This window comes from Klebsiella pneumoniae subsp. pneumoniae HS11286, assembly GCF_000240185.1.
In the GTDB taxonomy this organism is placed as follows: Bacteria; Pseudomonadota; Gammaproteobacteria; order Enterobacterales; family Enterobacteriaceae; genus Klebsiella; species Klebsiella pneumoniae.
In genome coordinates this window covers 49,712-103,809 of record NC_016839.1, presented here as the reverse complement: position 1 = coordinate 103,809, position 54,098 = coordinate 49,712, and the positions used below count along the sequence as shown (strand labels likewise).

Below are 54,098 nucleotides of genomic sequence, written 5' to 3'. Positions count from 1 at the left end.
TGCTAAGGCAGTGGCGCGTTGTCTTAACACGGCATACCTGGTTTCAACTTGCTGGATCAACTCTTGTGCCCAGACAGGCTCTTTCTTGAAGTGCGACATGCTGTAGGCATGACCGCGACCCTTCTTGATATGTGTCGATAGAACCCTTTTCTTTTGTCCGGGAACTTGTTCGACAAATCTGTTGCGATACCACTCTGCAACGAGTGATACGCCTAGAATGCGAACCCGTGTACCGACACGCCCTTGTTCGTCCTCTGACGCTTCTTCACGCGCTGATTTGTGCGCGTTCCAGTACATGTCCGCTTCCTGCTGCGCCTCGACAGCAAGAACCGCTAAGGCGTGATCCAGTTTGCTCCGTACCTCTGCAACAAACTCTCGTCCCTCTGCCTCTAGCAGATCCTCTGTTATCTCGGATCGTTCTTCTTCGAGCTTCGGATCTAGCAGATCTAGCCATCGCTCTGTTGGTAGACTCACCTCAATACCCTCCCAATTCCTATCCAATTCCTATCCACATAACTATCTATCTGGAATTTAAAGCTGATTATTCCAATACTGGAATCTAGTTCTGTCACTAGGCTAACCCATCTTTGGAATTTGTCAAATTTCCCTCTATCTATCTGGAATCTTGATGCTCTTATTCTTTCACAGCCTCTTTACATATGAATCTATATTTAAAGATTCCAGATATATTGGATATGGCATCAAAGATTCCAAATGCCTCTTTACCACCGTCTCTCGATGCTGGAGGGCAAGCGGTTCTCGATGCGAGGGTAAGGTCTGTTTATCTGAGCCTATCCGTGCAGCGTTCCCATAGGTTCCCTTACTCAACGATCAAAAAGCCACCGAAAAGCAACCTATATGCCCCTTTTGGGCAATTACACAGGCCATCTGTCCCCGCTTTTAGCCTTATTCTCTATCCAACACGCGGCAAGCAATCGAAAAGCAATCTAAAAGCAATCTTTGGAGGATTTCATGAGTCAATTTGTTCTGGGTTTGGATATTGGTTACTCCAACCTGAAAATGGCAATGGGGTATAAAGGTGAGGAAGCTCGCACAGTCGTCATGCCGGTGGGGGCAGGTCCATTGGAACTGATGCCACAACAGTTAACTGGCGGTGCAGGGACCTGCATTCAGGTTGTGATTGATGGAGAGAAATGGGTTGCAGGCGTCGAGCCTGACCGATTGCAAGGATGGGAGCGTGAGCTTCACGGCGACTATCCTTCGACCAATCCATACAAGGCTCTTTTCTACGCTGCACTCCTGATGTCCGAGCAGAAGGAGATCGATGTGCTGGTGACTGGCCTGCCTGTTAGTCAGTACATGGACGTAGAGCGCAGAGAGGCGTTGAAATCTCGGCTTGAGGGTGAACACCAGATCACGCCAAAACGATCGGTAGCGGTTAAGTCTGTCGTGGTTGTACCTCAACCTGCCGGTGCTTACATGGATGTTGTAAGTTCAACCAAAGATGAAGACCTCCTGGAGATTATCCAGGGAGGAAAAACCGTTGTAATTGACCCTGGGTTCTTTTCTGTAGACTGGGTAGCTCTTGAAGAGGGAGAGGTCCGCTATCACTCATCTGGCACCAGCCTCAAGGCGATGTCGGTGTTGCTACAGGAAACGGACCGGCTAATTCAGGAAGACCACGGCGGTGCCCCTGGCATCGAAAAGATCGAGAAAGCTATTCGTGCCGGTAAGGCCGAAATCTTCCTCTACGGTGAAAAGGTATCGATCAAAGACTACTTCAAGAAAGCCTCAACCAAAGTCGCTCAAAACGCCTTGATCCCTATGCGGAAGTCAATGCGTGAGGACGGGATGGATGCTGACGTAGTTCTGCTGGCTGGCGGCGGTGCCGAGGCTTACCAAGATGCGGCCAAGGAGCTTTTCCCTAAGAGCAGGATCGTACTGCCCAACGAATCCGTGGCATCCAATGCCAGGGGCTTCTGGTTCTGCGGCTGATAGATAGGAGGTCGTTGTGGCTGGTAGCAAATGGGATGGAAAAATATCTAATCTGAACATATCGGAGCAAGCCTTTCCGGAGCTCTATCGTGAACTGTCCCAGATGCAGCATAAGGCGCGTAGTGATCGGCTCCGCGCCCTTGCTCTATTGGGTCTTTATTCTCTTCGATTTTCTGGCAACATTGGGTCTTTTGAGCAACAGAGTTCAGAGAGTCAACCTGCACAGCATCAAAATTCGCCAGTGCAGACTGACGCAAAACTGAACTCTCAACGTGATTCACTTAAAGGAAAACTGATGGGCTCCGTATGACATGAAAGACCACGAGGAGTTCTCTACGCTATCAGCGGCTGAACGTAGAGAGTTAATAATCGCAGAGTTAAAGCGTAAAAGCCGCATTCGCACCCTGTTGCGAGGACTCCCGTTAGATGAAGTTCGGGAGATCATTGACAGAATGAAGGGCGTTCTCAATGAACTGGAGGAAGAGTACAAAAAGCGAGAAGAAGAAGAAAAAGAAAAGCGAGCTCAGGCTGAGCGAATAATGAGCGACATGGAATCCTGCGGTGTGGACATCGGCTTGCTCAACGAAATGTTCACGAGCAGATCAGAACCTGATAATGCTAAATATTCAAAAGACGGAGTTTCGTGGAGTGGGCAAGGACGTCGCCCGGATGCTTTCAAGGGGTTGGGAGCTGTCGAGCTGGAGCGCTACCGTATCCCACAGAAGAAGTAAAAAAATGAGCGCCGCAAAGTTTGGGCGCTCATCTTCTGGTCCGAAATGTCATAGTCTACTCAAGCACACTCTTTCTCCCCACCACCATGCCTTCCTTGTTCTTTGCAGAACGGACATTCAACGCAGGTTCTTTGATTAACAGAGGTGAAGTACGTACACTTGCAGTTGTCGCACACCTCCAGCATTGCGTCCCCACTTCTCAGCTCCGAAGCAAGACACCAGGCATCAGTAATATCAAACGGAGCCCACCGAGCACCTTTCATTCCGGGCACTTCTTTGCGGATTGCGTGATACATTCTAAATGCCTTGTTCAAGGCTTTGATGTTCACAGACCGCAACACGGCTTCTCCACCAATGTTGAAGTAGAGCTGCATTAGAAGAGAGGCCTGTATCTTGGATGTGTGACTATGAATCAGTGTCGCACCACCCCGGAAAGTTCTGGATTTTCGTTCCAGAGTATATCCGTCCCTCTCCAGATCCTGGTAAAGCCGTCTGACCTGTTTGTAGGTCAGACCAGTCTCGATCATGATGATTTTTGTGATGTACCCAGCAAGGGCCATGTGTCGAGCTGTAACCCAGCGACCCAATGTACCAGAGTTGCCAATGTTCATCTCCACCTCCCACGTCCCTGTAGAGACTGTTGCAGTTTTTTCAATACCGGGTGTGTTAACTCTTCCCGGCTGTCATCGAGAATTTCTTCAATGATGCTCGGAGCAAAACGAAGCGTAAAATGCGTAACCGTTGTTCCAGACATGTGGCGCAACTGGCTGTCTGTTGCCTTAGCCACCAGCTCCGCAAGCTCTCTCGAAACCCCGAAAACTTCCTTTGCCATCTCCGGGTCTCTCGATGCGACGCGGTTAAATAGCAACCAGTAGGCAGCATCAAATTCATCAACACTATGGTTGATAAAAACTACAGGGTCGTAGTCGCCAGAGAGTCGCGTGATGATGTTCTGCTCTGCTGTTTCGAGTTTGAAAGAGATCAACACGCCAGAGGCCAGAGCTTCCAATTGGGAAGGTGTTGCCAGTGACAGCTTTTGAACGGTGTCCATGCCCAAAGAAAATTGTGAGGCCGCATCATCTGGACGTTCTTTTGCCAGAGTGGATAGCAGGTTCCACAATGTCAGATCGAACTCGTAGACGTTTCTATCAGCTTCTTCTTGATCGAGGTTGACGGCTCTTGCATCCCACGCACCAATAATATCCAGTTCCAACATTCCGCCCCCCTCACAAATCACGAAGGTTGCGATAGATAGCCAAGACTCGGCTACCATAGTTTCTGGCTCGGATTTCGTCTTCCCAGGCGTGATAGCGGCCAACGCCAAGCTCCAAGTCATTTGGAGATGACTGAATGGCTTCTGATAGCACCTCTGCCCCAACCATGACGTTGGTCTCTGGGTCGAGAAGATCTGCTGGAGAAGAAACTCTATGACCATTCCACCGGATGCTCACTTGCATAAACCCGACATCAATGGCACGACCGTACTGCTGCTGAAACTCAGCGAGCTTAGCCTTTGCCTGATCTTCCGACTTAGCATAGAAAGGAAGCCCAGGAACGCGAAGCGTCCAAGGCCAAGGACTTATAGAGCCATTACCTCTCCCTGATGCAGATTCGGCCAATGCGACCGAATACACTAGAAGAGGGTCGAGGTTATATGCTTTCGCTGCTTTGTCGAAGATGGTTCCGCTCAGGTCAATAGCATTCGCTGTTGATGAAAGGAGAGCCGCAGACAGAACTAGCGCCTTGGCTTTGTTCTTCATCAGCTTGCCTCCTTATGTCTGAGGGGTATTTCGTGTTCTTCGTCGTACCGCTCCGGCCAAATCTCAGACGGCTTCACACCCAAAGCTGTAGCTATCTCATGTTCCCAGCGTGGACTGGGCTTATAGAGTGCCGTAGACACCACCTGCCGAGATGTTTTGTGTTTTCTGCCCAATGCGGCCAGAGAAAGCCCCTGGATCTTGAGTTTGTACTTGATCCACTCACGTTTCTTCTCTGGGTCGCTTGGGATGTCTATCAATTGGCATTTATCCATTGTTTGCCACCCTTTAAACTGCGTTGTTAGCCATACAAAAAGTGCGTTATTCGATGAACGCTTTTAGAGTTCTTCTATTGTCACAAACTGACACATTTTGCGCCTTTACAAGCCCAAATAATGATGCTGTCAACAATAAAAAACCTTTAAAAACATACACTTAACTTTGTACCGACGGAACAAAGTTACAATACTTTTAGTAATCAATGGGATACGGATATTTTTGCGATAGTAATGGAAAGTGCGCCAAAAGAATGGCGGAAATAGCGCACGGGGAGTGCGGTATTTTGTGATATTAAATAGCGTTTAGGTATAAGTGATTTTAGGGATACAGCGAGGGCTGAAATTGCGAATACAGCAGGAGCTGAGGAGGGCAGGGAAGGCAAAGGCGCATCCCGACCACACAAGGATGATGGTGTTTACAGAAAGAGATATTTGAGAAAGAGAACTCTGCGGTGTTGCAGATGGGGACCAAAGCGTTAGCAATGGCCTATTCCATAGTGTATGCGATTTGTTTGACATGTTCAACTATGTAATGCTTTGTCAATAAACGCCTTGTTCCGTAAGGGCAAACTTTCACATGTGAAAGTTTGAGGGCAAATTCTAATCGAAGAAGTTGCCAATGGAATGGTTGTTTAGCAAAAAATAGTCAAACTTTCACAGTTGCATTTTTTGATGCCGTGGTAAACTGGAGGTAAAGAGTAAGGGGGTTGATATGAAACATGTGGTCAATATTCTTCTGCTGGGAATGGTGCTTCTGGGAATAGCCATGATGGCTGACACACCTTGGGGACTTGGTGTGGCGCTGGCTCCCTTCGGCGTTTGGGGTGCTCGTTTCCTATTTCTGGTTCACAAAAGCCTTTGGGCTGCTGTTATCTTTTGGGGAGGGATCGCTTACTTCCAGTGGCAAGTTGCTTTGGTTGTCGGGGCTCTGTTTGGACTAACGTGCTTTATCCGCGTTGCGCGGTCAGCATATAAAGAGGCACCACCTACCCGGCGCAGAAAAAAACAAACTGGTGGGTTTCAAGATTCCTATGATTTTGACCAGCGCTTCCATATTGGAGCTGGAGACGAATAAGGGGGCCTGCTGGCCCCCTTATTATTTGGTTGGTCTTTTAGAACCTTTGATTTGCTATGTTGTACCCCCTGACGGCAGTCAAATAGCTACCTGAACGGTCTCCAGCTTCCGTCGAGTTCTGCAATACGTTTACCAGCTTGTCCGTAAACTCTTCGTTTTGCTGAGAAAGAACAGGCTGACCTCCTTGCATCATCGGTGAGCCATCCGGGTTACGTTCTGCATACTCCATTTTCAGATTCTGAACAGCCTGGTTCATGCGACCTTCGTTTGTGTCAAACGATTCGGCATAAACAGCGGCTTGGGATTCAGTCAGCCCATAACGGCTTTGAGCGATAGACTGCATCGTTTCTTTGAACTCATCACCGTACTGGTTCATAAACTGCTGCGCGGCTCCACCACCAGCTTCTGCGGCAGAGGATAGCGCTGCTGCATAGAACGCGCCGCGTTCCTCAATGCTCATCCCTTTAGCGGCTTCCGATAGATCAGATTTACCAGTTAACCACTCCTTCGCTGCATCATAGCCGCTTGCAGCAGCTCCCATGACGTTGCGGCCAAGTTTAGCCATACCGACCATCGCATCACCGGCCCAGCCAAACTCCTCTTGCACGGCCTGGTCGCCGCGTTGAGTGGCCGCGATGAATTGGTCGCGTTGTTCAGGTGTCATCGTTCTCATTTGATCCATCGCTCTTGAGAACGCATCAGCGCCAGCTTGACCACCAGCAATGAGAGCTCCACCTGCTTGTTCAGCTCTGCGGCCCATCCAATCACTGGAGTTGTCCCACGCTCCCCACGCCGAAGCGCTCCAAGACATTTCCGGAAGCGAGTTCATAAGGTTATCTTGGGCTTTTTTCAGTTCAGGAGCAGATACATTTCGCTCTGTTTGCTGTGCTTGGTTATGAAGAGCTGACGTACCGGCTGCATGTTCATTTTGAACAAGGGGGCTATTCGTTGGTAACTGCCCAGCTTCTGATGCCGGATTAGTTCCAGCCATCCCAGCCACATTCTCCCGGAATCCGGTTGGGATGTTAGGTCCACTGCCTACAGCCCCTTGAACCTGACCTGGTAGGCCTTGAACATTCGGGCCTTCAATGCCGTTATTTCCGTAAGCATCACCACTAAATGCTCCGTTGCGACCGGACGCGGTATTGATCGCCTGTAGTGCGGCTTGATACCCGCCAAGCTCCTTACCCTGTTCGTAATTTTTGGAGTTGGTCATTGCTGTCATTCGCGCTGCTGCCTGGGCCACTTGAGGAGACATTCCGTAGGCTTGGTATCTTTGCTGTAGTGAAGCCGCCTCGTCTTTAACCGATTGCGGCGCGGCATTTCGGAAATAGTCATTCAGTTGGTTCATGGCCGCAGGGGTTTGTGCTACTGCACCACCGAGAGTTTTAAAGTCGGTATTAGTCATGGAGCCCATTTGGTTTTGGAGCTGACTCATTGTTGTGAAGGTGTCCGATGCAGACACCAGTTCAGAAGCGGACTTGGATAGGTTCTGGGATAAGCTATCGCCCCAGGTTTGCTTGAATGACTCGCTTCCAGAACGGCTGAAACCCTGCGCTAATTGATTTGTCAACGCCTGGCTATCGGTTTGCGAATAGCTCACACCCTTCATGAACTGGGACACATCACTCGCTGACCAGCTTGAAGAGTCTTGAGTTGATGACTCTGTTGCTCCCTTCGCTTGCGCTTTGATGTCCAGGACATCACTGCCGCCGCCTGATTCGCCATTACCACCAGCAGGAACTAGGGCTGTACTGTTTGATTTCACACCAGCAGCGGCCTTCATTGCTGCCCTGGCCTTGCCAACCATAGGCATAAGCATGGACGCAGCTTCGTCAACATCGAGTGTGCCCATAGCCTGCATGGCAAAAGCACCTTTGACAGCATCAGAGTGGCTATCATCCACCTGGAACTTATCCATGAAGTTCTTGGCTTGCTGGTTGATCAATTGGCTTTGAGCTGTGTTTTGCGACGAAACGTTGCGCCCGACATTGGAGAGTCTTGAATAGGCTTGATCCTGACTTACTCCATCAGAAAAACCTCGACCAAGAGTGCTTTGGAAAGCCTCCGATTTCTGACTTTGTAATGCCTGTGCGGAGCTCACGCCTGATGCCAAGGTGGAGCCAAGCGAGAAGGTACTGATCATGCTTTCTGCGCCGTTTGCAATCGCACCACTGAACTGGTTGTGATTGTACGCTGGCTGACTTTGCATAACCGGACCTTGCTTGAGTAGATCTGGCGTTTGCATCTTTTCGTCAACGTGGTCAGAACCACTTATTCTCGATGCCAAGCTGGTGAAGGCGTAGGTGCTACCTGTGACGATAAACAGGGAAATCACCGGAGTGGCCGCAGCCAACATGCCGCCGGTTGCAATCCAGTGTTGCAGAACATCTCCAGTTGAGGAAAGAGCGTACATGGAGTTGAGACCACCAGCACTGAGGCTAGACATCTCATTTGACGCGGCGGTATGAACAAACAGGTTTATAATTGAGAGGACTGGCATCCATAGCTGAATCCAGAGGATGGTTTGTACATATTTCCCGGCTAACTGGAGGCCGAAGCTGCCCATCACGATAATAAAAGCAATGATCGGGGTTATAGCATAAATAAAGCCTTCAAAGAACGTCAGCATTGGTCGGACGACGGTCATGAACATCGACTGCTCTGCGGCCCACTGTGTGTTCCGTTGCTGAATAGCCTGGTTGACCATCAATGCAGAGCCATAATCCTGGAGGTCCTGATAACGTCCTGCTGCGGCTTCATAATAGAGGGGCTCCAGAACGGCGGCTTTCAGATAGTCGATTGATGACGTAGTTGTGGCACCCATCGCTTGAAGCGAATCGGTCAGCTTCGTTAGAGCGTTGTCTCCAGTTGACGTGTCAATACCCAGTAGGCTGTTAAGAGCATCAACAACAACCGGGCTGCTTAGGTTGGCGGTTGCAGTGCTAATAGCCACCCATCCGTCAGTACATGTGTAGTCAGCGCCGTCAGGGTTTGCTGTAGACAAATACAACCTAGTTCCGTAGAGCTGTGAGTTGAATCGCAAAGCTGAGTCAGTTGAACGGTTCATCAACTCATCAAGGGACATTAGGTTGAGATCGACTTTGGTTAACGTGCATTCCCGAATGTAATTGTTCCAGGAACGCCTCACGTCAACATAGCCGCCTCCATTTGCTGAGTTAAGCGCAGTAAAAACTCCTGTGTCATAGGCTCGCCGTCTGACGTCATTCAACAGTTTCAGTGTTTCGGAAAAGTGGCTTTCCGTGACATTGGGTACGATTACCCCATATCCAGTTTCAAACAAATTGGTGATGGTGTATCCCACGTTGGATATGACACCTCCAGCAAAGCCTACCCCAATAGGGACATTGGCGACGACTCGAACCTGCCCTGTATAAGCGTCCTCGATAGTCACAGTTGTGGTTGGGCCGAAGAAACAGGCATATAGAATCCAACCTACCAGCACTTGCTGGAGGTTGATTTGCTTTGCGCCCTGAAAGACGGACTGAATACAGATCATCAAGACCCCAAGAAGCAGGCCAATACTGACCATCTTCTCGAAATCCCCGGTGCCGGTGATCATTGATACTGCAATCAGGATTTGCTCCAGAAAAGCAGAGTCACCGATAGAGTGGATTGAAAAAGATCCCATTCCAATAGCTCCTTAGTTCGTGCTAGGAGGATTGGACAAAGTTGCCAGCATGTATTTTTGCTTGCGGATGTTGTCCAGTAGGTTGTTGTATTTCTCAATTTGGCTTGCCAGATCGCCGTATTGAGAGGACAGGATTGTGTATTCAGCACGGATTTGCTGTTGCGATTGCGCGAGAAGCTCTAGTGCCTCTTTCTTGTAGGGTGATTTGCTGTTAGCCATCGCAATGCGAGCTGCGCGGAAGAACTCTTCCGAGAAGCTATACATCATGGTCAGGGCTATCGCTCCTGATGACTCTGTTGCGAACAGGTTAGCGCCGTCCTGTGAAAGGACAGACAAGTTACGAACAATGGTGCCAATCCCTCCGGGGAGGTTAGAAACAAAGGCCTTTTCTGGGTCGGTTAAGGTTCCAGAGTTCGTTGCGTATTTGTAGATCACACCAGGTGTAGAGCTTGTTCCTAACAGCATATCGGTGATCTGGTTCTTGATACCTTTGAGCACGACAGTTTTATTGCTGGAGCCAGCACTCAGGCAGTTGGTCGTATCAGAATCACAGGAATAGATCTCAACAGAACCGCCTGAAATCAGGTCTGACAAGGTGATCTTGTTACCTGGTAGGGTCGTCAGAGGGGTTGTTTTCGCACCAGTGCCGGTTGAGTTCGGGTCGTTTACCAGATCACCAATGATGACTGTGCCGGTTAAAGACATGATCGCTTCAAGAAGGGTGTTATCCCCGTACTGGAACCAGGTGTTGGCGTTGTTGCTCTTGAGTTGCTTCCAGACGATGTTGCCAATCATCTTGTTGTATTCGTCAGGTTTGTTGGCTTTCAGTTCTTCCAGAGGACTCTTGCCGCTGGTTTCCTGCTTGGACCCGAAGAAGTCTTCATACAGGCCGGAAGTTGTCGCGGTTATAGAAGCATCAGTTTTGTGTTTAAGGTCCATGCCGCTGGTTAGGTCGTTCACGAAACCTTGAGCGAGCTGGCAGGAGTTGCCCAGATGTTGGTTGAGCGCTTGCACTTTCTTCTGGAAGTTCTCTATCCACTTCGCTCCGTCCGGGAAAACGTTATCGAGCGCAAGCTGGAAGGCATAGCCCTTGGCGTTGGCTGCTACAGCCCGAAGGAGTTGGACAATTTGATCCGCGTTAATGAAGGAAAGCGAACCGCCGAACAGATCTACACCACCGCAACCAGCTTTCCATGATGGAGGGGCAAAGCTCACCAGGTTCTCGTCGAAGATTCGTGTCTTTGCAGTGAACCGGCCACCAGCTAAAACGCCACGTCGTTGGCTTTCATAAACCCCAGGTGGTGTTGTGTTGCTCATTTCATTGAAGAGTTTGTCCATCTGTGATTGGAGGCCGTTAGCGGCTATCGCCCCTGTCGGTGCCATGACGAGACTGGCCGCCACACTCAGGGCAAGCAGGCTCCTTTTTAATGTCTTGTGCGTGACCATCTTAGTTCTCCTGTAATTTGTCCCGGATGTACTTCATGAGTTGTTCCGGTGGCACAAAGTTGTCTTTATCACCGCTCGCTTGAGATAGCTGTTTGAGGTCAGAGCCCAGCTCTGGTGAGGCCAAGCGTTCGGCTATGTTGTTTTCCAGGTTGAGTACCGGACGTGTACGGTTAAACTCTTCGTCTGTGACCCAACCATTGCGTTTTGCTGCGACCAAAATCCTGTGATTCAGCTCAGGAAGAGACATTGGCCCTTGTCCTATAGGAGCGAACTGACCGTCTGGAGATGCGAGGTAAACAGCAGGGAAAGTTACGATACCAAGTTGTTTGGCATGGCCTTCATCGGTTTTGTAATGGGGGAAAAGCCCACTGGGGAGTGGTTTGCCGTCCATAGATACAGGAATGATCGAGAATCCTTCTCCTTGTTCCAACATCTTGATGAGCGGTGCTTGCAAGTCACTGTAGTCATCGTCGGACTTGTAGAAGAAGAATATCCCTACGCGTTCGGCTACGCTTTTGAGTAGCATGTTTTTGGCGTTACCAGCGTCACGATCAACTTGTTGTGAGGCAAACGTGGCAGCAGGACGTCGAGTAATTTCATCCAAGAAAGGATCACCTACGACCGCCAGCTCTGTAGCATCGGAAAATTGTTCAGAGCGATCTATCGCAAATCGTTGCAAGTAGAGAAACGTCCTGACGTTTTCAACGGTAGGATTGTTCCAAGCAAGGTCTTTGTACTTGGGTAAGTTTTCCCGGAACCATTCCGCTGAGAACATTTCTGGGCCGCTCGGAAGCGGAGCAGCAGGCTTAGGCTGTGTAGGCTTCGCTTCTGCCACAGGCTTTGGTTTGGGCTTTTCGGGTTTTTTCTCTGGTTCTTTGGGCTCTTCCTTGTACCAGAACCAACCCTCTTCCTTTCGCTCATAAAAACCAGGTCTTGTGCCATCTTGAGCCCAAGCCTGGTGTGATGCCCCCAGCGTGAGCGCTGCAAGGAGCAGTAAATTCAAAGGTGATTTTTTCATAGTCTCACGCACGTATTTTCCCATGCTCGATATGGTAGAGGTGGGAGGCGTGAAATTAGGCAGGTGTAAGCGCCCATTTAGGGCGCTTAGAGCGTTTTATTTGTCAACTTTCACATGTGAAAGAATTGACCAAACTATTTGGTCGTGTCCTCTTCAACTTCTGTCGCTTCTGCGGCCATCTTCATCTGCTTCTCGACCATGCGTTTTTGGGTGATGTAGCGGATAACCATCTCGACAGCGCTGTTCAACGCAAGGATTCGCATCGCTCTGGTGGATGCAACGTAGAGCAGGTTTATTTCATCGTCACGGGCCATTGGGTCGAGCTCTGGGTCCAGGACATCCGGAAAGTCGTCATAGAGCTGAACAAAGTCCCACTCCAACCCTTTGCACCGATGAGCTGTTGAGACCGTAATGTCAGCCCCAAACTCTTCTTTGACTGTATTGCGTCGTAGAGTGGTGAGTCGTTCAGGGATTTCATCGTAGCTGTTGATGATCTTGACAGCCCTCATCATCTCAGGGTCTTTGGTCGCCTTCGCTACTTCTTGATACTCGAAGTAGTCTTCATACTCATCAAGCAGTTTCTTATTCTTTACCCGGTCTGGCTCTGCCATCGAAAACCAGTACAAATCCTGGAGCTCATTGATCTGGTAAGCGTCGATTCCACCGACCCAGAATACCTGCGCTCCGGATTCGGTCGCAGAGAGCGCCGTCTCTATAACCCCCATGACGGTTCGGTGAAGTATTGCGCGGTGGCCCACGTCACCTGGTAAAAACATGAGTACCTGATCTGCTGGTCCCCGGCCAACAACAGGTCGTGTTTCACCTTTGAGTTCAAGAAGGGCGTTTGCCACCAGCGAAACGTTGGGGCCAAAGCGGAAGCTATGAGTGAGATAGAGTTGGTCGGCGTTCATGAGCTCTTTGCTATCAAGGGCGTTGTTTGCGCCTCTGAACCTATAGATCTGCTGGTGGCGATCTCCAACCAGGATTACCTTGCAGTTCTGCTGTAGGACGATGCTACTTGTTACGGGGTTAGCGTCTTGTGCTTCATCAAAAAGAATGGTGGTGTACCGGCGAGACAGATTCGGCATCCCGAGCTGATACTGTTTGAGGTAGCAATCGTGTACGGTCGGGAACGGATCTTGAACGTTTGTCATCCGTTTCCATATGAGCTCAGCACCTTCGACCACCTGGATTTGGTATCTCTCCTGTTTGGACGTAAGCACTTTACCCGTATCGGCGCGAGCAAAATGCGTATAAAGAATCCGCATGTCTGCACTACACATAAAGGCGTTGAGCGTATCGAGAATATCTTTGGCAAACGTCCAGTTCTTGGTATTCACCGCTTGGGCAATATCGGTGAGCCTTAGGTTGCCGGAGAGTTTGTGCTGGTAGCCCCTTCCTATAGTGGCGTAGGCAAGCTGGTGGGACGTTTTGCAGTCTACGTTTGCAGGAAACTTTTCTCTTGCCTCGTCGCGGATAGCCCTGTTGTATGCCAAGTAGAGGATACGTGAATCGAGGTTGTTGTGGGCGTACTTCACCAGTGTCGTGGTTTTACCCGTTCCAGCGTAGGCCTTAACGACAAGGCGAGGCCCTTTGTACTGAGTGATCAGTGATTGTTCTGGTGTGTCAGGAGGAAGTTGTTTCATGAGGCCCCCTACGACAAACACATCTGGAGAGTGATGCGCTTCTTTTGTGTCGAGAGGAACGTACTGATCCGCTTTTCTTCTCGGGGGAGGGATACTTCACAATCCAGATCTGTCCACCAGTCTGGGGCTTTACCTTGAGCCACCTCCGTAACCCAACTATGGAGACGGTGTAACCAGCGATAGTCGCCAATAGATGAGGTGGCTAGTGTCATAGCCTCCTCAATCTTGGTTTGAAGAGCCGCAGCTCTGTGTCGCCACTCTTCTGAATATTTAGCCTTTCGCGCCATCAGTTTTCCTCTTTCTTTTTCCCTCCCTTACCAGCTTTAGCGAGCTCTTGCTCCAACCCAGAAATTTTGGTCAGTGCATCATTGAGTCTTTGTTCGAGGCTCTTGGCCTGCTGGTCTTTTTCCTGCAACTGACCAGCCATCATGCCTTTGTCTTGAACAAGAGCGCGAGCTTCTGCTTCGGCGCTGGATAATTTGGCGTCCAGCTTTTCTACCTCTCCAGATAGGCGCTGGCACTCTCGTTCAGCGGATTCGCCATGAGCTTTGGCTGTGGCAAGGGAGTCCTGTGATTGGGCCAGTTTGGCCTGTACATTTTCGAGCTGCTCTTTCAACGATGTTTTTTGTTCCTGAGCGGCCCGGAGCTTTTCTGTCTGCTCTATACTCTTGCCTTTTTGCTCCTCCAACTCACCCTCTGTAGTTGCCAATTTTTGGCTCAAAGAGCGATTTTCGCTTTTAGCTTGCTCCAGGTGATCCTGTGCTCGGGTCAGATCTGCGGCTTTCGCCTCCAGCTTGCCCTCCAACTCAACGATCCGCTTTTCCAGCTTATCAATGTCAGCCAGTGAGCGTTCTAGCTCCGCAGACTTGAGGGATAGCGAGTTTTCTGCCTTACCAAGGGCCGCATCGAGCTCTGATTTTTTGTTGGTGAGAGCTTCAAGTTGTTCCTCCAGTAGCTCAGCCCGTTCGGTGGCATCATTTGCCATGTCCACGGCTTGCTGCATATCTTCCTGGTACTCAATTTCTTTCTGTCGTAGCAGTTCACGCTCGCGCTCAAGCTGTTCATCGGCGCTTGCTTTGGCTACCGTATAGATCTTCTGTAGGAAGAGCTCAGCATCGCTCATAACCGATTCTGGAAGGACTACCTCTACCAGCTCTTCATCGAGGGAGTGTTCCTCTGACCACTGTTTGAGATACGTTGAAATGGTGGTAAAGCTCCCCTTGCCAATGATGTCTCTGATAGCGATGACCGTTGGGCGTTTACCGGCGTCCTTGAGCTTTTGGGCCGCAGCCGCTACATCGTCAAACTCAACCAATTTTCTTGCCATGAGAACGTTCCTTTTAATTTGTAATGTTTACGATAATTACGATAATTACGATAATACGGTAATTATCATAATTATATATCATGCTGCTGTCGATTGGAATTGTTTGTGTGGGACAAAGCCCTTCCGGCTGCGGAAAAGCCTTGTTACGCGGTCACGCTGATTCATCCAGGGGGAGCCCGCAGAATTCGGAAAAAATCGTACGCTAAGGTTTTCCGGGCATCCGTAAGGGCCGAAACTTCCCGTCTTCCAGTCTGCGGCTCTGCCGCCAGACGTAATCGCCGGTTAGGTTGATGTGCTCCCAGCCCAGCGGCGACAGGAATTGCAGCAGCTCGCCGTCCACCGGCTTGCCGGCCTCGACCAACCCCTGGGTGGCGCGTTCCAGGTACACCGTGTTCCACAGCACGATAGCCGCCGTCACCAGGTTGAGGCCGCTGGCCCGGTAGCGCTGCTGCTCGAAGCTCCGATCCCTGATTTCCCCAAGGCGGTTGAAGAACACCGCCCTGGCCAGCGAGTTGCGCGCCTCACCTTTGTTCAGGCCGGCATGCACGCGGCGGCGCAGTTCAACACTTTGCAGCCAGTCCAGGATGAACAGCGTGCGCTCGATCCGGCCCAGCTCGCGCAGGGCCACGGCCAGTCCGTTCTGGCGCGGGTAGCTGCCGAGCTTGCGCAGCATCAGCGAGGCGGTGACGGTGCCCTGCTTGATCGAGCTGGCCAGGCGCAGGATGTCGTCCCAGTGGGCACGCACGTGCTTGATGTTCAGGGTGCCGCCGATCAGCGGGCGCAACGTCGGGTAGGCTTGCACGCCCTGCGGCACGTACAGCTTGGTTTCGCCGAGGTCGCGGATGCGCGGCGCGAAGCGGAAGCCTAGCAGGTGCATCAGGGCAAAGACGTGATCGGTGAAGCCGGCCGTGTCGGTGTAGTGCTCCTCGATCCGCAGGTCGGACTCGTGGTACAGCAGGCCGTCGAGCACATAGGTGGAATCGCGGACGCCGACATTCACCACGCGGGTGCTGAACGGCGCGTACTGGTCGGAGATATGGGTATAGAACAGCCGTCCCGGCTCGCTACCGTACTTCGGGTTGACGTGCCCGGTGCTCTCGCCCCGGCCACCCGCGCGGAAGCGCTGGCCATCGGAGGATGAGGTCGTGCCGTCGCCCCAGTGGGCGGCAAAGGCGTGGCGATACTGGTGGTTGACCAGCTCGGCCAAGGCCGCCGAATAGGTTTCGTCGCGGATGTGCCAGGCTTGCAGCCAGGACAGCTTGGCGTAGGTCAGGCCGGGGCTCGACTCGGCCATCTTGGTCAGCCCGAGGTTGATCGCATCACCGAGGATTGCGGACAGCAGCAACGTCCTGTCTTTGGCCTCGGCCCCGTCCTTCAAGTGGGTGAAGTGGCGGCTGAAGCCCGTCCAGTCGTCCACGTCCATCAGCAGTTCGGTGATCTTGATGCGCGGCAGTAACTGGCTGGTTTGGTCGATCAGCGCCTGCGCCCGATCCGGCACCGCCGCATCCAGCGGGGTGATTTTCAGCCCTGACTCGGTGAGGATGGCATCGGGCAGCTCGTTGTCCTTGGCCAGGCGGGTGACGGTGGCCAACTGCTCGTCCAGCAGCTGCAAACGCTCTTCCAGGTACTGGTCGCTGTTCGGGTTGATCGCCAGGGGCAGGGCCTGCTCGCGCTTGAGTGCGGCGAACTTCTCGGCCGGCAGCAGGTAGTCGTCGAAGTCGCGGAACTGCCGCGAGCCCTTGACCCAGATGTCGCCGGAGCGCAGGGCGTTCTTCAGCTCGGACAGGGCGCAGATTTCGTAGAATTTCCGGTCGAGGCCTTCCGGGGTGATCACCAGCGGCTTCCAGCGCGGCTTGATGAAGGCCGTGGGTGCATCGGCCGGCACCTTGCGCAGGTTGTCGGCGTTCATCTCACGCAGGGTCTGCACGGCTGCCAGCACGCCTTGCGCGGCCGGCGCGGCGCGCAGTTCCAGCACCTCCAGCAAGGCCGGCGTGTAACGGCGCAGGGTGGCGAAGTTCTCGCCGACCAGGTGCAGGTGGTCGAAGCCTTCCGGCCGGGCCAGCAGCTCGGCCTCGCTGACGCTCTCGGTGAACTCGTCCCAGGGAATCACCGCCTCGATGGCGGCATAGGGGTCGCTGCCGCTTTCCTTCGCTTCCAGCAGCGCCTGGCCGATCCTGGAGTACAGGCGCACCTTGTCGTTGATCGCCTTGCCCTGCTTCTGGAACTGCTGCTGATGCTTGTGCTTCGCGCCGCTGAACAGCTTGACCAGGATGCGGTCATGCAGATCGACCAGCTCATCGATCACGGTCGCGGTGCTCTCCAGCACCACGGCGGCCAGGGTCGCGTAGCGGCGCTGCGGCTCGAACTTACCGAGGTCTTTGGGCGTCATCTGCCCACCCTCGCGGGCCAGCTTGAGCAGGCGGTTCTGGTGGATGTGCCGGCCCAGGCCTTCGGGCAAGTCCACCAACTGAAATGTCTTCAGCCGCTCGATGTGTTCCAGCATGTGCCGAGAGTTGGGTTTCAGCGGTGCCTGGCGCAGCCAGGTCAACCAGGTGATGCTGCTGCCGGCCTTGAGCTTCAACAGCTCGTCCAGCTTGGCCCGATGCGAGTCCGTGAGTGGTTCGACCAGGGCGCGGTAGACCCGCCGATTGGCTCGCGCAATGGCTTCCGAGCAGGCCCGGTCAATCACGCTCAGCGCCGGCAGGATGCGTCGTTTCTGCCGTAGGCTCTCCAGGGCCTGACCGGCCAGCAGCAAGCCTTTGTCGGTCTGCTGGGCCAGCTCGGTTAGCTCGCGCACCAGGGCGCGGAAGTCGGACAGGCCGAACGGGGCCAGTTGCAGGTAGGTGCGCAGTTCCTGGGCATGCTCGCGACGGGTCACGTCGCGCTCGCCGTACTTTGCCCAGCTCGCCGGCTCGGCCTGGACTTGCTTCGCCACCCACAGGATGACCGGCTCGGGCAGCTCGCTGTCGGTTCCCAGCGCGTAACCGGGGTAGCGCAGCAGGCAGAGCTGCACGGCGAAGCCGAGGCGGTTGGCGTCGCCGCGTCGCTGGCGGATCAGCGACAGGTCGGAGTCGTTGAAGGTGTAGTAGCGGATCAGGTCATCCTGGCTTTCCGGCAGCGCAAGCAGGGTGTCCCGCTCCGTGGCCGAGAGGATCAAGCGACGCGGCATGTGTCAGTCGTCCGTGCGGAGGTACTGGTAGAGGGTTTCCCGGCTGATGTTGAACTCGCGGGCAAGCTGCGCCTTGGGCTCGCCGGCCGTCGCTCGCTGCCGCAGGGTAGCAGCCTGCTCATCGGACAGGGCTTTCTTGCGGCCCCGGTACGCGCCACGCTGCTTGGCCAAGGCGATGCCCTCACGCTGCCGCTCGCGGATCAGGGCGCGCTCGAACTCAGCGAAGGCCCCCATCACCGACAGCATCAGGTTGGCCATCGGCGAGTCCTCGCCAGTGAACACCAGGCCCTCCTTCAGGAACTCGATGCGCACGCCGCGCTGAGTCAGCTTCTGTACCAAGCGACGCAGGTCATCGAGGTTGCGGGCCAGCCGATCCATGCTGTGCACCACCACTGTATCGCCTTCGCGGACGAAGCTCAGCAGCGCTTCGAGCTGGGGGCGCTGGGTGTCCTTGCCCGATGCCTTGTCGGTGAACACCTTGCTCACCTGGGTTTGTTCCAGCTGGCGTTCCGGGTTCTGGTCAAAGCTGCTGACCCGGACGTAGCCGATGCGGTGCCCCTGCACGATGTCTCCTTGGTTGAAGGCGGCTTAAGTGCACTTTCTGTTCCGTTGTGCCTCAAAGCCCATTTCTGTCAGGCTGAAATCTATAACCTTCGCGGGCATGTGTCAAAAAATGGGAAAGCAGACTCTATTCTGACGAAGCGGCGCGGCCCTGCCTGACATCAAGTTAGGGTATAGCCTAGATTGACATGCGCGATGCAACCCTTAACTTGCTTGCACCTATCGTTTCCATGCTAGCTTTATCGTAACGCTCAAGAAATTGGGCTTAATGCCGAAAACAATAAAATAAAACAGCCAACCCTTGAGGTTCTTATGCGCCAGAATTTACCAGTGACGGGTCGAAACTTAGAACTCCCAAAAGATGCCAATATTCTTTCGACTACCTCCCCTCAAAGCCATATCACGTACGTTAATCCTGACTTCATTAAAATCAGTGGTTTCACTGAGGAAGAACTATTAGGCCAGCCTCACAACATCGTAAGACACCCAGATATGCCGCCTGCTGCATTTGAGCATATGTGGAGTACATTAAAATCTGGCCGCTCATGGATGGGGCTAGTAAAAAATCGCTGTAAAAATGGCGACCACTATTGGGTAAGTGCTTATGTAACGCCAATAGCTAAGAATGGTTCGATTGTTGAATACCAGTCTGTAAGGACCAAGCCTGAACCTGAGCAGGTTTTGGCTGCGGAAAAATTATATGCTCAATTGAGAAGCGGGAAGGCCGCGAGGGGCTTTGTTGAATAAATCAGATTTCGGGTAAGTCTCCCCCGTAGCGGGTTGTGTTTTCAGGCAATACGCACGCTTTCAGGCATACCTGCTTTCGTCATTTTGTTCAGCGCTCGTACCAGGGCCATAGCCTCCGCAACCTGACCATCGTAGTCACGCAGCGTCAGTGAACCCCCGAACAGCTGTTTTACCCGGTACATCGCCGTTTCCGCTATCGAGCGACGGTTGTAATCTGTTGTCCATTTCCACCGCGCATTACTCCCGGTCATTCGCTGATTAGCCACTGCACGGTTACGGTCTGCATATTCACCGGGCCAGTAACCCGCACCTTTTCGGGGCGGGATAAGCGCGCTGATTTTCTTACGCCGCAGTTCATCGTGACAGAGCCGGGTATCGTAAGCTCCATCGGCGGCGGCTGACCTGATTTTCCGGTGGGTTTGCCGGATTAACCCGGGGAAGGCCTCTGAGTCCGTAACGTTGTTCAGCGACAGGTCAGCGCAGATGATTTCATGTGTTTTACTGTCAACTGCCAGATGCAGCTTACGCCATATACGACGGCGTTCCTGGCCATGCTTTTTGACTTTCCACTCGCCTTCACCGAAGACCTTCAGCCCGGTGGAATCAATTACCAGGTGTGCGATTTCACCCCGGGTGGGCGTTTTGAAACTGATATTAACCGACTTTGCCCGCCTGCTGACACAGCTGTAATCCGGGCAGCGTAGCGGAACGTTCATCAGAGAAAAAATGGAATCAATAAAGCCCTGCGCAGCGCGCAGGGTCAGCCTGAATACGCGTTTAATGACCAGCACAGTCGTGATGGCAAGGTCAGAATAGCGCTGAGGTCTGCCTCGTGAAGAAGGTGTTGCTGACTCATACCAGGCCTGAATAGCTTCATCATCCAGCCAGAAAGTTATGGAGCCACGGTTGATGAGGGCTTTATTGTAGGTGGGCCAGTTGGTGATTTTGAACTTTTGCTTTGCCACGGAACGGTCTGCGTTGTCGGGAAGATACGTGATCTGATCCTTCAACTCAGCAAAAGTTCGATTTATTCAACAAAACCAGTTACAGCCCTTCGGCGATGATTCTCGCCGCTGAAGCCAGCACATCGCGGCGGCTCTCTGCGTTCTGTTGCGGCTGGGTAAAATAGGTCACCAGAACCAGCGGCGCACGACCCTGCGGCCAGATCACCGCAATATCATTGGTGGTGCCGTAGTCGCCGCTGCCGGTCTTATCACCCACAGTCCACGACGTCGGTAAGCCGGCCCGAATGCTGGCTGCGCCGGTCGTATTGCCTTTGAGCCACGTCACCAACTGCGCCCGCTGGGTTTCGCCCAGCGCATGACCCAGCGTAAGCTGACGCAACGTCTGCGCCATCGCCCGCGGCGTGGTGGTGTCTCTCGGGTCGCCGGGAATGGCGGTATTCAGCGTAGGTTCAGTGCGATCCAGACGAAACGTCTCATCGCCGATCGCGCGGGCAAAAGCCGTCACGCCTCCCGGGCCACCGAGCTGGGCAATCAATTTGTTCATGGCGGTATTGTCGCTGTACTGCAACGCGGCCGCGCTCAGTTCTGCCAGCGTCATTGTGCCGTTGACGTGTTTTTCGGCAATCGGATTGTAGTTAACCAGATCGGCAGGCTTGATCTCGACAGGCTGATTAAGCAGCTGCTTTTGCGTTTCACTCTGCTTAAGCACCGCCGCGGCCGCCATAACTTTACTGGTACTGCACATTGGAAAGCGTTCATCACCGCGATAAAGCACCTGCGTATTATCTGCGGTATCGATGAGCGCGACGCCCAGCCGCCCTCCGCTGCTTTTCTCCAGCGCCGCCAGCTTTTGCTGCACCGCACTCGTCTGCGCATAAAGCGGCGCGCTGCCCAGCAGCAGCGGAATGCACGCCGCCGCCGCGAACATCATCCGTTGCACTCTCTTTGTCACCATCTCAAACTCCCAATACGGTCAATCCGTGTTACATCAGTATTCCCTAAATTCCACGTGTGTTTTTTATTAGCTTCAAAAATCACTATTTCACGAAGAATTTAGACTGCTTCTCACACATTGTAACATTATTTACAACCACCTTTCAATCATTTTTGATAAATCATTGATTTCATCTTTGCTGCAATGATACTTAATAAACTCTGCAAGTTATCCACAGAGCAACACTCAATTTTATTGATGATATTCTTATTATACCAGACATTTTTCATACACTCCCTTGTACGGATAGTTTTCCGACAACTTCATGATTACATATCTTGCGGTTTTGATTATTTTTGCTGCAAGAAATACATACTTCAAACGAAAGGTCTTTATTTGCTGTCTGTATTCTGAAGAGTCCAAGGAATCAAACTTGAACAACAAAAATAGGTTATATGAAAGCATCATCATTTGAAACACGGCTTCATTCGCCCAAAATGACTTTAGCAAGAGATGACCCACCGCCATGTCGTATTTGGCTTCTTTGATATAGTTTTCAGCATTACCACGCTTTTCATAGTATATAACTACTTTTTCAGAAAGCAAGGTAGTATTTGTTACAAAGAAAAAGTAGTCGTATTCGGAACCTTCTAAAAGTGATAATTGTGCTCTTTCTTTTTCTGGTTTCAGTACGCGAGATACGACAAATCTTCTGTCTTTTTCCCATTTAACTAATTTTGTATACAGTTCTGTAGTTTCTCTACCTTCTTCTCCTTTAACGAATACAATTGATGAATTCGTTGCTTGTGAGGTGAGTGTAGAATAACTTTTGGCTTTAATTAAATATTTGCATCCAAGAGATTCTATCGTTTCGATAATTTTTTCATCAAAGTAGCCACTATCCATTCGAAATAAAATTTCTAAATCGTCTGATTTGATGTTAGCAACAATTTCTTTGATCATTTCCGCAGCACCGTTTGCAGTGTAAGTATTGCCACTTCTTACAAATCCGGTAACATATGCTTTTAATTCGTCGCAAAATGCAAATTGGATATTGTAGCATCGGTTTCCCAGTTTCTTAGGATTATATCCTTTTGACGCACCTTCTTGATGACCTTCTACGTTAATTACACTACTATCAATATCAATCGTAATGGATGTCAATTTACTTTTAGTGAGCAGTTTTTTAAAGACTTTAAAATTAATGTCTCTAAACATTTGGGTTGTCTTGAAGTTGAAGTTTCCTAGAAACCGTGACACTGTTTCAGGTTCTTTTACGGAAATATCAAACTCGTTGACGAGGGGATCATTTTGAAGTAGCTTTAGACGTTCTAACTTATCAATGCCAATGAAGTGACCGCAGAGCATGGTCTTTATATGATTCATCTTGATTTTATTTGTTGAGTCATTATCAAATACGAGGTCATTTTCAATAAAATCAAAAATCCCATTGCTTTTTGCATTCTCAAGGAGCAGAAAAAGACCTGCATTTGATGTTAGATTCTTAGCTTTGAAATCAATTTTATTAATCATAATTAGAACCCCTTTTTACTACTTTTCTTACTATTATTTTACCATATATCGAGTCATAAAAGCTGATAATTTAACATATTTTTGAGCACTTTTCTTTCACCCAATGGGTGAAAGCTGAATTTCGAAGGAATGCATATTTATCAAGGCTTTGATTATGCTTTTTGAAGTACTGACGTAGAATCTAGGTGTTAGCCACTTTAATGTCAGGAAGCTTAAGCTCTGTTAGTGTTTTGGCTATTCTCTCTCCTCTTGGAAGACTGGTTGAAAGAGCCAGGAATATTTCCAATAACCCATTAAGTCAATCCCTCTACACTGGGCGCACCGATGAGTTTGGCCAAATAGAGTTTGCTTTACGAATGATGCAAGCTGAAACAGGCGCCATAGTAGGTCGCATAGGTGATGCATCAAATCGGCTTAGCGAACACACCCGAGGCCTACTAAAGGATATTGAGTCAAGCAATGTACTTACAGTTGAGCAGCAGGCAGAGACAGATCAAATAGCAACGGCAGTAAACCAAATGGTGGCAAGCATTCAAGAGGTTGCGAGCAATGCACAGCATGCTGCAGATGCGGCCGGAAGAGCAGACACTGAGACGGCATCTGGCCAGCGTCTGGTAGCCCACACAAGCCAGTCAATCACTGCCCTTGAAGGTGAAATTAGGCAAGCCACTCAGGTTATTCATGAGCTTGAAGGTCAAAGTAACGAGATATCAAAAGTTCTTGACGTTATACGAGGGATCGCCGAGCAAACGAATTTGTTGGCACTCAACGCAGCAATTGAGGCCGCGCGTGCTGGTGAGCAGGGGCGTGGTTTTGCTGTTGTCGCCGATGAGGTTCGCAGTCTTGCTGCTCGCACACAGCAATCGACAACGGATATTCAAAGCATGATCAGCGCTCTACAAGAGCGAGCGCAATCCGCTGTTACAGTCATGGAGCAAAGTAGTCGGCAAGCGCACACGAGTGTAGCTCACGCAGAGGAAGCAGCTACAGCTCTTGATGGAATTGGCCAACGCGTTAACGAAATTACCGACATGAACGCGCAAATAGCGACTGCGGTCGAGCAGCAGGGAGCAGTAAGTGAAGACATAAACCGCAGTATTATCAATATACGCGATGCTGCTGATACCAATGTACAGACCGGGCAGAATAATTTGCAAAGTGCGAAATCTGTCGCTCAGTTAACTAGCGCTCTGAGCGAACTGGCAAAACAGTTTTGGGAAAAACGAGGATAACGCTTTTCAGTATCTCGACAGGGATAACTTACTTTACCATCGGTTATCCCTTTTAGCCGCACAAATTTTAGCCATGGCTTTTCAGGAAGTCAGGGCTATCAGAATGGCCTTAGAAAGCCTAGTCAAAGAGCTGTCACGAGAACACCGTTAGCTTAGCGTACGATTTTTTCCGAATTCTGCGGTTCCCCCTCCAGGGAAGGATTCGATAGTGACTCCACCGAAGGTGCCAAGGATTTCCGATGCCGCTTTATCAGATCGAGTTTTGCGTTGTTCTGAGGCGTCAAAGTTACGAAGCAATTTGAGCTGAACATCCTTATCCTGGAGCACGATCAGGGGCATTGGCGCGGTAACGGTTTTGAGTACCCCTGCGGCCATGACGTTTGCCACCGGTTGAACCTTTACTTCCCTTCGCTCCCGGAGATAAGGCTCCGGGGTGCTGGCGATCTTCTGGATAAGCTGCTCCAGGGGAAGTTGATAGTCTGGCCCAGATCGCTCCAGCTCCTCTCTGATGCGTTGCAAAAGCTCCTCTTTTACGGGCTTCTTCAAGGAGTCCTTCCGTTGCCAGGTGAAGCGGATAGAGTCGATGTCGCCATTGGTATAGCACCGAATTTGTCTGTAAAGGTGGAGAGTCATGACACCAGGGCAGTCCGCTCGAAGTGCTTCAAACCTCTCTTGCCTGGTGGGGTACGTCGAGATAATGAACTCCTCGATACCAGCTTTGGCCGCGTTGATGCGTTCAACCGTCGCCGCAATTTCGTCAGCTACACCAATCCTGGAAGGGGAGAACCAGAGTACCCCCACGGTGCGCCTGGCAGACTTCTGCGAATAGTCTGGGTTGATGTGAAGATCTCTGTAGCTGTGCGCTGCCAGCTCAAGAGCTTCGCGCCCAGTTTGTTCAGTTACGACAATCTTGTTGACGGGCTCGTTCTCCATTCCTTTTCCGGTAGGAGGGATGGCCGCAACTTTTGCGTACCGTGGCGGTAGTCGTTTGATAAGAGAGGACAGGTTCGTTAAGTCGCGGCACATGGCCGAGAATTGTTCTGATATGAAGTTTTTAGCCATGCTGCCGCCTATGTGTGGGTTTGTTCTAACAGTTCATTGGTTACATAGTAGACAGATTTAGACCATCATGCAACGAGGGGGAGGGGCAAGAATACGCCTCCGCTTCGCGTCGGCGGGTGCCCTGTTTGACCTTCGTGTGTGAGATTAGATTGAGAAAGAGAGAGAAAAAGAGAGAAAAAGAGAGAAAGAAGAAAAGCGCGGGGCAAGCCAGAAATGTGGCTGAGGGGGACTGCTGGGGTGGGGCTGGCACCCTCTATACCCCACTTTGCATGATGGTCTAACTTTGTGGTTATAGGACGACTTTTAGAGTGCCTAGATTTGCTCGATTAGGACAAATTTCGGTCCATCCACGCTGATTGGCGTAGCAGCGCGATGGCATCAGAAGGGGTAACTTTCCATGCGTTGGAAAGCTGGCGAACTGCGAAGACTGCGAGCTCCATTCGGTCGTCATCATTGATGAAATTCTGGAGCTGGTTTCCTCGCTCACTAAGGATGATCGCAACACCGGCCTTGCCGTTGTTGTAAACCGCAAAGCTCTTATTCTTCGCGTCGCCGTGATAGGAACCCTCAGCCTTGCTACGCAAACCAAAGAGAACGCTGCAAAACGCCGTCAGTTCGCCGCGAGTGAGCTGCACCGTGATCTTGCTTTTCCAGTCTGGGCTGGACCCCGATGCCCTGATCGGCGCAATCTCGATGCTGACCGTAGGATATTCACCTCTGGTTAGCGTGTGTTGCACATTCAGGCCGGTGCGTTTCGCGGGGTCCTTCTGCCAGTCTGAGAAAAATTTGAGACTTTCGCCGTAGGATTGTTCTGTCATTCCAAATTACCTTTGCTTTGAAGCTCCTGGAGCTGGACCACGAGGTCACGTTGGACTTTGGCTATCTCTGTCACCAAGTCGGCGGTGGCAATAGCGTCGGTCGCTGCTGAATGGGCTCGACCTTTCCAGCTCACACCTGCCTCGCAGGTGGCATCCGCAAGTGAGATTGTGCCGTGCCGGTTGGTTGAGCCAAAGGCATCAGCCGCCAGCTTCATCGCGCACAGACAGTTCTGCTCTTGCCACCAAGAGAGTTGGTCTCCAAATGCACTGGCTGTTTGCCTCAACATCCTACTGTCGAAACTGGAGTTAAATATCACCAGATGACGGCCCGACAAAAGCCGGGCGAGAGCTGGCGCAACTTGAGTCCACGTAGGCTCATTCGACAGCTCAGTCTCGGTGATGCCATGAACACCCATTGCCTGAGGGTCTATTTCCACGGTTGGCCGTAATCTGGTGCAGAGGAGAACCGCGCCTCTGATGTCAGTAACAGCCAGCTCGATCACCTGGTCTCTTTCACCAAGTCCGGTCGTCTCGGTATCGAGAACCAGAGGTTCCAGAGCGACCCACCTTTGTGCCATGACAGAGGCCTTTGCCAGGTTGCTACGCATTCTTGCCTTGACCGAAAGGATGGATTGCGCCCTTATTTGCTTTTGTGATGCCGGTGAACAACCCCTTCTCCGCATTGGTTGGCAATCTGCTATCCGGTACACTCCAAATTGGCCACCATACCCGTTTTTGTAGAACGAAACTGGCTCTACTCCTGGCTTAGGCTTCATCCGAAATTCGTCCCTGAGCCGTCCTTTTGAAAAGCACCTATCGGCTTTCATGGCTTCGGCTCTGGCAAGTTCGAGTTCTTCATCATTCATGCTGTTAATCCGCTATATCGAGGCGTTGGCTCGCTCTCTTCAAACGCTCATCGCCGCGTCTGTCATATTTCTGGGTAGTTGCAATGCTTGAGTGGCCCATTGCGTCCTTCACGGTCACAATATCCTCACCGTTATCCAGCATCGAGGAGGCAAAGGTGCGTCGCAGGTCATGGGGCGCAAACATCTCCAGACCGGCTTCAACTCTTCTGGTCTCCAAGATGTGGTAGATGGCCTGATCCGACATCCGCTCTCCAGTCACATCATCAAACCGCCTGATCCTCGGGAATAAAGGCCCTTCATGCGTTCCTCGAACCTCTTCAACCCACTTATCCAGTCTTTTCCATGCGCCACCAGGCACATACGCCATTCTCTCTTTGTTGCCCTTGCCAAGAACCTTGAGAGCGCGGTCCTTGTAGATCATGCTTCCCATGTCCAGCGCAACGATTTCCGAGCGGCGCAAGCCACACCCGAGGAGCACCCCGAGAATGGCCGCATCCCGAAGCCCTTTGGCGCTTGAATCACTTTCACATGTGAAAAAGAGGCTGCGAATCTCATGGCGTTCAAGTGCCCGCCCTTTAGGAAGTCGAGATCCACGTACTGAACGGACTTGCTTAATGTGCTGGAAGCTATCCGTATCAATTTGCTTCATCGTCCAGGCTTCAAGAGCCACCCCTTTGAGCGCTGACAGGTAGGTGTTGATCGTTGCCGGAGCCTTCCCTGCATCCCCCAGCATTTCCAGCACCGCCAATATGTGGTGCCGCCTCATTGAGCTCCATGCACAGTCACGAAGGTTCTGAAACCCGATCATCTTGGCGACAATGTTGAGGAATGAGCTCATGGTCTGCCTGCTTCGCTTTGACCCGAGGCTCACCAGATAGGCGACGGCGGGGTTGTCCTGGATGTTCCGGAGCGAGCTCGATGACGGCAACAGTTCACCGCGAATGCTTTGTTCTGCCGGAACATTTACTTTCGCATGTGAAACTAGCTCTTCCTTGTCATTGTTTGTGTCGTGCAAAGTTACCTCCTAAGCCCGACCGCAACGAGAAGAAAATCCCATATTTTGAGGTGAAGAGGTAGTTCCTCCTCCATATGTTGCGTTTCGTAGCTTTGCATCAGTGGTTCAAACTTGGTTGGATTGCACAGCAATTCGTAAACTGTTCGGTTGGGCTTGGTGATCGGCTTATTCGGAGTGAATCCATGTTTGTTCTGGAGGTACAGCGCTACCGCGCCACTTCTGGATTCTCCGTAATAGCAATGAACGAAGATCTGATCGATACCGCTACCAACCAATCCATCCAGGAAGGTGGACAGCTTTTCAGCCTGGGATGAGTCAATGTAAGAGGCGTAATTCATCCGGAACGCTGCCTTCATCGTGTGGATGGTGTTCTCAGAATAGCCGCCGTCATAGAAGCTATCGCGGTACAACTGCCCCCACTGTCCGAGAGCGGCAGGGGACTTGTCTGGGTCAGTTATGGAGATCATGGCCGCACCGGGAACCGGCTCCAGTCTTTCGGCCTCCGCTTGACTAATGAAAAAGACTTTTTTGCTAAGCATGTCCCATCATCCCCTTACAAGGATGTGTTGCGAGTAGCTCACGCGCCTGACTTTGCCCCTCTTGAGTATCTACAGGAGCGGTCGTATACACACCTCCATGCCGCAAGTCCACAATACTGGTCCGACAGCAAGAACCTACGTTCTGAACTTTATTGTCCGAATCCAAACCAGCAAAAGTATGGCACGGTCCAGGGAATGGTTTCCTGCAAATAGAGCAGCGCTCAAAGTTCTTATCGAGGATTCTCTTTAAAACTTTCTCAAATTTGTTTTTGTTTAACATCGAGTTCTCCACACAAAGTTACTGGCCGAGCATCCCAGCCAAGGTGGTCTGCTGGCCTTCGCTACAAGGTGCAAATCCGGCAAAAGCACCGGCATTAACCTTGAGCTCATCAAAGCGTCCATCGGTGTCCCGGTAGTACACCTTACGTTTTCCAATTCCACCTTCGAGGTTTGCGGCCAACCAGGCGATCACTGCATCAGCATCGTTCGTAACTGATGCTCCCTGATCCAGATCGATAAGTACCAGGTGGGTGTCCGTCTGGAGTGCCACTTCAAAGGTCGCTCTTACATCAAAAATCACTGGTCGCGCTCCTTGTAAAAAGTGGGCATTCAGCACCACCTATCCTATTCCAAAAACTCTACTTTTTCAAAGATACATTTTAATAAGTAGAACAACAGCAAGAGGAACTCAAATTTATTTACCGTAATTATCATAATTACGGTAATACGGTAATTTTACAGATTTGGATGGAATGGTATAAGATGTCTCGCTGGAACATACTTGCTGAAAAAACGCTTAACAACGATAGTGAAAACATCATGTACAGGTGCGAGAGATAATATGTATAAGAGCCTTGAAGATCTGATGGCGGGTATTTACGAGATGGCAGCGCCAGATGGCATCATCTGTAACGAGGTTTCCAAATTCCTTGCGGCCAACCAGGTCAAGCCGGAAGACATAAGCTCTGGGATCTGGTTTTTCCTGTGGCTGAAATCAGCTCCCAAGGATGCGAAGCCAATCCAAAAAGAAATCCCCGGATTTGGAGTTGTTCTCAACATGCCGACTTATGGCGGAACGCTCAACGAAGCAATCACAGGGTTGATCGAGAACGAGTGCCGTCAAATAGAGCTCGCTGAGGGACATCCGAGCCTTGAGGCTTGGGTTGAATCAGTATTAGCCGGTCGAGATGACGGAGAGGAAAATGAAGCTGCGGCCAATATCGTGGATCTGCTTAATGGGTGTCACGACCTACTGGATACAGCAATAATCAATTACCTTTTTAAGGTGGGAAAAATCAACGAGCAAGAGATTTTGTCGCTCATCTATTATGGAGAGCTATGTGACCACTCTCTTGTCGGTACGCCTTTTTCAACGTTACATATCCCGAGTGAAAATAACGTCCACGAACGTAACATCATCCCCATTAAAAAAGGAGCCAGTTAGGCTCCTTTTTGTTACTCAGGGTTTGCTTTGAGAAACAACTTCATTCCAAGTATGCAGCACCTTCGATAGGTGCTGATGCTTTCTGGTGAAGTCCTTATCATCCAAGAGTGCTTTAAATGGCGCGTTCAGGTCACTGCATGTGACGTTCTTGCCGATCACAGACAGGGTATCCTGGAGTGATCCACCAGCAGCATCAAGCCCCATTCTATCGACGGTCTCACTACTCACCATTGCCTGGACAACATTGGTGAATGCCTTTGAGTTGAGCTGCTCAACGCTCAGGGCTGTATTGCATTTCTGCTCAACCGCTTGCTTGTACTGGATGGTGTACTTTGCAGTGATAGGTGACATGGTGTTCATCGCAAGTATGTATGCGTCTACCTCACTGGTCGGTAATGTCGCGGCATAGACTGACGAGCATGATGCGGCTGCGGCCATTATCAAAGTTATTACCTTCTTATTCTTCATTTCTCTGAAATCCCCCTTTAAAATATGGAGCTACAACTCATTTGTACCAATCATAATACTATTGATTTCCAAAAGTATCTCTCTCTACTGACTCTATGATGGCTCGCCTTCCAAACACTTGGCCGCTGGCGGCGGCTGGGCCAACGCCAGAGCCTGATCCACACTATCATCCGCCTGAAAAAAATCTCATTACCTCTGACGGATAAAGAAACAGATTTCCCCCTTTGGCAAAAAACAGATACCAAACAGAAAAAGCCACAGAAAAAACACCTGCAACACACACTTCAAATCTATTTCTTGCAGAGAAATACTTGTAGTGCTTTTTTTCGTATCTCGGGGCTCTCATTTTGACTAGATTTTTCAATGTCAACCAAAGAAAGATAACCCCAGTAGGAAGGATAACTATCACAACCCCAAAGAAATAAATTGTGTATATAATAAAATCAAACCAGTTATTGATTTCCATAAGCCGTCCCCAATGCTGCGCCAATAGCAGAACCATGTGAGCCGTATTTAATCCCTGGATTCCTCATTAGCTCTCTTTAACTTTAATATTTTCCTTAGATTTAAGTATCCATAGATTCCTGAGAACACTCCATACCCCCCCCAAACACCAACGGACAGATATAAGGCGAATTTGCTTAGAGGCCCATTCACATAATTTAATAAAGCGAACACTGCAATTCCTATAAAGGCTCCAGCTAACGGAAATCCAAGCAGATATACTGCTCTATATTTTAAACCGGTTTTTTTCATCTTATTATTTATCTATATGTTTTGAAATCTTATCTACAATGGATGTAGTATCCATATTCATTATCCTCCCTGCTTTTTCAATCAGAAACTCAGCTTCATTTGTTATGTTCTTTGACTCTTCATTAATAATGTCAATGATAGTTTCTAGTGCGATTCCATACTCACCCACATCAATAAATTCTTGCACTTCTATACTTTCAGATTCAGAAAACGAATCAGACAGCACCATAAGCAAAAGATCTAGCGTGGATTCAATTTCTCTATATTCATTTTTCATTTTGGATTCCTTGGTACGTTTGTTGGAAAACCTGAAACAATATCACCATTAGATTCTTGTATTACACGAACATTAATACCTTCTTTAACTGCCTCTGCAATAGTCCTACCACCGCGCCCAGCCTTTCGAGAAACATTTGGATCGGTAGCTATATCGGAAATGACGTGCATAATTTTTTCATCAGACCAACTTTGAGGAAACTCACTTTTTCCAGGCTTGCCTGTTCCTGCTCGATGCCCTCCACCAGTGGCGTCACCATCAAGAATATGCTTACGTCTCTGGGAACTGGCTAGGTCTACAAAATCATCAGCCGTATTTTTAAAAGCGCGTTCCGCAACATTCCCTAGCGCCTTATAGTTGCCAGGCAGGATAATCCCAGCAGCAAAAAGCCCCCCGGAAATCCACTTTTCTCTTGAGGTCGCACAATCACTGGTGATGGTCTTGAAGGTGTCATAGGCGTCCCAAGCGCTCAAGGCAAAGTCTATGGCAACATAAGCCCCCAGAAGAAGCGGCACAAACTCCCCTGTTGGATCTGCATTGCCTATCGGGTTGCTCAGCGCATAGGCATAGGTGTTAATCCCACCAGCCAGCCCAATCGGGTCACTGGTGATGTAACGCCCGGTATTCGGGTCGTAGTAACGCCGCCAGTTGTAGTGGAGCCCGGTCTCCGCGTCGTAATACTGTCCTGGGAACCGCAAATTGAAGGTCGGCCCCTGAGTGGTGATGCTGGCCTTACCGAACGGGCTGTAGCTCGCCTTCCAAACCACTTGGCCGCTGGCGTCGGTTAGCGCCTTCGGGGTGCCCAGATGATCGACGTGGACTTGATAGGTCTGTCCTGACTGAGCAAAGCTCAAGGGGGTGCCATCGAGCCAGATATACTCCGCCAGCACGTCTCCAGTGGCTGCGTCCAGCTCCTCGATGAGGTTTCCTGCCAAGCCGTAAATCAGTAGGCGGGTCTGGCCGTTTAGGGTCTTAGTTACACGCTGATCCAGATGGTTGTAGGTGTAAGCTGCTGTCACTCCAGCGACCGTTGCGGCCACCAGCCGGTTCTGGCTGTCATAGGTGAAGGTATCCGCCCCCTGCTTCGTCAGGTTGCCATTGGCGTCATAGCTTCTGGAGGTTTGCCCAGTCTTCACCAGCCAGTTGTTCATGTAGTTGATGGTGTAGCTTTGGCTCAGGCCATCGGTCGTGATCGAGGTCCTGTTGCCGGTGGCGTCATAGCCATAGCCCAAAACGCCATAGAGCCCCTCAGCAGAGGTGATGCGGCCAACCGCGTCATAACCGAGTGACTGATTGACTGATGAGCTGAGATTGTCGTCTATGGCTGAAATCAACGAGTCTGGCGTGTACCGATAGACCAGCGAATGCACTCTAGTAGCGTCGATGCCGGTGACTCGGTAATTGAGATCCAAAGAGCGACTTTCTGAAATGCCGTTCCATCTGACCATACTGGTGACGGGGCCAAAGGGCGCTCGCTCGATCTGGCTTGCCAGGCTTGTTGTGGTGCCTGCTTGTGTCGTTGCCACCTCGATGACGTCACCGGCTAAATCACGGGTGTAGGAAACCTCACGACCACTGGGATACGTGATCTTCGTGATGAGGCCTGCACCATCGTATTGGTACTGGGTAGTAAGGCTCTGCCCGTGGGTTTCCCAGGTCTCGTAAGCCAACCATCCTTCGGGTGTATAGCCATATCTCCGGACACCGTTGCCATCATCGACTGAGGTCAAGCGGCCCATGCCGTATGGTGAGGTTGCTTCGTCGTACCCGTACAGAATTGGCGATTCGCCAGCGACACCGCTGGATGCCTCGATGATCCGGTTCAGCGCGTCGTAGCTGTAGCTTGTGGTTTGTCCCTTGGCCGTCTTGCGCGTTGCCACGTTACCGGCTTCGTCATAGGTAATGTCGGTGGTGCCGGTGTCCGGGCTCCGGACCTGAGTCACTTCGCCAAAGCCGTTGTAGCTGTAGTAGGTCAGGCGCGAACGAGGGTCGGAGACACGGTAAACATCGCCGGTATCCTTGTAGAGCACCTGCGTGACCTTCCCGAGTGGATCGGTCGTTTGTGTCCGGTGATGGAAGCCGTCGTACTTGTAGGAGTGTGTGTTACCAGAGGGACTGGTCTCCTGTATCAGGTTTGCCACCACATCGTAGGAAAACGATGACTGATTGCTATAGGCGTCGGAGACACTGGAGAGCCAGCCGATTTCGTTGAAGATCCGGCGCTCTATCCAACGGGTCTGGCCCAGCGCATCGAGCAGTCGCTCTTCTACTGGGTTCCCGAGGTCATTGAGCTCAAGCTCGCGCCGGTTGCCCTGTGCATCTGTTTCCGCCACCAGCCGATGTGCAGCGTCGTACTCATAGCTGACGGTTGCACCATTTGGCTTAGTCAGCGAGCTCAGGAGGCCCACAGCATCATAGTTGTAGGCCGTGGTTCCTTCTGGTCCAGTGGAGCTGACAAGTCTTCCTCTGGCGTCATAGGTGAGGGTTTGGGTTACACCGTTGACGCCCTGAATGGTCCCGGCGCGACCGTTCGCGTCGTAGTCACCAAACTGCATCACCTGCCCCAGCGCGTTTGTTGTCCGGATCAGGTTGCCCTGGTCATCGTAGTCAAATGTCGTAACATCGCTGACGTCGGTGCGCGGACCATCAACCGAGGCCAACAGGCTCGGCTTTCCTGTACCAACAGGGGCATAGGTGTAGGTCCATGTCCGGGAAGCGCCCGAGCTGCGATCTGTGACCTTGCGGCTTATCACCCGGAGATGAGTGTCGTAGGTAAGCTCAGTGATCCTGGTTGGTTCCGTGATTTTTGCAGGGAGCGACTTGGAAGGAAGCCAGTCGGTCGTAACCTTGCCCCCATCCTGGTCTATCTGGGTGGTTTCCAATCCCCGGTCGTTATGGGTGAACGTGCGCTTCTGTCCAGCACGATCTGTAATGCTGGAGACGAGGCCTTTGCTGTCGTAGACGTAGGTTTCCTTGCCTCCCACAAAGCCGGTACACGGCGCACCCTCAACAACATCAGGCTTGAGCATCCCGTTGTGACGGCTGTAGGTATATCGCTGAACGTGGCCGAGGGCGTTGGTGACAGAGACGCTTCCGTCAGCGTTGTAGCTTACCTGAGTCTTCTCTGCGCCCCCGGCGTGTTCACTTAGAACTGCCATCCCCTGAGCATCATATCCCCATGTGGCGAAACGGTTGCCGTTCTCGTCCACCAGCCCAGAGAGCAAACCCGGTGCATTCGGGTCATCGTAGAGATAGCTGCGGCTCGTATTGTCCTGGTAGATCACTTCCGCCAGCTTGCCAGCGCTGTTGTACTGGTACTGAATACTGCCACCAGCAGGATCGGTGACACTGACCATGCGGCCATCTTGATGCTGGAACTGGATGTTGCGGCCAAAGCCGTCAGTGATCGAGGATAGCTCTCCGTTCAGATAGCTCAGGGTGATGTGATTGCCGTTGGGCTTCTCGATGCCGGTCAGTCGTCCGGTTTCATCATAGGCCTCGACTACCCCGTCAGATTGAGTGTAACGCCAGCCGGTAGCATCCTTCGTCAAGGTATCATCGGTTTTCCATGTTGGCACCCAGACAGAGGACGAGTTGTAGAACGCGAGTTGTTGCCCTTCTGGCCGGTGCAGGACAACCATGTTCTCACCGTACTTCGAGGCGTTGACCTCGACGCTCCGCGAGTAGGTATGCCGCCAGCCGCCGAGCTCTTCATCAGGAAGGTGGCTATTGTAGTATCTGGTGAATGTGAAAGGGTCGGAGCCTCCGCTTTGATAATCCAGTTCAGCCTGGAACTTGTTGCCGGTGCCAAGATGGATAGGGTTCCCTACACACATGGTCGTTGTTGGTAAGCCGAGATCCCTGTCCAGGAACGGTGTTTTATCCATCTCACCCGGCAGAACATAGGTTGAGCGCCAGTAGACCGTAGCTGGGTCGCCAGTGCAGGTAGTGGGGTCATAATCGCCAGTAGCACCTAGATACTTAAAACAGATCCTGGAGACATAACGGCCATCACCATAACTGGCAACCGGATAAAGCGCATCCCCAACTGGCGTTCCCTTCCCTTGCTCCTCACCAGAGCGATAATTCTTCATGAAGGAATGCGCGTCTATGATGGTGTTGAAGCGCATTTTGTCTACTTCGGTGCTCACGGCTACAACCCGCCATTGTGCAAAAGCAACGCATGGCAAAGTTGCGAGCACCACAACGGCCAATGACCGCAGGTTTCGCATCAGTAAAAGGGAAGGTCTCGATCTCATTTACAGCTCCAGTTTTTATGCTGGAGCTATTTTCAGGTGGGAGAGTCGTTATCAACGACTGCGTTTTTGCCCTTTTAGGGTATGAATACGTGATTTGGAGAGGTTGTGTATTCAGAACAAATGAGAAGCAGGTTACTCATTTCGCTCAAACACTGTGACAAGAACACGTTTTTGGTTGTCGTCGTTGATCACCATCAGGTACTTGAACTTGGAATCTCTATGGCCCCAGACTTCCACGTTATCTACGCGGCCATACTTTCTGGCTTTATGGCGAGCCACTTTCTCGTCAAAGGGTTGAACCTGTAACTCTGGATGCTGGAGGCGACCAACGAGTGAGGCCCACGGTTTTTTAGGGTCTCCAGAGGTTATCCGGGCCTGATACTGATCGATGGCATGTTGAGTAACAAGGACGGGACCAATGGCCGGTGTAGAGATTTCGTCATGGGTTTGAGTATAGGCTTGCTTGTCCACATCGAGGAGCTCAACGTTGCCCTCACCCGGCTCATCCATAAACTCCATGCTCTGCGAAACTTCAATAGTAGCGCCCTTTAAACGTCCAGTGAGGCAAGCCGCAAACTTGAATGCAAACTCCTTGGTGGATTTGCCCAGCGCCAGCTTTTTAATCGCACCTTTGGATACCACCAGCTTGTAACCAGCACCAGCACCTGGCTCTCTGCAAAAAACCTGTTTGTCCAGCGCCAGATAGCGAATGGCTACGAGCTCAGCCAAAAGATCTGCCTCCTCGTTGTCAAAATCAATACGAACATCAAGGATGCCTTTCCGTTTTGTACCAACGCGCCAGAATACAAGGGCTGAATTATTAGAAGTTTTCTTCGAGACAGTAGTCAGTGTCATCATGGTCTATTTCTCCATTATCGGGATAATGGTCGGCATCGCCGCCAGCACCCCTATTCGTTAGGGTTCATTTAGATGCTACCACGGGTTTTAAAAATGCAACCCCTAGTGCCACTCTATTTGTGGTCCCAAGTATTTTTATAAGCTCGGGCTAGGCGTTTCTCTATCACTTCTGACAAATTGCAACCATCGACTTCTGCCAACCGCTTCAAAATCCTGTGGGCTTTATCGCTTATAGTTATGCTTTTACCAACACCATATCCCCTTCTGCGACGTTGCCTAATTGATGTCCCGAGTTTATTGATTTGCTCTGCTGTCAGATATTTATTAATCCATTCAGTGAGTTCTGATGGTGATCGCCCCATGCTGTTCAGGCTGTCCACGGCTTCAAGTTTCTTATCGAATGGGACGTCACGCCAGAAAGCTGGGCGCGAAGCAGCTCTGAGGAGATAGATCGCCGTAGCCTGAGCATCTTCATTGGATACTTTCAAAAAAACACCTTTACCGTTACATGTCACACCAACTTCATCGTGACATGTAACACTTCAAACTGCAAGTATAAAAAAAGGCCAGCTATTGCTGGCCTTTACGTTCATTATCGCAGTTACTCTTTAGGCGTTGTGATGCTTTTTTTCCTTCTGTTTCTCATGGTAGAGATACAGACTGCCGCCAGTGACGACAGTGAAAAAAATGAGCAACCCCAACATGCCTAATGTGAAAGCGTCCATTTGACCCCCTTAGGAATTGCTGACCTTGGTTAAGATTATACCATAGATCCACAGGATAACCCCAATGACCAACACCAAACCGGCTTCTTTGACGGTTATAGTGTCCCCAGATACAGCCAATCCTACAATACCGACACCGATGGCTGTTACGGCGACCTTACGCAGGTCTTCACCGATAGCTCCCAGAGTCTTCTTGTCAGGAGAGAAAAGACGCACAAACCACGTCTTAATACGCAAAAACTTTTTCATGATTACCTCCATAGTTGAAGAGGAGGCGAATCATGCCCGAGAGGGCATGAACACCCCCTCAGGGTTAAAGTTTTAGGCAGACAAAGCTGTTGGCTTCGCCTTGTTCATCTTCATTGAGTTAATGATCTTCGTCGCTTCATCAGCAAACGGGCCAGTAACTTGGATAGGCTCCCTTCTTGCGAAGGAGGCTGTCACCATCATTCTCTGGCCGTGCATCAGATGACGATACCGAGACCGCATAAGCTCAACGTAGGCCGCAGAGTCCCCCTCCCACCCCTCAGGGGGAGAAAAGGGGCACACCGCGTCGTTACCAGGCGTTGTATCAACCTTCGAGACATCAATGACGGCCATACTCAGCTCTCCTTCTCGCAATGAAATCGCGCAGGTAGCGAGCATTCGGGAAACCGAGGCTTCCCTGACTCATCAGGACATCGTTCCAGTCAATCCCTTTCGCTCTGGGCGGGATCGGGAGTTTAGGCAGCAGGACGTACACACGAATGCCGCGCTTCTCCAGCTTGGCTTTCAGCACGTTCGCTGACTTCTCACCAGTCACAGACTTATCTTTGTCAGCCCAGATCAGTACGGTGTGAACACCTTCTGGAACCTCGAAGGACTCCATCAGGGTCGCATTGACCGTTGACCAAACCGGGATTTGAGTGACTCGATAAGCTGACAGGGCTGTTTCCAGCCCTTCTGCAACACCCAGGATACCCTCAGTCGGTTCACCGAGGCGGATGGCCGCGCCATTGACATCCAAACCGTCAGGAATGGGCATCATCTTCTTGGCGTTGCCGACCTTGGCTTTTTTACCGTTTTGGGTGAGATAGGTGCGGTGGAGCGTTACCAGGTTGCCTTCCACATCTCGGATAGCGCAGACGATAGCCGGGAATTTCCCAACTTCATTGCCATCTTCGTCGTAGTAGGCCATAGCCGGATTGAACCGCAGACAGTCTGTTTTTTCTACTTCATCAACCTTGAACAGAAGCTCGCGGTTTTTGAAGTACAGACGCATTGGCTCAGTCACATGACTGGAGAACGGCAAACACTCGTTCCATACCTTCTCGATTTTCTCACGGAGACGAGCACTGTAAGCGCGTTCGCGCTCCATTCTCTTCTCCATTTCTTCTTGGAGCTCAAGCAGCCAAGGCTTAGGTTGTTCACGAAACATCGGAACAACTTTCGGCTTGTTTTCGCTGCTTTGCTCTTCCGGTTGTGTGGCCGCATGTTGTACTTGCGGTGCCGGAGCTTCTACCGTGCGGTTGACCACAGGGGCCGACTCAACATGGTGACTCACCGGCTCAACACCACCGTTCGAGCGAGCGCGGAACTGCGTTACCGTAGCGCCGCGACGTTCCACCAGCCAGGTGTTGCGATGCGTTTGCATAGGTTGTTCTCTCACAACATTCCCCTGCTCGTCCTTAACTTCAACGACGACAGTTACAGGCTCGCGCCCGAGGTTTGTCATGACGATCTCATCCCCATACTTGGCTTCACTTTCACCAATGGCTCTTTCAAGATCCACGCCCCAGATGGTGCGTTCCAAACCGCTCTTGTCACGGATGAAGGCAAAGTAGCTGAGCTCGTTGTCTTCGTTATGCTCATAAGGAGCTTTACCGTGGGCAATCAGAGTACCGGCAATGGATTTTTTACGATTCTTGGAATCGAGAACCTTGTTATTCACCTTCATAGGCTCTTGCTGAACAGGCGCTTTGGCCTGGACAGGAGCTCGTGTCGGTGCAGCGGCTTGTTGATACTGGGGTTGCTCTTTCTCAACGCCCAGATAATCACCAACCTCGCTCAGGCACTGTTTAAAGTCCCAGTTATTGAGCCACATCAGCAGCTCAAAACCATCATGATTGGCACCGCATGTATTGCATACGCCGCCACCAGTCAGGTGGGCATCCTTGAACAGTCGGAAGCCATCTTTCCCGCCGTGGATAGGACAAGAAACATGACGACCAGGTTTACGGAGAGCTGGTTCAAGATGGGGCGCTAGGGCCGCCAGGATGAATAGCCAGTTTCCGTTTGCAGCTTCACGAACGGTGTCAGCTTTGTAGTAAGACATAGGTTTTCTCCTTAGCGTGAACCCCAGCATCGAGGCTTCCTTAAACCCCCGTCGCCAGGGTTTTAAGGAAACCCCGACACCGGGAGAATGTGCCAAGGAGGCTCCCCAGCCGGGGAGAACTCCCCGGCGAGGGGTTTAAAAAGGTCGCCCCCGAAACGGAGGCGAATTTTGTGAATATCACAAGCACAAATGAGTGCCATCTTCCGAGGCCATCATGATTGTGACATCTGCGGTTACAGGATCTGACTTAATCACAACCTCAGTGGGTTTGAAAAAGCCATCTACAGTGGGCATGGGGTAATAAAGACGAATCTTTCCCCAATTCTTGTTGTCGGTAAAAGCGACCTTTGTTTGAGCAACACAAAGCTGCAAAAACATGAAAAGGAAGTCTTCTACCGAGTGCTTACCATCTGCACCAAATACTCCATCGACAATTGCCGGGGTCACTGCCACATTGGTCAGGAAACCAGCTTGTTTACCGATGGAAGATTGGTCCACCAGCAGACCATCATTGATGGCTTGTTGACGGATTTGGGCGAGGTCCAATTTAGCTACTTGGTTCATAAGGTGTACTCCAAAGTTAATGGGTACACCTACCCCGTGCGGGGAAGTGTACCCGCATGGGTTATTGAAAGGTCACGGCCAAAGCCGAGCTTTAAGGTTCCGAGTTTTACGCTGGCTGAATGCGCCAAAGAACGGTCGGAGGAAACGAGTCAGCGACACGCTTCACATTCGCGTAAAGAGTGTCCTTAAAGACACGCTCTAAGCGACGACCACCTTGACGATAAACCAACTTAAAGTCTTGGAATTTGTTCATGGATACCTCCAGAAATAACGGGAGGTATCTCCAGCAGGAGATAGACTCCCGCAGGGATTAATAAATTAACGTTAATTTGCTGTTTGTTTTTGGCGACCAGCTATCGCACGCTTTCGCCCTCAGGGAGGACAAAATCTGCTTACTGATGGCTTAACCATGAGTAAGAAGACTTGGGAAGTAAAGCAGGGGTTTCCCCCTGCCTTGTTATGCCGCTTTGAGGTGGCGAGAGAAAAAGTCCCTGGTTTGCTGGATAGCGCCCCGGAGAAGTTCTCGTCTGTAGCCAGCGTAGCTCTTGTCATCACTGGCAACGGTCAAGCCGTGCAGACTCTCTTCACCCAGGACAATCTCGTTTTCACGAGAGAGTACCTCAACACGTAGGCCAAGCACTCGCTCTTTCCCTTCCAGGATAGAACAAATTGTTTGGTCTCTTACTTCGTCATCCCAGTGGCCCATATCGAAATCCCGCTCAGGGAGTTCAGTAACACGCACCAGGTAGTTTTCAGTGGCCCGTTCCCAAACCACTTCATCTTCGCATGGAGAGGCCTCGATCAGCGAGTACCCGTCCGCTTCGAGCTTCTTGGAAAGACTTTTTACATCATCCGCCAGCTCCAGCACAAAGCGTTCCCAGAGGTCTTGCCAGCGCTCGACCATATCCTGGTTAATCCCTTCAATGCCGGTGCCAATCATGGAATCATCATCAGGGAAGATCCCTGTGAAGTCCACGTTGTCGTCGATGTTCATGCAGTTCCAATGGCTGTAGTGATGCCCGTGACTATTCCGAGTAATGGACAGGTCACAGGAACCATATTCGCGGAGGACAGAAAGCATATTCTCAATGTCTTTCTGTGCCATCAGGTTCTTCACGCGGCTGACAGCATCCACTTGGCCGGGCTCAGTGCTGAATAGGCGATTCATGAGAGCTTTGACGTCATCAACGCTCAAATCCCCGTAGAAGGCTACGCCATCCCCCTGGCAGTATCCGAGACTGTACTCAATCGTCAGATCATCCGGGTATCCACACTTAACCAGTTCGTTTTGAAAATGCTGTTTAATCATTGGTATCTCCTTAATTTCAGAGGGAGACACCATCCCCTCAGGGACCGATGTCCCCCGTGGGGTTAATGTTTGGGTTAAGAAGCCTTGCGGTTTAATTCAGTATCAAATCGAGGACCTTTGAGAACCGCAGTTTTCATAACCTCGAAGTTTCTTGGGTAACGCAGCTTTGAAACTGCGCCAGCTCGGATGTCGGCAGCCTCACTTGGAGAGACTAGCCTTAACCCTTCGCTGGTTTCAGCGTAGAACCAACCGGCATAACGCTCATAGGCATTCTGCTGGTACTGTTCAGTCGCCATATTCTTCCGGATCGCCTCTGTTAAGGCCTCAACAACACCGTCATCTTTCGTGATGATGTTGAAAACATGAGAGACGGTCAGGAAGTTCCCAAAGAAGCAGGCTGCCCCAAGCCAAGGCTGGAACATTTCGCCATTTCGCCCCGTCCTCACCATTGGTTCAAACGGGTATGGGCGATAACAGTGATACTGCTCAAACATCGGGTCAAGAACGTTGTCACCCAGGACATCCAGTAAAGTCTGAATGCTGTCCGGGTCTTGGCCTGCCCACTTACTCCCATTGCTGAGAATCAGTGTTTTACCGTCAGTACGCTCCAGAGCTTGTTCAAAGTTAGACATAGTGCATTCCTTTTGGTTAGGACGCACCACACCCTCTCGGGATGATGCGCCCGAGTGGGTTAGTTGAGAAGGCTTAGCCGTCAAGTCCGTAAATTACGGCGGAGCCGGGCTCCATCTCGACAACTTGTGCGCTTCCTTCTTCTATCAGCTCCTGCATGTAACCAGACTCAGCATCCGGATTACGTTCGCAGTGTTCGTCCCAGCGTTTCAAAAGCCCTTCTGTGGCTTGTCCGTGGGTCTCACCAAGGCCGATAAACTCATAGTGTCCTGTGTTTACGATGATCACCACCATAGCTAGTGCTCTCCTACAGGTCACTTGGTACATACAGGTCATCTTTGATGGCAGAAAAATCGACAGGAGACTGGTCCCCATAGGTTCGATTCACGCCACCAGCATCATCGACACTGTTGTGGTCAAATTTAAATGGACACTTTGATCGGGTGTTTTCCCCCCGACAAGGAACATGAAGAGATGACCGACAAGACAACCGACACAACCAAGAATCGCCGAACCTTTGATCCAGCGTTCAAGTTACAGGTGGCGCGCATGGTGCGCGAGCAAGGCGTCAGCGTCAGCCAAGTCTGCCGCGAAATGAAGCTGACCGAAAGTGTGGTCCGACGCTGGGTACACCAACTGGATGACGAGTCAGCCGGCAGGCCGGGGATTGGTAAACCGTTAACGGCTGAGCAGCAACGTATTCGAGAACTGGAAGCCGAAGTCAGGCGACTAAAATCAGACAATGAATTATTAAAAAAAGCTTCGGCCTTCTTCGCACGGGAAATAAAGTGATCCACGATGTTGTCACTGAGTTAGCGAAGCAGGCCCCGATCAAGCAGGTCTGTCAGGCGTTGGACATCAGTCGCTCTGGTTACTACGCAGCGCGTCGCAGAGTCAATACACCCAAACCTATTTGCCAGGACAGCGTGCATGCTCAGGCGGTTTTTCTTGCCAGTGGTCGCACCTATGGCAGTCGTCGTTTGAGTGCAGCCCTGCGTGCCCAGGGCCATGATGTTGGACGTCATCGCTGTCGTACCTTGATGAAAGCCTGTGGACTCAAGGCCTGTTGGCGTCGCAAGTTCGCTCATACCACCGATAGCAAACACCATTTGCCGGTGGCAGAGAACGTGCTCAACCGTCAGTTTGAGCCTGAAGCACCCAATACGGCCTGGGTGTGCGATGTGACGTACATTCGGACCGACAGCGGTTGGCTATATCTGGCCGCTGTGCTGGATCTGTATTCACGTCGCATCGTGGGTTGGTCCATGGCACCGACCATGCCTGCACAGCTGGTGTGCGATGCGTTGAGCATGGCTATTTCGGTTCGCCAACCGGCACCGGGTTTATTGGTTCATTCGGACCGGGGCAGTCAATATGCCAGTGCTGAACACCGGCAATTACTTGAAAACCATGGTCTGGTACTCAGCATGAGCCGCAAGGGTAATTGCTGGGACAATGCCGTGATGGAGCGGTTCTTTCTGAATTTGAAAATGGAGCGTGTCTGGCAGACTCGGTATGCCAACCATACAGAAGCCAAACAAGACATCACCGACTACATCGTTAACTTTTATAACAGTACCCGATTGCATTCAAAACTTGGCTACCGATCACCCGCACAGTACGAAACGCTGGCCAGCCCTGCCGCCCAGTTGCCCGCCTGTGCATAACCCTACCATCTGATCGGCGTGTCCAAAAAAACTTGACCACAACACTCTGTAACCTCGACCTTTGCTTTATCATCATCAGAGATGTAATAAAGGGCTGCGTACAACACAGCGCCTTTACGAATGACTGATGGTGGGTATGCCTGGGCTTTCATCTATCCCCCTATCGCTTTTTCTGTCCGACAAGACGGAGATGATCGGCGGCCAAGTCATACTGCTCGTTTTTGTCGCGGCGGCGGAATCTGTCAAAAAACTTCCCTCGTGGCAGGGTTTCTTCCATAGCGATCAGGCGGTTCAGCCACACTTCTTGAGGTAGCATCCCTGCTGGAGTCGGCCCGAGCTTACGTCCTTCCTTGACGTGCTCCATTGTTTGCGTGGCAGTAAAAATCGCACCACCAAACTTTCTCCACTTGAATTGCAGGGGCATATCTGGAGACTCATCCAGCATCAATTTCTTATTGGTTTGTTCTGTCACGACAATTACTCCACCATCCATTCTTCACTAAGCAGGAACGCCCAGCGCTCTTCTGCTTTTTCTGGGTTGTCTTTGGCCTGTTTGATCATGATCTCGGCGGCGTTAAAGCCTACCTCTCCACTGAACCGGCCCCATGAATGGCTATGCCACTCGCGCATCACACTTCGGCCAAGCGATGCAAGTTCTGGACTTACACCCTCATGGAGGGCATAGAGCTCCCAAGCATCCCACCCGTATCGTAATAGGTTGTGCCCTGGGGCGTTAAAGGCCTGAGCAGCCTTGAACCGCTCTCCAGGCTCCTTCCCTCTAACATCCACACCCTGGAGCACCAACCCCATTACCACTTCAATGACCGGCTCGCGTTGCTTCTTTGCCAGCTCGATGGCAGCCACCAGCATTGCTTTGGCGTCAGCAAATTTCCCATGCCCTTGGCACATACCGCAGGTTTCTTTGGAAGGGGAAAAGTCATAAACACCGGAACCAGCACAGAGGCGGCATGTCATGTCAATCATGGGCTCTTCTCTCCTCATACTCTTCGATGCGCTCTTTCAGACGCTGAACCACTGGTGCGAGCTCAGGGATAGCTTCCGCTTCCTCAAGCGTGTATCGCTTGTCTTCCTGGTAATCGACTATTTGAGGAGGCCTTGGCTGTTTAGGGAACTCAGCAAAGTCATTCAGCGACATCGAGGTAGGAAGTCCTCCTTCAATCTCACCTTTTTCGTTGAGTGACTGGGTGACGATAAGCTGTGTTCCGCCCACCTCGGTATCAAAGCGGTCATCAAAGCGCTCACCGATAGTCCAGCCGCCACGGCCAAGAACACAGGTCGTACTCATACGTAGGCGATTGAATGCTTTAGCGTCATCCCAGTTCAAAGGATTTTCATCCATGAGGAAAAAAGGCGCTTCGTCCCGAACGAACACCTTGGACTTGGCGTTATCGAAGATCGGCCCAAACACCCCCTGCTGGAGGTATGGTTCGACCTTCTCTGCAAGATCCTGGTGCCCTTGAGAACGCAGCGCCTCATAGAGCTGGGTGATTGTTTGTTTGCCGGTGCCCGGAAGGCAGGACAATACTGTCTGCTTTTCCTCGTCACTCAGGCTTACCATTCTGGACAAAAAGCTGACTACCAGCTCGTTGTGCCCATCGACCGTTTCAATGTTGAGCTTGTTCTCGTCCATCTTCTTCCTCAGTAATCGGTTCGATAAATTCAATGGAGTCCATGCTTACATGACTGATAATGGCTTTCAGGCCGCAGCAGTCGCATGGTTCAAAGGTCAGTTCTGATCCCTTGGGAGACTGATGCGTGACCGTTGCCACAGCCCCTAGAGGGATCACCCCCCAGCCGTTTTTTAGTACCCGAGTAGTTCTGACCAGCCGACCTTTGTACTCTCGTTTCAGTTTCGGATGCGGCACTACCGCATATCGCTTACTCATTTCGGTCCCCTTGTACCAAAGGCTCGACAACCAGCTCTTGAGCTTCGTCCCAGTCGGACACCTTTGCATCACCAAACGCAAAGGCAATTCGCATAGCCACTGTCGGCCTGCCTATTTTCATCAAGTAAGCCGCAGCACCGGCACACATCGACTCTTGTCCCGAAGGTGCATAGTTACCCTCTTCATCCCATTCACCACCTGACTTTGAATGCACGGTCTTGTGGCAATGAAACGTCGTCATGTCGTTTTCAACGATGTCGTTGATGATGCCTTCTAATCGCCCAGGGACCAGCTCGATAGCGCCCTCCTTCCGGAATGGACAGTTGGCGCAAGGTTTCTTCAAACGGAGATGATTTGCTTGCTTTGGCATACATATCACTTTTACAGTATCATTTTATGATTCTATGATATAGCCATATTCCGTGTAGTCAATATCTCACTAACAATTACTTTCTATCGGACGCTTACGCGCCCATTTTGGGCAGATAGACAAGTTATTTGGGCGTTTGGAGTGTGCGAGGTGGACAGCGGGGAGACTTTCACATGTGAAAGTTTTGTTTCTTGGTATCGTTTTATTGTCCCTTGATATTATTTTATGATGCTGTAATAATCATAAATAAGGGCCGCATCGCTCTTCGACCTTCGTTGCAGCCCTTACAACACAATCAAGCAATTAAGGAGCTTTGTTATGCTGCAAGGCAATACTAACACGAATAAGCGCATCCCGCTCGCGGCGTTCATGAAATGGCCGCTGGCGAAACGTCAGGACTTCATCGACCGGGAAATGTCCGGTTGCCCCGACTTTATCAAGACGTCTTTGCTTCGGCATTAAGGCGATCAGGCAGGAAAGCAAAGAACCTCGCTTCGGCGGGGTTCTTCGTTTCTACCTCTTGAATGTTTCGTCAGAACAAACTGGAGCGCTTATGTCACCAGAAACACAGCAACTTACATCCAAGGCTTTATCTCTCATCGAGCAGTCCCGATACAGAATGGGCACATCTCGGTTTGTTGAGGCCTTTATTGACCAGTGGGCATACTTGCAGACTGGCCTATACCCAGCCAAGGAGGAGATCCCGGAAGAACTTCAGCCGGTCGCCTTCGAGCTCTCTCACGTCCTGTCTGCCGCCATTAAGCGCGACCCCACCAGCGATGTTTTGGGTTACGTCCTAAGCATGTCTGGCTTCCACAAGAAGGGCACCAATTACTTCCCCACTCCTCCAGAGATTGGCCGCTTGATGTCACTCATTGTTGGCTCACAGTCTTCGGCAGACTTTTATGAGCCCTGCTGTGGTTCTGGCATCAACGCCATTCACTGGATGGAAAACCTGATCGAGAACCACGGTCCCGAAGCATTGAGAGAAGCCTCAATCTACCTGGAAGACATCGATCCGTTGATGGTGAAGTGCTGCATGATCCAGCTATTCCATTATTTCGAGTCCCGCAATACCACTCCCAAAACGCTGAGTATCGTCGGCATAGACACCCTTAGCAGACGAACCAAGAACATCGCCTACTACGCCGAAAAACCTCCAGCAACCGCCGCTACCGTGGCAGCATAAAAAAACCCGCCGATTGGCGGGTTTTGCATTCAATGCGCTGCTCTATGGCACCTTACAGTTTTCCGTACCGGTTCAAGAACGAAGACCTGTCTAAGATCCCCCAGTCTGTCAGCATGTAGTAGCCGGTGGCACCTCGTTCGCCGGTAGACTCCCTGACGAACAAGATATTCATTCCGAACTCATCACGCAGGGCAGACAACTGTCTCTTGATCGTTGATTCAGGAATATTTGTTGCCTTGTGAAGGTCTTGGAGACTTGGCTTCTCCGTTTTAGACAGGGCATTCACCAAAGCAAATTTTCTTTTCATGTCCTGTGAGATCTTCATATTCACCTGTTCTTGACAGGCCCAACCTCTCTGGCTGGGCCTCCTTTATTAGCCTTCGACACTCAGGAGTTCAATGTCTGACACAGGCACATGAACATGCTTTTCCTTGCCTTCGCCATCGAGCGTTTTAACCCAGACAGTAGACGGAACCAGAGCAACACGGTCGGTCATGATGACTCCACGTTTGGTCTCGCCATCCAGGTTAACGTTGACAGCAAAAATCAAACTGTCAGCCCGGACGTTCTTCCATTCCTTGTCCTTCGGCAGAGGAGGAAGAGCATCACCGCCTTCTTCATCTTTGTCCTTGCCGCTGTTATCTGGCTGCTTGACAGGATCTTTGTGCTCACCCTCTTCATCACGCAAAGGGTCTTCGTCATCATCGTCCTGACCATTGGAATTTTTACCCCCTTCCAGTTCCTCCTGGGCAAGGTTCAGGTCGTCATTCCCGGTTTGTTCCGACGTACCATCCCCACCCGAGTTGAGGGATTGCTCGTCGGTGTTGCCAGCGCCAAGCTCATCATTCTGGTGGGAGCCAGTCAGTGGGCCTTTTTCCATTTCGTCTTTGATACGTTTGGCATCATTCAGCAGCTCACGGCTTTGTTTACGAGTAATCCCGTCAGACATAGCCACCGCGCAGACGGCGCGACATCTTTCTTCATTCAGATCGAACAAGAGACGAAGGTTATTCAAGGTCTCTGTATCAGAACATACTTCATTATCGTATAACTCACGCACACAGTCAGGTAGCTTGAGCAACGACAGATGCGTAGATACGAAAGTGATATTCTTACCGAGCCGATCAGCAATATCCTTTTGCTTCCAACCTTCTTCAATAAACAGGTTTAACGCCTCGGCAATCTCTACCGGAGTCAAGTCATCCCGCTGGATGTTTTCGATCAGCTCACCAGCAGTCTCGTCCAAGTTGTTCTGGACCTTATCATTCACCACCAAGTCAATGGTCTCGATACCAGCGTGTTTACACGCTCTCCAACGCCGCTCCCCTTTTTGGATGACGAACTTGCCTTCTTCGTTCTTCGGGAACACGATGATCGGAGACTGCTGCCCTTCGGTCAGCAAGGTTGCCGCCAGCTCTTCAATGTTACGGAAGCGCTTACGAACCTGGACCTTGGATACAACGTCGTCAACAGGTACGGTAAGAACCTCTTTGCCTTTCTTGCCTTTGGCGGCTTTAGCAAGTTCGGACAGGCCTTTTAAATTGTTCAATGCCATCGCTTAGCCCACCTTCTCTAATAGTTCTTCCAACACCGCCTCAACTTCTTTGGCCGCGACATGTCCATAGCGAAGCTCCCAGACAGGGATGCCATCAGTCGTCGCCGTATCGAGCGGAGGCCGGTGCATAATTTTGTTCTCAAACAACAGATCCGGAACTGTGTTCTCCAGCGACTTGAGGGCTTTGTCGTGATTGACAGAGCGGTCCATGTCGTTGATCACGATGCCCAGGATCTCCAAATCTTGGTTGTACGCCTCGCGCACACCAATAATCGTGTTCAGGAGACCTTCTACGCCGTCCACAGCGAAGCCAGAGAGCTTTACTGGACATGCCACATGGGTAGACATCACCAACGCTGCCACCAGCTTTCTGCCGAGGCTAGGCGGACAATCAATCAGCACGTAGTCGTAGTTCTCAAACAGCTCAGCCAAATGGCGAGCCGGATTCATGGCCTGGTCAAGAGGCACAGCCTCCATCTCAAACAGATCCGGGTCGTTTTTCGGCGTATGAATGAGGTCTGCACCGCAAGGGCAGTGCATGACCTCAATGCCGTCCAGCTCGTAAGCGAACAGCTCTGCGGTTTTGGTTCCTGTGAGGATGGGCTCGTAGTCACCATCCTCAAGCTCTCGTCTGGGGGCCAGTCGAGAGGACGTGTTCCCCTGACCATCCATATCCAAGACCAGCACTTTCTTTTTCTTCTGTAACGCCAGATAAAAGGCCTGCTGGATACAGAGGGTACTCTTACCCACTCCGCCTTTCTGGTTGGCGAAGCTGATTACTTTTGCCATACCCACCTCTATTTTGGTTTCTCGCAGGTGATCAAGACCACCCCCAAACTTTCACATGTGAAAGATTGTAGCGATCATAAAATGATACTGCAATATCTAATTATGGTTCTGTTAAAACAAACTTTAAACAAAAAAACGGCCATGAAGGCCGCTTATTGACAAGGTTTGTGCTGTCAGCGCAATTGATTTGCTGCTCCAAGCCCATTCGCCAATAACTGCATCGCATCGTTGAACAGCGCGGAGCCCCGTTCCGGTGTGAGCAATTCCGGCATATCTTCTCGCGGCCAAGTACCGGCTACTTGAATGAGCAAACTGGCAGCCCAGTGGATCTGCTTTTCTTCACTTTCATCGGCCAGAGTGCATACGACGGGGAAACCGTACTTACGCCCCCAGCGACTCACCTCTTTGAACGATACCAGCTCAGGCTTTTGCAAATCCCGGCTGTAGGCCTCAGCTATCATGTGGTTCAGTTCTTTAGCGTCCATTTATCCCACTCTATTGTAAACAAGACATTTTTATCTTTTATATTCAATGGCTTATTTTCCTGCTAATTGGTAATACCATGAAAAATACCATGCTCAGAAAAGGCTTAACAATATTTTGAAAAATTGCCTACTGAGCGCTGCCGCACAGCTCCATAGGCCGCTTTCCTGGCTTTGCTTCCAGATGTATGCTATTCTGCTCCTGCAGCTAATGGATCACCGCAAACAGGTTACTCGCCTGGGGATTCCCTTTCGACCCGAGCATCCGTATGAGACTCATGCTCGATTATTATTATTATAGAAGCCCCCATGAATAAATCGCTCATCATTTTCGGCATCGTCAACATAACCTCGGACAGTTTCTCCGATGGAGGCCGGTATCTGGCGCCAGACGCAGCCATTGCGCAGGCGCGTAAGCTGATGGCCGAGGGGGCAGATGTGATCGACCTCGGTCCGGCATCCAGCAATCCCGACGCCGCGCCTGTTTCGTCCGACACAGAAATCGCGCGTATCGCGCCGGTGCTGGACGCGCTCAAGGCAGATGGCATTCCCGTCTCGCTCGACAGTTATCAACCCGCGACGCAAGCCTATGCCTTGTCGCGTGGTGTGGCCTATCTCAATGATATTCGCGGTTTTCCAGACGCTGCGTTCTATCCGCAATTGGCGAAATCATCTGCCAAACTCGTCGTTATGCATTCGGTGCAAGACGGGCAGGCAGATCGGCGCGAGGCACCCGCTGGCGACATCATGGATCACATTGCGGCGTTCTTTGACGCGCGCATCGCGGCGCTGACGGGTGCCGGTATCAAACGCAACCGCCTTGTCCTTGATCCCGGCATGGGGTTTTTTCTGGGGGCTGCTCCCGAAACCTCGCTCTCGGTGCTGGCGCGGTTCGATGAATTGCGGCTGCGCTTCGATTTGCCGGTGCTTCTGTCTGTTTCGCGCAAATCCTTTCTGCGCGCGCTCACAGGCCGTGGTCCGGGGGATGTCGGGGCCGCGACACTCGCTGCAGAGCTTGCCGCCGCCGCAGGTGGAGCTGACTTCATCCGCACACACGAGCCGCGCCCCTTGCGCGACGGGCTGGCGGTATTGGCGGCGCTGAAAGAAACCGCAAGAATTCGTTAACTGCACATTCGGGATATTTCTCTATATTCGCGCTTCATCAGAAAACTGAAGGAACCTCCATTGAATCGAACTAATATTTTTTTTGGTGAATCGCATTCTGACTGGTTGCCTGTCAGAGGCGGAGAATCTGGTGATTTTGTTTTTCGACGTGGTGACGGGCATGCCTTCGCGAAAATCGCACCTGCTTCCCGCCGCGGTGAGCTCGCTGGAGAGCGTGACCGCCTCATTTGGCTCAAAGGTCGAGGTGTGGCTTGCCCCGAGGTCATCAACTGGCAGGAGGAACAGGAGGGTGCATGCTTGGTGATAACGGCAATTCCGGGAGTACCGGCGGCTGATCTGTCTGGAGCGGATTTGCTCAAAGCGTGGCCGTCAATGGGGCAGCAACTTGGCGCTGTTCACAGCCTATCGGTTGATCAATGTCCGTTTGAGCGCAGGCTGTCGCGAATGTTCGGACGCGCCGTTGATGTGGTGTCCCGCAATGCCGTCAATCCCGACTTCTTACCGGACGAGGACAAGAGTACGCCGCAGCTCGATCTTTTGGCTCGTGTCGAACGAGAGCTACCGGTGCGGCTCGACCAAGAGCGCACCGATATGGTTGTTTGCCATGGTGATCCCTGCATGCCGAACTTCATGGTGGACCCTAAAACTCTTCAATGCACGGGTCTGATCGACCTTGGGCGGCTCGGAACAGCAGATCGCTATGCCGATTTGGCACTCATGATTGCTAACGCCGAAGAGAACTGGGCAGCGCCAGATGAAGCAGAGCGCGCCTTCGCTGTCCTATTCAATGTATTGGGGATCGAAGCCCCCGACCGCGAACGCCTTGCCTTCTATCTGCGATTGGACCCTCTGACTTGGGGTTGATGTTCATGCCGCCTGTTTTTCCTGCTCATTGGCACGTTTCGCAACCTGTTCTCATTGCGGACACCTTTTCCAGCCTCGTTTGGAAAGTTTCATTGCCAGACGGGACTCCTGCAATCGTCAAGGGATTGAAACCTATAGAAGACATTGCTGATGAACTGCGCGGGGCCGACTATCTGGTATGGCGCAATGGGAGGGGAGCAGTCCGGTTGCTCGGTCGTGAGAACAATCTGATGTTGCTCGAATATGCCGGGGAGCGAATGCTCTCTCACATCGTTGCCGAGCACGGCGACTACCAGGCGACCGAAATTGCAGCGGAACTAATGGCGAAGCTGTATGCCGCATCTGAGGAACCCCTGCCTTCTGCCCTTCTCCCGATCCGGGATCGCTTTGCAGCTTTGTTTCAGCGGGCGCGCGATGATCAAAACGCAGGTTGTCAAACTGACTACGTCCACGCGGCGATTATAGCCGATCAAATGATGAGCAATGCCTCGGAACTGCGTGGGCTACATGGCGATCTGCATCATGAAAACATCATGTTCTCCAGTCGCGGCTGGCTGGTGATAGATCCCGTCGGTCTGGTCGGTGAAGTGGGCTTTGGCGCCGCCAATATGTTCTACGATCCGGCTGACAGAGACGACCTTTGTCTCGATCCTAGACGCATTGCACAGATGGCGGACGCATTCTCTCGTGCGCTGGACGTCGATCCGCGTCGCCTGCTCGACCAGGCGTACGCTTATGGGTGCCTTTCCGCAGCTTGGAACGCGGATGGAGAAGAGGAGCAACGCGATCTAGCTATCGCGGCCGCGATCAAGCAGGTGCGACAGACGTCATACTAGATATCAAGCGACTTCTCCTATCCCCTGGGAACACATCAATCTCACCGGAGAATATCGCTGGCCAAAGCCTTAGCGTAGGATTCCGCCCCTTCCCGCAAACGACCCCAAACAGGAAACGCAGCTGAAACGGGAAGCTCAACACCCACTGACGCATGGGTTGTTCAGGCAGTACTTCATCAACCAGCAAGGCGGCACTTTCGGCCATCCGCCGCGCCCCACAGCTCGGGCAGAAACCGCGACGCTTACAGCTGAAAGCGACCAGGTGCTGGGGTCTGACGCTCAGTGGAACGAAAACTCACGTTAAGGGATTTTGGTCATGAGATTATCAAAAAGGATCTTCACCTAGATCCTTTTAAATTAAAAATGAAGTTTTAAATCAATCTAAAGTATATATGAGTAAACTTGGTCTGACAGTTACCAATGCTTAATCAGTGAGGCACCTATCTCAGCGATCTGTCTATTTCGTTCATCCATAGTTGCCTGACTCCCCGTCGTGTAGATAACTACGATACGGGAGGGCTTACCATCTGGCCCCAGTGCTGCAATGATACCGCGAGACCCACGCTCACCGGCTCCAGATTTATCAGCAATAAACCAGCCAGCCGGAAGGGCCGAGCGCAGAAGTGGTCCTGCAACTTTATCCGCCTCCATCCAGTCTATTAATTGTTGCCGGGAAGCTAGAGTAAGTAGTTCGCCAGTTAATAGTTTGCGCAACGTTGTTGCCATTGCTGCAGGCATCGTGGTGTCACGCTCGTCGTTTGGTATGGCTTCATTCAGCTCCGGTTCCCAACGATCAAGGCGAGTTACATGATCCCCCATGTTGTGCAAAAAAGCGGTTAGCTCCTTCGGTCCTCCGATCGTTGTCAGAAGTAAGTTGGCCGCAGTGTTATCACTCATGGTTATGGCAGCACTGCATAATTCTCTTACTGTCATGCCATCCGTAAGATGCTTTTCTGTGACTGGTGAGTACTCAACCAAGTCATTCTGAGAATAGTGTATGCGGCGACCGAGTTGCTCTTGCCCGGCGTCAACACGGGATAATACCGCACCACATAGCAGAACTTTAAAAGTGCTCATCATTGGAAAACGTTCTTCGGGGCGAAAACTCTCAAGGATCTTACCGCTGTTGAGATCCAGTTCGATGTAACCCACTCGTGCACCCAACTGATCTTCAGCATCTTTTACTTTCACCAGCGTTTCTGGGTGAGCAAAAACAGGAAGGCAAAATGCCGCAAAAAAGGGAATAAGGGCGACACGAAAATGTTGAATACTCATACTCTTCCTTTTTCAATATTATTGAAGCATTTACCAGGGTTATTGTATCATGAGCGGATACATATTTGAATGTATTTAGAAAAATAAACAAATAGGGGTTCCGCGCAC

At 51.3% G+C, this 54,098-nt stretch carries 67 protein-coding genes (1 of these 67 cut by a window edge); 20 read left to right on the top strand and 47 right to left on the bottom strand.

Annotated features, from left to right (window positions below):
- A protein-coding gene (locus tag KPHS_p301500; protein YP_005221098.1) for a hypothetical protein crosses the window boundary here: on the bottom strand, positions 1-474 show its 5' portion. It extends 66 nt beyond the left edge of the window; only the first 474 of its 540 coding nucleotides appear in the window; it begins with the start codon at positions 472-474; its stop codon lies beyond the left edge, outside the window.
- Between the two features lie 498 nt (positions 475-972).
- Here KPHS_p301500 and KPHS_p301490 point away from each other — a divergent pair, with 498 nt between their 5' ends.
- From KPHS_p301490 to KPHS_p301470, 3 genes are read left to right on the top strand one after another with little or no spacing between them, the layout of a single operon-like run.
- Entirely contained in the window at positions 973-1,956 is a 984-nt protein-coding gene (locus KPHS_p301490) for a Rod shape determination protein (protein ID YP_005221097.1), read from the top strand.
- A 16-nt stretch (positions 1,957-1,972) separates the two neighbouring features.
- A complete protein-coding gene (locus KPHS_p301480; protein ID YP_005221096.1) occupies positions 1,973-2,266 on the top strand; it encodes a hypothetical protein in 294 nt (97 codons plus the stop codon).
- Between the two features lies 1 nt (position 2,267).
- Positions 2,268-2,687: a DNA binding protein gene (locus KPHS_p301470; protein YP_005221095.1), complete on the top strand. Its 420-nt coding sequence runs from the start codon at positions 2,268-2,270 to the stop codon at positions 2,685-2,687.
- A 59-nt stretch (positions 2,688-2,746) separates the two neighbouring features.
- On the opposite strand, the gene KPHS_p301460 is transcribed toward KPHS_p301470, so the two are convergent.
- From KPHS_p301460 to KPHS_p301430, 4 genes are read right to left on the bottom strand one after another with little or no spacing between them, the layout of a single operon-like run.
- A complete protein-coding gene (locus tag KPHS_p301460) occupies positions 2,747-3,298 on the bottom strand; it encodes a putative regulator protein (RefSeq protein YP_005221094.1) in 552 nt (183 codons plus the stop codon).
- Positions 3,295-3,903 carry a hypothetical protein gene (locus KPHS_p301450; protein YP_005221093.1) on the bottom strand — a complete coding sequence of 203 codons (609 nt, stop codon included), beginning with the start codon at positions 3,901-3,903 and terminating at the stop codon, positions 3,295-3,297. The genes KPHS_p301460 and KPHS_p301450 overlap by 4 nt, the downstream gene beginning before the upstream one ends.
- Before the next feature lie 10 nt (positions 3,904-3,913).
- Positions 3,914-4,447, bottom strand: a complete 534-nt coding sequence (locus KPHS_p301440; protein YP_005221092.1) for a hypothetical protein — start codon at positions 4,445-4,447, stop codon at positions 3,914-3,916.
- Positions 4,447-4,719, bottom strand: coding sequence for a Ner-like protein (locus KPHS_p301430; RefSeq protein YP_005221091.1), 273 nt, complete (start codon positions 4,717-4,719; stop codon positions 4,447-4,449). Before KPHS_p301430 ends, KPHS_p301440 begins: the two co-directional genes overlap by 1 nt.
- A 715-nt stretch (positions 4,720-5,434) precedes the next feature.
- On the opposite strand from KPHS_p301430, the gene KPHS_p301420 reads away from it, so the two are divergent.
- Positions 5,435-5,797 carry a hypothetical protein gene (locus KPHS_p301420; RefSeq protein ID YP_005221090.1) on the top strand — a complete coding sequence of 121 codons (363 nt, stop codon included), beginning with the start codon at positions 5,435-5,437 and terminating at the stop codon, positions 5,795-5,797.
- A gap of 37 nt (positions 5,798-5,834) precedes the next feature.
- On the opposite strand, the gene KPHS_p301410 is transcribed toward KPHS_p301420, so the two are convergent.
- The 7 genes from KPHS_p301410 to KPHS_p301340 form a co-directional block, all read right to left on the bottom strand.
- Positions 5,835-9,449: a type IV conjugative transfer system protein TraG gene (locus KPHS_p301410; protein ID YP_005221089.1), complete on the bottom strand. Its 3,615-nt coding sequence runs from the start codon at positions 9,447-9,449 to the stop codon at positions 5,835-5,837.
- Between the two features lie 12 nt (positions 9,450-9,461).
- The gene (locus KPHS_p301400) at positions 9,462-10,895 is read right to left on the bottom strand and encodes a type IV conjugative transfer system protein TraH (RefSeq protein ID YP_005221088.1); all 1,434 of its coding nucleotides are present in this window, start codon (positions 10,893-10,895) and stop codon (positions 9,462-9,464) included.
- 1 nt (position 10,896) lies between these two features.
- Positions 10,897-11,937 carry a type IV conjugative transfer system protein TraF gene (locus tag KPHS_p301390; protein YP_005221087.1) on the bottom strand — a complete coding sequence of 347 codons (1,041 nt, stop codon included), beginning with the start codon at positions 11,935-11,937 and terminating at the stop codon, positions 10,897-10,899.
- Between the two features lie 110 nt (positions 11,938-12,047).
- On the bottom strand, positions 12,048-13,559 hold the full coding sequence (locus KPHS_p301380) for a putative DNA helicase (RefSeq protein ID YP_005221086.1): 1,512 nt from the start codon (positions 13,557-13,559) through the stop codon (positions 12,048-12,050).
- Between the two features lie 286 nt (positions 13,560-13,845).
- Entirely contained in the window at positions 13,846-14,886 is a 1,041-nt protein-coding gene (locus KPHS_p301370) for a KfrA protein (RefSeq protein YP_005221085.1), read from the bottom strand.
- A gap of 202 nt (positions 14,887-15,088) precedes the next feature.
- Entirely contained in the window at positions 15,089-18,055 is a 2,967-nt protein-coding gene (locus KPHS_p301360) for a transposase for transposon Tn1721 (RefSeq protein ID YP_005221084.1), read from the bottom strand.
- A gap of 3 nt (positions 18,056-18,058) precedes the next feature.
- Positions 18,059-18,619, bottom strand: a complete 561-nt coding sequence (locus tag KPHS_p301340; RefSeq protein YP_005221083.1) for a Tn4653 resolvase — start codon at positions 18,617-18,619, stop codon at positions 18,059-18,061.
- On the opposite strand from KPHS_p301340, the gene KPHS_p301350 reads away from it, so the two are divergent.
- Together KPHS_p301350 and KPHS_p301330 are read left to right on the top strand one after the other, a co-directional pair.
- Complete coding sequence (locus KPHS_p301350; protein YP_005221082.1) at positions 18,608-18,775, top strand: hypothetical protein; 168 nt, start codon at positions 18,608-18,610, stop codon at positions 18,773-18,775. The two genes, KPHS_p301340 and KPHS_p301350, sit on opposite strands and share 12 nt — an antisense overlap.
- A 153-nt stretch (positions 18,776-18,928) precedes the next feature.
- On the top strand, positions 18,929-19,363 hold the full coding sequence (locus tag KPHS_p301330) for a methyl-accepting chemotaxis protein (protein ID YP_005221081.1): 435 nt from the start codon (positions 18,929-18,931) through the stop codon (positions 19,361-19,363).
- Between the two features lie 41 nt (positions 19,364-19,404).
- On the opposite strand, the gene KPHS_p301320 is transcribed toward KPHS_p301330, so the two are convergent.
- The 4 genes from KPHS_p301320 to KPHS_p301290 form a co-directional block, all read right to left on the bottom strand.
- Positions 19,405-20,328, bottom strand: coding sequence for a transposase InsC for insertion sequence IS903 (locus tag KPHS_p301320; RefSeq protein YP_005221080.1), 924 nt, complete (start codon positions 20,326-20,328; stop codon positions 19,405-19,407).
- A 79-nt stretch (positions 20,329-20,407) separates the two neighbouring features.
- On the bottom strand, positions 20,408-21,283 hold the full coding sequence (locus KPHS_p301310) for a beta-lactamase CTX-M-14 (RefSeq protein ID YP_005221079.1): 876 nt from the start codon (positions 21,281-21,283) through the stop codon (positions 20,408-20,410).
- A gap of 146 nt (positions 21,284-21,429) precedes the next feature.
- Positions 21,430-21,552: a hypothetical protein gene (locus KPHS_p301300; protein YP_005221078.1), complete on the bottom strand. Its 123-nt coding sequence runs from the start codon at positions 21,550-21,552 to the stop codon at positions 21,430-21,432.
- Positions 21,533-22,795: a transposase gene (locus tag KPHS_p301290; protein ID YP_005221077.1), complete on the bottom strand. Its 1,263-nt coding sequence runs from the start codon at positions 22,793-22,795 to the stop codon at positions 21,533-21,535. The genes KPHS_p301300 and KPHS_p301290 overlap by 20 nt, the downstream gene beginning before the upstream one ends.
- Before the next feature lie 200 nt (positions 22,796-22,995).
- On the opposite strand from KPHS_p301290, the gene KPHS_p301280 reads away from it, so the two are divergent.
- The gene (locus KPHS_p301280) at positions 22,996-24,027 is read left to right on the top strand and encodes a hypothetical protein (protein ID YP_005221076.1); all 1,032 of its coding nucleotides are present in this window, start codon (positions 22,996-22,998) and stop codon (positions 24,025-24,027) included.
- Between the two features lie 147 nt (positions 24,028-24,174).
- Here KPHS_p301280 and KPHS_p301270 read toward each other — a convergent pair whose 3' ends face one another.
- Complete coding sequence (locus KPHS_p301270; RefSeq protein YP_005221075.1) at positions 24,175-25,089, bottom strand: DNA replication terminus site-binding protein; 915 nt, start codon at positions 25,087-25,089, stop codon at positions 24,175-24,177.
- Between the two features lie 149 nt (positions 25,090-25,238).
- On the opposite strand from KPHS_p301270, the gene KPHS_p301260 reads away from it, so the two are divergent.
- Positions 25,239-25,370 (top strand): hypothetical protein, encoded by a 132-nt coding sequence (locus KPHS_p301260; RefSeq protein ID YP_005221074.1) that lies wholly within the window; start codon positions 25,239-25,241, stop codon positions 25,368-25,370.
- Between the two features lie 45 nt (positions 25,371-25,415).
- Here KPHS_p301260 and KPHS_p301250 read toward each other — a convergent pair whose 3' ends face one another.
- From KPHS_p301250 to KPHS_p301210, 5 genes are all read right to left on the bottom strand, one after another.
- Complete coding sequence (locus KPHS_p301250) at positions 25,416-25,907, bottom strand: hypothetical protein (protein ID YP_005221073.1); 492 nt, start codon at positions 25,905-25,907, stop codon at positions 25,416-25,418.
- Positions 25,904-26,773, bottom strand: coding sequence for an exonuclease (locus KPHS_p301240; protein ID YP_005221072.1), 870 nt, complete (start codon positions 26,771-26,773; stop codon positions 25,904-25,906). Before KPHS_p301240 ends, KPHS_p301250 begins: the two co-directional genes overlap by 4 nt.
- A gap of 4 nt (positions 26,774-26,777) precedes the next feature.
- A complete protein-coding gene (locus KPHS_p301230) occupies positions 26,778-27,788 on the bottom strand; it encodes an integrase/recombinase (RefSeq protein YP_005221071.1) in 1,011 nt (336 codons plus the stop codon).
- 2 nt (positions 27,789-27,790) lie between these two features.
- Positions 27,791-28,327 carry a hypothetical protein gene (locus KPHS_p301220; RefSeq protein ID YP_005221070.1) on the bottom strand — a complete coding sequence of 179 codons (537 nt, stop codon included), beginning with the start codon at positions 28,325-28,327 and terminating at the stop codon, positions 27,791-27,793.
- A gap of 298 nt (positions 28,328-28,625) precedes the next feature.
- Positions 28,626-28,907 (bottom strand): hypothetical protein, encoded by a 282-nt coding sequence (locus KPHS_p301210; protein YP_005221069.1) that lies wholly within the window; start codon positions 28,905-28,907, stop codon positions 28,626-28,628.
- A gap of 261 nt (positions 28,908-29,168) precedes the next feature.
- Between KPHS_p301210 and KPHS_p301200 the strand changes: the two genes are divergently transcribed.
- Entirely contained in the window at positions 29,169-29,771 is a 603-nt protein-coding gene (locus KPHS_p301200; protein ID YP_005221068.1) for a hypothetical protein, read from the top strand.
- 15 nt (positions 29,772-29,786) lie between these two features.
- Here the strand turns inward: KPHS_p301200 and KPHS_p301190 are convergent, their stop codons facing one another.
- From KPHS_p301190 to KPHS_p301160, 4 genes are all read right to left on the bottom strand, one after another.
- On the bottom strand, positions 29,787-30,239 hold the full coding sequence (locus KPHS_p301190) for a hypothetical protein (protein YP_005221067.1): 453 nt from the start codon (positions 30,237-30,239) through the stop codon (positions 29,787-29,789).
- A gap of 166 nt (positions 30,240-30,405) precedes the next feature.
- A complete protein-coding gene (locus KPHS_p301180) occupies positions 30,406-30,705 on the bottom strand; it encodes a hypothetical protein (RefSeq protein YP_005221066.1) in 300 nt (99 codons plus the stop codon).
- Positions 30,706-30,999: 294 nt separating this feature from the next.
- Entirely contained in the window at positions 31,000-31,272 is a 273-nt protein-coding gene (locus KPHS_p301170) for a hypothetical protein (RefSeq protein ID YP_005221065.1), read from the bottom strand.
- Positions 31,269-35,423 (bottom strand): RhsD protein, encoded by a 4,155-nt coding sequence (locus KPHS_p301160; protein YP_005221064.1) that lies wholly within the window; start codon positions 35,421-35,423, stop codon positions 31,269-31,271. Before KPHS_p301160 ends, KPHS_p301170 begins: the two co-directional genes overlap by 4 nt.
- Positions 35,424-35,485: 62 nt before the next feature.
- Between KPHS_p301160 and KPHS_p301150 the strand changes: the two genes are divergently transcribed.
- Positions 35,486-35,689, top strand: coding sequence for a hypothetical protein (locus tag KPHS_p301150; RefSeq protein YP_005221063.1), 204 nt, complete (start codon positions 35,486-35,488; stop codon positions 35,687-35,689).
- Here KPHS_p301150 and KPHS_p301140 read toward each other — a convergent pair.
- From KPHS_p301140 to KPHS_p301040, 11 genes are all read right to left on the bottom strand, one after another.
- Positions 35,664-36,389 carry a hypothetical protein gene (locus tag KPHS_p301140; RefSeq protein YP_005221062.1) on the bottom strand — a complete coding sequence of 242 codons (726 nt, stop codon included), beginning with the start codon at positions 36,387-36,389 and terminating at the stop codon, positions 35,664-35,666. The two genes, KPHS_p301150 and KPHS_p301140, sit on opposite strands and share 26 nt — an antisense overlap.
- 113 nt (positions 36,390-36,502) lie before the next feature.
- Complete coding sequence (locus KPHS_p301130) at positions 36,503-36,877, bottom strand: hypothetical protein (protein ID YP_005221061.1); 375 nt, start codon at positions 36,875-36,877, stop codon at positions 36,503-36,505.
- Between the two features lie 120 nt (positions 36,878-36,997).
- Positions 36,998-37,114 (bottom strand): hypothetical protein, encoded by a 117-nt coding sequence (locus KPHS_p301120; protein ID YP_005221060.1) that lies wholly within the window; start codon positions 37,112-37,114, stop codon positions 36,998-37,000.
- A 9-nt stretch (positions 37,115-37,123) separates the two neighbouring features.
- Entirely contained in the window at positions 37,124-37,363 is a 240-nt protein-coding gene (locus KPHS_p301110) for a permease (protein ID YP_005221059.1), read from the bottom strand.
- A gap of 72 nt (positions 37,364-37,435) precedes the next feature.
- Positions 37,436-37,714 (bottom strand): hypothetical protein, encoded by a 279-nt coding sequence (locus KPHS_p301100; protein YP_005221058.1) that lies wholly within the window; start codon positions 37,712-37,714, stop codon positions 37,436-37,438.
- Positions 37,701-39,428 (bottom strand): hypothetical protein, encoded by a 1,728-nt coding sequence (locus KPHS_p301090; protein YP_005221057.1) that lies wholly within the window; start codon positions 39,426-39,428, stop codon positions 37,701-37,703. Before KPHS_p301090 ends, KPHS_p301100 begins: the two co-directional genes overlap by 14 nt.
- Before the next feature lie 177 nt (positions 39,429-39,605).
- Entirely contained in the window at positions 39,606-39,992 is a 387-nt protein-coding gene (locus tag KPHS_p301080) for a hypothetical protein (protein ID YP_005221056.1), read from the bottom strand.
- Positions 39,993-40,098: 106 nt separating this feature from the next.
- The gene (locus KPHS_p301070; RefSeq protein ID YP_005221055.1) at positions 40,099-40,245 is read right to left on the bottom strand and encodes a hypothetical protein; all 147 of its coding nucleotides are present in this window, start codon (positions 40,243-40,245) and stop codon (positions 40,099-40,101) included.
- A 204-nt stretch (positions 40,246-40,449) separates the two neighbouring features.
- Positions 40,450-41,301: an NgrC gene (locus KPHS_p301060; RefSeq protein YP_005221054.1), complete on the bottom strand. Its 852-nt coding sequence runs from the start codon at positions 41,299-41,301 to the stop codon at positions 40,450-40,452.
- Positions 41,302-41,375: 74 nt separating this feature from the next.
- Entirely contained in the window at positions 41,376-41,933 is a 558-nt protein-coding gene (locus tag KPHS_p301050; protein YP_005221053.1) for a pyruvate/2-oxoglutarate dehydrogenase complex dehydrogenase (E1) component eukaryotic type beta subunit, read from the bottom strand.
- Positions 41,934-42,006: 73 nt separating this feature from the next.
- Positions 42,007-42,225: a hypothetical protein gene (locus KPHS_p301040; RefSeq protein ID YP_005221052.1), complete on the bottom strand. Its 219-nt coding sequence runs from the start codon at positions 42,223-42,225 to the stop codon at positions 42,007-42,009.
- Between the two features lie 180 nt (positions 42,226-42,405).
- On the opposite strand from KPHS_p301040, the gene KPHS_p301030 reads away from it, so the two are divergent.
- On the top strand, positions 42,406-42,723 hold the full coding sequence (locus KPHS_p301030) for a transposase IS3/IS911 family protein (protein YP_005221051.1): 318 nt from the start codon (positions 42,406-42,408) through the stop codon (positions 42,721-42,723).
- Positions 42,720-43,598: an integrase catalytic subunit gene (locus KPHS_p301020; protein YP_005221050.1), complete on the top strand. Its 879-nt coding sequence runs from the start codon at positions 42,720-42,722 to the stop codon at positions 43,596-43,598. The genes KPHS_p301030 and KPHS_p301020 overlap by 4 nt, the downstream gene beginning before the upstream one ends.
- A gap of 2 nt (positions 43,599-43,600) precedes the next feature.
- Here KPHS_p301020 and KPHS_p301010 read toward each other — a convergent pair whose 3' ends face one another.
- From KPHS_p301010 to KPHS_p300980, 4 genes are read right to left on the bottom strand one after another with little or no spacing between them, the layout of a single operon-like run.
- On the bottom strand, positions 43,601-43,750 hold the full coding sequence (locus tag KPHS_p301010; protein ID YP_005221049.1) for a hypothetical protein: 150 nt from the start codon (positions 43,748-43,750) through the stop codon (positions 43,601-43,603).
- A gap of 8 nt (positions 43,751-43,758) precedes the next feature.
- Positions 43,759-44,070, bottom strand: coding sequence for a hypothetical protein (locus KPHS_p301000; RefSeq protein ID YP_005221048.1), 312 nt, complete (start codon positions 44,068-44,070; stop codon positions 43,759-43,761).
- A gap of 5 nt (positions 44,071-44,075) precedes the next feature.
- Positions 44,076-44,582 carry a hypothetical protein gene (locus tag KPHS_p300990; RefSeq protein YP_005221047.1) on the bottom strand — a complete coding sequence of 169 codons (507 nt, stop codon included), beginning with the start codon at positions 44,580-44,582 and terminating at the stop codon, positions 44,076-44,078.
- A complete protein-coding gene (locus KPHS_p300980) occupies positions 44,575-45,249 on the bottom strand; it encodes a thymidylate kinase (RefSeq protein YP_005221046.1) in 675 nt (224 codons plus the stop codon). Before KPHS_p300980 ends, KPHS_p300990 begins: the two co-directional genes overlap by 8 nt.
- On the opposite strand from KPHS_p300980, the gene KPHS_p300970 reads away from it, so the two are divergent.
- Positions 45,236-45,355 (top strand): hypothetical protein, encoded by a 120-nt coding sequence (locus KPHS_p300970; RefSeq protein YP_005221045.1) that lies wholly within the window; start codon positions 45,236-45,238, stop codon positions 45,353-45,355. The genes KPHS_p300980 and KPHS_p300970 overlap by 14 nt on opposite strands.
- 142 nt (positions 45,356-45,497) lie before the next feature.
- Here the strand turns inward: KPHS_p300970 and KPHS_p300960 are convergent, their stop codons facing one another.
- Positions 45,498-45,875 carry a hypothetical protein gene (locus KPHS_p300960; protein ID YP_005221044.1) on the bottom strand — a complete coding sequence of 126 codons (378 nt, stop codon included), beginning with the start codon at positions 45,873-45,875 and terminating at the stop codon, positions 45,498-45,500.
- Between the two features lie 318 nt (positions 45,876-46,193).
- Between KPHS_p300960 and KPHS_p300950 the strand changes: the two genes are divergently transcribed.
- Together KPHS_p300950 and KPHS_p300940 are read left to right on the top strand one after the other, a co-directional pair.
- Positions 46,194-46,337: a hypothetical protein gene (locus KPHS_p300950; protein YP_005221043.1), complete on the top strand. Its 144-nt coding sequence runs from the start codon at positions 46,194-46,196 to the stop codon at positions 46,335-46,337.
- Positions 46,338-46,428: 91 nt separating this feature from the next.
- A complete protein-coding gene (locus KPHS_p300940) occupies positions 46,429-47,064 on the top strand; it encodes a hypothetical protein (RefSeq protein YP_005221042.1) in 636 nt (211 codons plus the stop codon).
- Between the two features lie 52 nt (positions 47,065-47,116).
- Here KPHS_p300940 and KPHS_p300930 read toward each other — a convergent pair whose 3' ends face one another.
- From KPHS_p300930 to KPHS_p300910, 3 genes are read right to left on the bottom strand one after another with little or no spacing between them, the layout of a single operon-like run.
- Positions 47,117-47,389 carry a hypothetical protein gene (locus tag KPHS_p300930; RefSeq protein YP_005221041.1) on the bottom strand — a complete coding sequence of 91 codons (273 nt, stop codon included), beginning with the start codon at positions 47,387-47,389 and terminating at the stop codon, positions 47,117-47,119.
- Between the two features lie 48 nt (positions 47,390-47,437).
- On the bottom strand, positions 47,438-48,619 hold the full coding sequence (locus KPHS_p300920; protein ID YP_005221040.1) for a ParB family protein: 1,182 nt from the start codon (positions 48,617-48,619) through the stop codon (positions 47,438-47,440).
- 3 nt (positions 48,620-48,622) lie between these two features.
- Positions 48,623-49,408 carry a hypothetical protein gene (locus KPHS_p300910; RefSeq protein ID YP_005221039.1) on the bottom strand — a complete coding sequence of 262 codons (786 nt, stop codon included), beginning with the start codon at positions 49,406-49,408 and terminating at the stop codon, positions 48,623-48,625.
- A gap of 27 nt (positions 49,409-49,435) precedes the next feature.
- On the opposite strand from KPHS_p300910, the gene KPHS_p300900 reads away from it, so the two are divergent.
- Complete coding sequence (locus KPHS_p300900; RefSeq protein YP_005221038.1) at positions 49,436-49,567, top strand: hypothetical protein; 132 nt, start codon at positions 49,436-49,438, stop codon at positions 49,565-49,567.
- Between the two features lie 14 nt (positions 49,568-49,581).
- On the opposite strand, the gene KPHS_p300890 is transcribed toward KPHS_p300900, so the two are convergent.
- Positions 49,582-49,893, bottom strand: coding sequence for a hypothetical protein (locus tag KPHS_p300890; protein ID YP_005221037.1), 312 nt, complete (start codon positions 49,891-49,893; stop codon positions 49,582-49,584).
- Positions 49,894-50,199: 306 nt separating this feature from the next.
- Between KPHS_p300890 and KPHS_p300880 the strand changes: the two genes are divergently transcribed.
- The 4 genes from KPHS_p300880 (at position 50,200) to KPHS_p300850 (ending at position 53,019) form a co-directional block, all read left to right on the top strand.
- Positions 50,200-51,015: a Dihydropteroate synthase gene (locus tag KPHS_p300880; RefSeq protein ID YP_005221036.1), complete on the top strand. Its 816-nt coding sequence runs from the start codon at positions 50,200-50,202 to the stop codon at positions 51,013-51,015.
- Positions 51,016-51,075: 60 nt separating this feature from the next.
- A complete protein-coding gene (locus tag KPHS_p300870) occupies positions 51,076-51,879 on the top strand; it encodes a hypothetical protein (protein ID YP_005221035.1) in 804 nt (267 codons plus the stop codon).
- Entirely contained in the window at positions 51,879-52,715 is an 837-nt protein-coding gene (locus tag KPHS_p300860; RefSeq protein ID YP_005221034.1) for a streptomycin 3'-kinase, read from the top strand. The genes KPHS_p300870 and KPHS_p300860 overlap by 1 nt, the downstream gene beginning before the upstream one ends.
- Positions 52,716-52,872: 157 nt before the next feature.
- The gene (locus KPHS_p300850; RefSeq protein ID YP_005221033.1) at positions 52,873-53,019 is read left to right on the top strand and encodes a hypothetical protein; all 147 of its coding nucleotides are present in this window, start codon (positions 52,873-52,875) and stop codon (positions 53,017-53,019) included.
- 110 nt (positions 53,020-53,129) lie between these two features.
- Here the strand turns inward: KPHS_p300850 and KPHS_p300840 are convergent, their stop codons facing one another.
- Positions 53,130-53,990, bottom strand: coding sequence for a beta-lactamase (locus KPHS_p300840; RefSeq protein YP_005221032.1), 861 nt, complete (start codon positions 53,988-53,990; stop codon positions 53,130-53,132).
- Positions 53,991-54,098: the final 108 nt, after the last annotated feature.

Bases quoted from the DNA above. Each gene is read 5' to 3' on its own strand.
- KPHS_p301490 (YP_005221097.1), top strand. From the start codon at position 973: ATGAGTCAATTTGTTCTGGGTTTGGATATTGGTTACTCCAACCTGAAA.
- KPHS_p301470 (YP_005221095.1), top strand. From the start codon at position 2,268: ATGAAAGACCACGAGGAGTTCTCTACGCTATCAGCGGCTGAACGTAGA.
- KPHS_p301460 (YP_005221094.1), bottom strand. From the start codon at position 3,298: ATGAACATTGGCAACTCTGGTACATTGGGTCGCTGGGTTACAGCTCGA.
- KPHS_p301450 (YP_005221093.1), bottom strand. From the start codon at position 3,903: ATGTTGGAACTGGATATTATTGGTGCGTGGGATGCAAGAGCCGTCAAC.
- KPHS_p301440 (YP_005221092.1), bottom strand. From the start codon at position 4,447: ATGAAGAACAAAGCCAAGGCGCTAGTTCTGTCTGCGGCTCTCCTTTCA.
- KPHS_p301430 (YP_005221091.1), bottom strand. From the start codon at position 4,719: ATGGATAAATGCCAATTGATAGACATCCCAAGCGACCCAGAGAAGAAA.
- KPHS_p301420 (YP_005221090.1), top strand. From the start codon at position 5,435: ATGAAACATGTGGTCAATATTCTTCTGCTGGGAATGGTGCTTCTGGGA.
- KPHS_p301410 (YP_005221089.1), bottom strand. From the start codon at position 9,449: ATGGGATCTTTTTCAATCCACTCTATCGGTGACTCTGCTTTTCTGGAG.
- KPHS_p301400 (YP_005221088.1), bottom strand. From the start codon at position 10,895: ATGGTCACGCACAAGACATTAAAAAGGAGCCTGCTTGCCCTGAGTGTG.
- KPHS_p301390 (YP_005221087.1), bottom strand. From the start codon at position 11,937: ATGGGAAAATACGTGCGTGAGACTATGAAAAAATCACCTTTGAATTTA.
- KPHS_p301380 (YP_005221086.1), bottom strand. From the start codon at position 13,559: ATGAAACAACTTCCTCCTGACACACCAGAACAATCACTGATCACTCAG.
- KPHS_p301370 (YP_005221085.1), bottom strand. From the start codon at position 14,886: ATGGCAAGAAAATTGGTTGAGTTTGACGATGTAGCGGCTGCGGCCCAA.
- KPHS_p301360 (YP_005221084.1), bottom strand. From the start codon at position 18,055: ATGCCGCGTCGCTTGATCCTCTCGGCCACGGAGCGGGACACCCTGCTT.
- KPHS_p301330 (YP_005221081.1), top strand. From the start codon at position 18,929: ATGCGCCAGAATTTACCAGTGACGGGTCGAAACTTAGAACTCCCAAAA.
- KPHS_p301310 (YP_005221079.1), bottom strand. From the start codon at position 21,283: ATGGTGACAAAGAGAGTGCAACGGATGATGTTCGCGGCGGCGGCGTGC.
- KPHS_p301300 (YP_005221078.1), bottom strand. From the start codon at position 21,552: ATGAAAAATGTCTGGTATAATAAGAATATCATCAATAAAATTGAGTGT.
- KPHS_p301290 (YP_005221077.1), bottom strand. From the start codon at position 22,795: ATGATTAATAAAATTGATTTCAAAGCTAAGAATCTAACATCAAATGCA.
- KPHS_p301280 (YP_005221076.1), top strand. From the start codon at position 22,996: ATGTCAGGAAGCTTAAGCTCTGTTAGTGTTTTGGCTATTCTCTCTCCT.
- KPHS_p301270 (YP_005221075.1), bottom strand. From the start codon at position 25,089: ATGGCTAAAAACTTCATATCAGAACAATTCTCGGCCATGTGCCGCGAC.
- KPHS_p301250 (YP_005221073.1), bottom strand. From the start codon at position 25,907: ATGACAGAACAATCCTACGGCGAAAGTCTCAAATTTTTCTCAGACTGG.
- KPHS_p301240 (YP_005221072.1), bottom strand. From the start codon at position 26,773: ATGAATGATGAAGAACTCGAACTTGCCAGAGCCGAAGCCATGAAAGCC.
- KPHS_p301220 (YP_005221070.1), bottom strand. From the start codon at position 28,327: ATGCTTAGCAAAAAAGTCTTTTTCATTAGTCAAGCGGAGGCCGAAAGA.
- KPHS_p301200 (YP_005221068.1), top strand. From the start codon at position 29,169: ATGTATAAGAGCCTTGAAGATCTGATGGCGGGTATTTACGAGATGGCA.
- KPHS_p301190 (YP_005221067.1), bottom strand. From the start codon at position 30,239: ATGAAGAATAAGAAGGTAATAACTTTGATAATGGCCGCAGCCGCATCA.
- KPHS_p301180 (YP_005221066.1), bottom strand. From the start codon at position 30,705: ATGGAAATCAATAACTGGTTTGATTTTATTATATACACAATTTATTTC.
- KPHS_p301170 (YP_005221065.1), bottom strand. From the start codon at position 31,272: ATGAAAAATGAATATAGAGAAATTGAATCCACGCTAGATCTTTTGCTT.
- KPHS_p301150 (YP_005221063.1), top strand. From the start codon at position 35,486: ATGACCGCAGGTTTCGCATCAGTAAAAGGGAAGGTCTCGATCTCATTT.
- KPHS_p301140 (YP_005221062.1), bottom strand. From the start codon at position 36,389: ATGATGACACTGACTACTGTCTCGAAGAAAACTTCTAATAATTCAGCC.
- KPHS_p301120 (YP_005221060.1), bottom strand. From the start codon at position 37,114: ATGGACGCTTTCACATTAGGCATGTTGGGGTTGCTCATTTTTTTCACT.
- KPHS_p301110 (YP_005221059.1), bottom strand. From the start codon at position 37,363: ATGAAAAAGTTTTTGCGTATTAAGACGTGGTTTGTGCGTCTTTTCTCT.
- KPHS_p301100 (YP_005221058.1), bottom strand. From the start codon at position 37,714: ATGGCCGTCATTGATGTCTCGAAGGTTGATACAACGCCTGGTAACGAC.
- KPHS_p301090 (YP_005221057.1), bottom strand. From the start codon at position 39,428: ATGTCTTACTACAAAGCTGACACCGTTCGTGAAGCTGCAAACGGAAAC.
- KPHS_p301080 (YP_005221056.1), bottom strand. From the start codon at position 39,992: ATGAACCAAGTAGCTAAATTGGACCTCGCCCAAATCCGTCAACAAGCC.
- KPHS_p301070 (YP_005221055.1), bottom strand. From the start codon at position 40,245: ATGAACAAATTCCAAGACTTTAAGTTGGTTTATCGTCAAGGTGGTCGT.
- KPHS_p301060 (YP_005221054.1), bottom strand. From the start codon at position 41,301: ATGATTAAACAGCATTTTCAAAACGAACTGGTTAAGTGTGGATACCCG.
- KPHS_p301050 (YP_005221053.1), bottom strand. From the start codon at position 41,933: ATGTCTAACTTTGAACAAGCTCTGGAGCGTACTGACGGTAAAACACTG.
- KPHS_p301040 (YP_005221052.1), bottom strand. From the start codon at position 42,225: ATGGTGGTGATCATCGTAAACACAGGACACTATGAGTTTATCGGCCTT.
- KPHS_p301030 (YP_005221051.1), top strand. From the start codon at position 42,406: ATGACCGACAAGACAACCGACACAACCAAGAATCGCCGAACCTTTGAT.
- KPHS_p301010 (YP_005221049.1), bottom strand. From the start codon at position 43,750: ATGAAAGCCCAGGCATACCCACCATCAGTCATTCGTAAAGGCGCTGTG.
- KPHS_p300990 (YP_005221047.1), bottom strand. From the start codon at position 44,582: ATGATTGACATGACATGCCGCCTCTGTGCTGGTTCCGGTGTTTATGAC.
- KPHS_p300980 (YP_005221046.1), bottom strand. From the start codon at position 45,249: ATGGACGAGAACAAGCTCAACATTGAAACGGTCGATGGGCACAACGAG.
- KPHS_p300960 (YP_005221044.1), bottom strand. From the start codon at position 45,875: ATGCCAAAGCAAGCAAATCATCTCCGTTTGAAGAAACCTTGCGCCAAC.
- KPHS_p300950 (YP_005221043.1), top strand. From the start codon at position 46,194: ATGCTGCAAGGCAATACTAACACGAATAAGCGCATCCCGCTCGCGGCG.
- KPHS_p300940 (YP_005221042.1), top strand. From the start codon at position 46,429: ATGTCACCAGAAACACAGCAACTTACATCCAAGGCTTTATCTCTCATC.
- KPHS_p300930 (YP_005221041.1), bottom strand. From the start codon at position 47,389: ATGAAGATCTCACAGGACATGAAAAGAAAATTTGCTTTGGTGAATGCC.
- KPHS_p300920 (YP_005221040.1), bottom strand. From the start codon at position 48,619: ATGGCATTGAACAATTTAAAAGGCCTGTCCGAACTTGCTAAAGCCGCC.
- KPHS_p300910 (YP_005221039.1), bottom strand. From the start codon at position 49,408: ATGGCAAAAGTAATCAGCTTCGCCAACCAGAAAGGCGGAGTGGGTAAG.
- KPHS_p300890 (YP_005221037.1), bottom strand. From the start codon at position 49,893: ATGGACGCTAAAGAACTGAACCACATGATAGCTGAGGCCTACAGCCGG.
- KPHS_p300880 (YP_005221036.1), top strand. From the start codon at position 50,200: ATGAATAAATCGCTCATCATTTTCGGCATCGTCAACATAACCTCGGAC.
- KPHS_p300860 (YP_005221034.1), top strand. From the start codon at position 51,879: ATGTTCATGCCGCCTGTTTTTCCTGCTCATTGGCACGTTTCGCAACCT.
- KPHS_p300840 (YP_005221032.1), bottom strand. From the start codon at position 53,990: ATGAGTATTCAACATTTTCGTGTCGCCCTTATTCCCTTTTTTGCGGCA.